The organism is Rhizobium sp. R634 (assembly GCF_002211305.1).
Taxonomy (GTDB): domain Bacteria; phylum Pseudomonadota; class Alphaproteobacteria; order Rhizobiales; family Rhizobiaceae; genus Rhizobium.
This window is the reverse complement of the sequence record NZ_LOKW01000009.1, coordinates 55,524-111,322: the sequence shown is the minus strand read 5'-3', so window position 1 is coordinate 111,322 and position 55,799 is coordinate 55,524. Positions and strand designations below refer to the sequence as shown.

At 62.5% G+C, this 55,799-nt stretch carries 54 protein-coding genes and 3 pseudogenes (1 of these 57 only partly in view); 36 read left to right on the top strand and 21 right to left on the bottom strand.

What is annotated here, in order from left to right; genetic code table 11:
* The first annotated feature begins 126 nt into the window (after positions 1-126).
* The 3 genes from ATY77_RS12965 to ATY77_RS12955 all read left to right on the top strand — a co-directional run bounded on the left by ATY77_RS12965 (position 127) and on the right by ATY77_RS12955 (position 1,527).
* The gene (locus tag ATY77_RS12965) at positions 127-687 is read left to right on the top strand and encodes an NADH-quinone oxidoreductase subunit B (RefSeq protein WP_088687649.1); all 561 of its coding nucleotides are present in this window, start codon (positions 127-129) and stop codon (positions 685-687) included.
* Positions 688-824: 137 nt separating this feature from the next.
* Positions 825-1,202: a response regulator gene (locus tag ATY77_RS12960; RefSeq protein WP_088673595.1), complete on the top strand. Its 378-nt coding sequence runs from the start codon at positions 825-827 to the stop codon at positions 1,200-1,202.
* A gap of 73 nt (positions 1,203-1,275) precedes the next feature.
* Positions 1,276-1,527 (top strand): hypothetical protein, encoded by a 252-nt coding sequence (locus ATY77_RS12955; RefSeq protein ID WP_088687648.1) that lies wholly within the window; start codon positions 1,276-1,278, stop codon positions 1,525-1,527.
* A gap of 22 nt (positions 1,528-1,549) precedes the next feature.
* On the opposite strand, the gene ATY77_RS12950 is transcribed toward ATY77_RS12955, so the two are convergent.
* On the bottom strand, positions 1,550-1,849 hold the full coding sequence (locus ATY77_RS12950; protein ID WP_088673597.1) for a HigA family addiction module antitoxin: 300 nt from the start codon (positions 1,847-1,849) through the stop codon (positions 1,550-1,552).
* 64 nt (positions 1,850-1,913) lie between these two features.
* Positions 1,914-2,195: a type II toxin-antitoxin system RelE/ParE family toxin gene (locus ATY77_RS12945; RefSeq protein ID WP_088687647.1), complete on the bottom strand. Its 282-nt coding sequence runs from the start codon at positions 2,193-2,195 to the stop codon at positions 1,914-1,916.
* Between the two features lie 182 nt (positions 2,196-2,377).
* Here ATY77_RS12945 and ATY77_RS12940 point away from each other — a divergent pair, with 182 nt between their 5' ends.
* Both ATY77_RS12940 and ATY77_RS12935 read left to right on the top strand, forming a co-directional pair.
* Positions 2,378-3,178, top strand: a complete 801-nt coding sequence (locus tag ATY77_RS12940; protein WP_088687646.1) for a class I SAM-dependent methyltransferase — start codon at positions 2,378-2,380, stop codon at positions 3,176-3,178.
* Between the two features lie 442 nt (positions 3,179-3,620).
* On the top strand, positions 3,621-4,874 hold the full coding sequence (locus ATY77_RS12935; protein WP_088687645.1) for an MFS transporter: 1,254 nt from the start codon (positions 3,621-3,623) through the stop codon (positions 4,872-4,874).
* Positions 4,875-4,923: 49 nt separating this feature from the next.
* On the opposite strand, the gene ATY77_RS12930 is transcribed toward ATY77_RS12935, so the two are convergent.
* On the bottom strand, positions 4,924-5,880 hold the full coding sequence (locus ATY77_RS12930; RefSeq protein WP_088687644.1) for an RDD family protein: 957 nt from the start codon (positions 5,878-5,880) through the stop codon (positions 4,924-4,926).
* Between the two features lie 215 nt (positions 5,881-6,095).
* On the opposite strand from ATY77_RS12930, the gene ATY77_RS12925 reads away from it, so the two are divergent.
* The 3 genes from ATY77_RS12925 (at position 6,096) to ATY77_RS12915 (ending at position 9,261) form a co-directional block, all read left to right on the top strand.
* The gene (locus ATY77_RS12925; protein WP_088687643.1) at positions 6,096-6,443 is read left to right on the top strand and encodes a DMT family protein; all 348 of its coding nucleotides are present in this window, start codon (positions 6,096-6,098) and stop codon (positions 6,441-6,443) included.
* Between the two features lie 121 nt (positions 6,444-6,564).
* Positions 6,565-8,076 (top strand): DUF1800 domain-containing protein, encoded by a 1,512-nt coding sequence (locus tag ATY77_RS12920; protein ID WP_088687642.1) that lies wholly within the window; start codon positions 6,565-6,567, stop codon positions 8,074-8,076.
* A gap of 12 nt (positions 8,077-8,088) precedes the next feature.
* Positions 8,089-9,261: a DUF1501 domain-containing protein gene (locus tag ATY77_RS12915; protein WP_088687641.1), complete on the top strand. Its 1,173-nt coding sequence runs from the start codon at positions 8,089-8,091 to the stop codon at positions 9,259-9,261.
* A gap of 346 nt (positions 9,262-9,607) precedes the next feature.
* Here ATY77_RS12915 and ATY77_RS12910 read toward each other — a convergent pair whose 3' ends face one another.
* Both ATY77_RS12910 and ATY77_RS12905 read right to left on the bottom strand, forming a co-directional pair.
* Entirely contained in the window at positions 9,608-10,195 is a 588-nt protein-coding gene (locus ATY77_RS12910) for a hypothetical protein (RefSeq protein WP_088687640.1), read from the bottom strand.
* Positions 10,196-10,220: 25 nt separating this feature from the next.
* Entirely contained in the window at positions 10,221-10,607 is a 387-nt protein-coding gene (locus ATY77_RS12905) for an acyl-CoA thioesterase (protein ID WP_088687639.1), read from the bottom strand.
* A 659-nt stretch (positions 10,608-11,266) separates the two neighbouring features.
* Between ATY77_RS12905 and ATY77_RS12895 the strand changes: the two genes are divergently transcribed.
* From ATY77_RS12895 to ATY77_RS12865, 7 genes are all read left to right on the top strand, one after another.
* Positions 11,267-13,087, top strand: a complete 1,821-nt coding sequence (locus ATY77_RS12895) for a methyl-accepting chemotaxis protein (RefSeq protein WP_088687637.1) — start codon at positions 11,267-11,269, stop codon at positions 13,085-13,087.
* Between the two features lie 210 nt (positions 13,088-13,297).
* Complete coding sequence (locus tag ATY77_RS12890) at positions 13,298-15,865, top strand: AMP-binding protein (RefSeq protein ID WP_245314327.1); 2,568 nt, start codon at positions 13,298-13,300, stop codon at positions 15,863-15,865.
* A gap of 261 nt (positions 15,866-16,126) precedes the next feature.
* Complete coding sequence (locus ATY77_RS12885; RefSeq protein WP_088687635.1) at positions 16,127-17,425, top strand: extensin family protein; 1,299 nt, start codon at positions 16,127-16,129, stop codon at positions 17,423-17,425.
* A 166-nt stretch (positions 17,426-17,591) separates the two neighbouring features.
* Positions 17,592-17,939, top strand: coding sequence for a hypothetical protein (locus ATY77_RS12880; RefSeq protein WP_008535048.1), 348 nt, complete (start codon positions 17,592-17,594; stop codon positions 17,937-17,939).
* Positions 17,940-18,183: 244 nt separating this feature from the next.
* On the top strand, positions 18,184-20,112 hold the full coding sequence (locus ATY77_RS12875; protein WP_088687634.1) for a hypothetical protein: 1,929 nt from the start codon (positions 18,184-18,186) through the stop codon (positions 20,110-20,112).
* 26 nt (positions 20,113-20,138) lie between these two features.
* Complete coding sequence (locus tag ATY77_RS12870) at positions 20,139-20,357, top strand: hypothetical protein (protein WP_088687633.1); 219 nt, start codon at positions 20,139-20,141, stop codon at positions 20,355-20,357.
* 141 nt (positions 20,358-20,498) lie between these two features.
* On the top strand, positions 20,499-21,107 hold the full coding sequence (locus ATY77_RS12865; protein ID WP_088687632.1) for a hypothetical protein: 609 nt from the start codon (positions 20,499-20,501) through the stop codon (positions 21,105-21,107).
* A 9-nt stretch (positions 21,108-21,116) separates the two neighbouring features.
* Here ATY77_RS12865 and ATY77_RS12860 read toward each other — a convergent pair whose 3' ends face one another.
* Positions 21,117-21,755 (bottom strand): TetR/AcrR family transcriptional regulator, encoded by a 639-nt coding sequence (locus tag ATY77_RS12860; protein ID WP_088687631.1) that lies wholly within the window; start codon positions 21,753-21,755, stop codon positions 21,117-21,119.
* Between the two features lie 142 nt (positions 21,756-21,897).
* On the opposite strand from ATY77_RS12860, the gene ATY77_RS12855 reads away from it, so the two are divergent.
* The 3 genes from ATY77_RS12855 to ATY77_RS12845 all read left to right on the top strand — a co-directional run bounded on the left by ATY77_RS12855 (position 21,898) and on the right by ATY77_RS12845 (position 24,771).
* Positions 21,898-23,094: a TCR/Tet family MFS transporter gene (locus ATY77_RS12855; RefSeq protein ID WP_088687630.1), complete on the top strand. Its 1,197-nt coding sequence runs from the start codon at positions 21,898-21,900 to the stop codon at positions 23,092-23,094.
* A 141-nt stretch (positions 23,095-23,235) separates the two neighbouring features.
* Entirely contained in the window at positions 23,236-23,631 is a 396-nt protein-coding gene (locus ATY77_RS12850) for an Ohr family peroxiredoxin (RefSeq protein WP_088687629.1), read from the top strand.
* A 93-nt stretch (positions 23,632-23,724) separates the two neighbouring features.
* Positions 23,725-24,771: a DUF3095 family protein gene (locus ATY77_RS12845; protein WP_088687628.1), complete on the top strand. Its 1,047-nt coding sequence runs from the start codon at positions 23,725-23,727 to the stop codon at positions 24,769-24,771.
* Positions 24,772-25,031: 260 nt separating this feature from the next.
* Here ATY77_RS12845 and ATY77_RS33160 read toward each other — a convergent pair.
* The 3 genes and pseudogenes from ATY77_RS33160 to ATY77_RS12835 all read right to left on the bottom strand — a co-directional run.
* Positions 25,032-25,223: pseudogene (locus ATY77_RS33160) on the bottom strand (DNA mismatch repair protein MutT); the annotation flags it as partial.
* A gap of 94 nt (positions 25,224-25,317) precedes the next feature.
* A complete protein-coding gene (locus ATY77_RS12840; RefSeq protein ID WP_088687627.1) occupies positions 25,318-25,791 on the bottom strand; it encodes a MarR family transcriptional regulator in 474 nt (157 codons plus the stop codon).
* Positions 25,792-25,930: 139 nt separating this feature from the next.
* Positions 25,931-26,701, bottom strand: coding sequence for a siderophore-interacting protein (locus ATY77_RS12835; protein WP_088687626.1), 771 nt, complete (start codon positions 26,699-26,701; stop codon positions 25,931-25,933).
* Positions 26,702-27,061: 360 nt separating this feature from the next.
* Between ATY77_RS12835 and ATY77_RS12830 the strand changes: the two genes are divergently transcribed.
* Positions 27,062-27,457, top strand: a complete 396-nt coding sequence (locus tag ATY77_RS12830; protein WP_088673622.1) for a Rap1a/Tai family immunity protein — start codon at positions 27,062-27,064, stop codon at positions 27,455-27,457.
* A gap of 7 nt (positions 27,458-27,464) precedes the next feature.
* Here ATY77_RS12830 and ATY77_RS12825 read toward each other — a convergent pair whose 3' ends face one another.
* Positions 27,465-28,148, bottom strand: coding sequence for a GntR family transcriptional regulator (locus ATY77_RS12825; protein ID WP_088687625.1), 684 nt, complete (start codon positions 28,146-28,148; stop codon positions 27,465-27,467).
* 320 nt (positions 28,149-28,468) lie between these two features.
* Between ATY77_RS12825 and ATY77_RS12820 the strand changes: the two genes are divergently transcribed.
* From ATY77_RS12820 to ATY77_RS12810, 3 genes and pseudogenes are all read left to right on the top strand, one after another.
* A complete protein-coding gene (locus ATY77_RS12820; protein ID WP_088687624.1) occupies positions 28,469-29,242 on the top strand; it encodes an alpha/beta hydrolase in 774 nt (257 codons plus the stop codon).
* A gap of 341 nt (positions 29,243-29,583) precedes the next feature.
* Positions 29,584-30,542 (top strand): annotated as a pseudogene (locus ATY77_RS12815) (acetylxylan esterase).
* Between the two features lie 86 nt (positions 30,543-30,628).
* Positions 30,629-31,357, top strand: coding sequence for an esterase family protein (locus ATY77_RS12810; RefSeq protein ID WP_088687623.1), 729 nt, complete (start codon positions 30,629-30,631; stop codon positions 31,355-31,357).
* Between the two features lie 9 nt (positions 31,358-31,366).
* On the opposite strand, the gene ATY77_RS12805 is transcribed toward ATY77_RS12810, so the two are convergent.
* Complete coding sequence (locus ATY77_RS12805) at positions 31,367-33,007, bottom strand: dihydroxyacetone kinase subunit DhaK (RefSeq protein WP_088687622.1); 1,641 nt, start codon at positions 33,005-33,007, stop codon at positions 31,367-31,369.
* A gap of 420 nt (positions 33,008-33,427) precedes the next feature.
* Between ATY77_RS12805 and ATY77_RS12800 the strand changes: the two genes are divergently transcribed.
* The 5 genes from ATY77_RS12800 (at position 33,428) to ATY77_RS12780 (ending at position 39,909) form a co-directional block, all read left to right on the top strand.
* A complete protein-coding gene (locus ATY77_RS12800; RefSeq protein WP_088687621.1) occupies positions 33,428-34,873 on the top strand; it encodes an MFS transporter in 1,446 nt (481 codons plus the stop codon).
* 129 nt (positions 34,874-35,002) lie between these two features.
* Entirely contained in the window at positions 35,003-36,067 is a 1,065-nt protein-coding gene (locus tag ATY77_RS12795) for a histidine kinase dimerization/phosphoacceptor domain -containing protein (protein WP_088687620.1), read from the top strand.
* A 238-nt stretch (positions 36,068-36,305) separates the two neighbouring features.
* Complete coding sequence (locus ATY77_RS12790; RefSeq protein WP_088687619.1) at positions 36,306-36,857, top strand: DUF924 family protein; 552 nt, start codon at positions 36,306-36,308, stop codon at positions 36,855-36,857.
* A 150-nt stretch (positions 36,858-37,007) separates the two neighbouring features.
* Positions 37,008-39,530: a mechanosensitive ion channel family protein gene (locus tag ATY77_RS12785; protein ID WP_088687666.1), complete on the top strand. Its 2,523-nt coding sequence runs from the start codon at positions 37,008-37,010 to the stop codon at positions 39,528-39,530.
* A gap of 112 nt (positions 39,531-39,642) precedes the next feature.
* Positions 39,643-39,909, top strand: a complete 267-nt coding sequence (locus ATY77_RS12780; RefSeq protein ID WP_088673630.1) for a hypothetical protein — start codon at positions 39,643-39,645, stop codon at positions 39,907-39,909.
* Positions 39,910-39,913: 4 nt separating this feature from the next.
* On the opposite strand, the gene arsK is transcribed toward ATY77_RS12780, so the two are convergent.
* The 5 genes from arsK to ATY77_RS12755 are packed head-to-tail and all read right to left on the bottom strand — an operon-like array spanning position 39,914 to position 43,370.
* Complete coding sequence (gene arsK / locus ATY77_RS12775) at positions 39,914-41,149, bottom strand: arsenite efflux MFS transporter ArsK (RefSeq protein WP_088687618.1); 1,236 nt, start codon at positions 41,147-41,149, stop codon at positions 39,914-39,916.
* Positions 41,146-41,871 (bottom strand): arsenical resistance protein ArsH, encoded by a 726-nt coding sequence (gene arsH, locus ATY77_RS12770; RefSeq protein ID WP_190237626.1) that lies wholly within the window; start codon positions 41,869-41,871, stop codon positions 41,146-41,148. Before arsH ends, arsK begins: the two co-directional genes overlap by 4 nt.
* A complete protein-coding gene (gene arsC / locus ATY77_RS12765; protein ID WP_088687617.1) occupies positions 41,846-42,268 on the bottom strand; it encodes an arsenate reductase (glutaredoxin) in 423 nt (140 codons plus the stop codon). Before arsC ends, arsH begins: the two co-directional genes overlap by 26 nt.
* Complete coding sequence (locus ATY77_RS12760; RefSeq protein ID WP_088687616.1) at positions 42,265-42,963, bottom strand: MIP/aquaporin family protein; 699 nt, start codon at positions 42,961-42,963, stop codon at positions 42,265-42,267. The genes arsC and ATY77_RS12760 overlap by 4 nt, the downstream gene beginning before the upstream one ends.
* Entirely contained in the window at positions 42,963-43,370 is a 408-nt protein-coding gene (locus tag ATY77_RS12755; RefSeq protein WP_088687615.1) for a metalloregulator ArsR/SmtB family transcription factor, read from the bottom strand. The genes ATY77_RS12760 and ATY77_RS12755 overlap by 1 nt, the downstream gene beginning before the upstream one ends.
* A 42-nt stretch (positions 43,371-43,412) precedes the next feature.
* Here ATY77_RS12755 and ATY77_RS12750 point away from each other — a divergent pair.
* Positions 43,413-43,936: pseudogene (locus ATY77_RS12750) on the top strand (DUF6428 family protein).
* 85 nt (positions 43,937-44,021) lie between these two features.
* On the opposite strand, the gene ATY77_RS12745 reads toward ATY77_RS12750, so the two are convergent.
* Positions 44,022-45,005, bottom strand: a complete 984-nt coding sequence (locus tag ATY77_RS12745; RefSeq protein WP_088687614.1) for a squalene cyclase — start codon at positions 45,003-45,005, stop codon at positions 44,022-44,024.
* A gap of 217 nt (positions 45,006-45,222) precedes the next feature.
* Here ATY77_RS12745 and ATY77_RS12740 point away from each other — a divergent pair, with 217 nt between their 5' ends.
* Together ATY77_RS12740 and ATY77_RS12735 are read left to right on the top strand one after the other, a co-directional pair.
* Positions 45,223-46,053, top strand: a complete 831-nt coding sequence (locus tag ATY77_RS12740) for a response regulator (RefSeq protein ID WP_088673637.1) — start codon at positions 45,223-45,225, stop codon at positions 46,051-46,053.
* 186 nt (positions 46,054-46,239) lie between these two features.
* Positions 46,240-47,571, top strand: a complete 1,332-nt coding sequence (locus tag ATY77_RS12735; protein ID WP_088673638.1) for a diguanylate cyclase — start codon at positions 46,240-46,242, stop codon at positions 47,569-47,571.
* Positions 47,572-47,705: 134 nt separating this feature from the next.
* On the opposite strand, the gene ATY77_RS12730 is transcribed toward ATY77_RS12735, so the two are convergent.
* A complete protein-coding gene (locus ATY77_RS12730; protein ID WP_088687664.1) occupies positions 47,706-48,725 on the bottom strand; it encodes a GlxA family transcriptional regulator in 1,020 nt (339 codons plus the stop codon).
* A gap of 461 nt (positions 48,726-49,186) precedes the next feature.
* On the opposite strand from ATY77_RS12730, the gene ATY77_RS12720 reads away from it, so the two are divergent.
* A complete protein-coding gene (locus tag ATY77_RS12720) occupies positions 49,187-51,979 on the top strand; it encodes a DEAD/DEAH box helicase family protein (protein ID WP_088687613.1) in 2,793 nt (930 codons plus the stop codon).
* A gap of 124 nt (positions 51,980-52,103) precedes the next feature.
* Here the strand turns inward: ATY77_RS12720 and ATY77_RS12715 are convergent, their stop codons facing one another.
* Complete coding sequence (locus ATY77_RS12715; RefSeq protein ID WP_088687612.1) at positions 52,104-52,304, bottom strand: hypothetical protein; 201 nt, start codon at positions 52,302-52,304, stop codon at positions 52,104-52,106.
* A 244-nt stretch (positions 52,305-52,548) separates the two neighbouring features.
* Between ATY77_RS12715 and ATY77_RS12710 the strand changes: the two genes are divergently transcribed.
* From ATY77_RS12710 to ATY77_RS12700, 3 genes are read left to right on the top strand one after another with little or no spacing between them, the layout of a single operon-like run.
* Complete coding sequence (locus tag ATY77_RS12710) at positions 52,549-52,782, top strand: DUF2171 domain-containing protein (RefSeq protein WP_088673641.1); 234 nt, start codon at positions 52,549-52,551, stop codon at positions 52,780-52,782.
* A 50-nt stretch (positions 52,783-52,832) separates the two neighbouring features.
* On the top strand, positions 52,833-53,042 hold the full coding sequence (locus ATY77_RS12705; RefSeq protein ID WP_088687611.1) for a DUF2945 domain-containing protein: 210 nt from the start codon (positions 52,833-52,835) through the stop codon (positions 53,040-53,042).
* A gap of 21 nt (positions 53,043-53,063) precedes the next feature.
* Positions 53,064-53,249 (top strand): DUF3008 family protein, encoded by a 186-nt coding sequence (locus ATY77_RS12700; protein ID WP_003564288.1) that lies wholly within the window; start codon positions 53,064-53,066, stop codon positions 53,247-53,249.
* Positions 53,250-53,273: 24 nt separating this feature from the next.
* Here ATY77_RS12700 and ATY77_RS12695 read toward each other — a convergent pair whose 3' ends face one another.
* Positions 53,274-53,993 (bottom strand): MgtC/SapB family protein, encoded by a 720-nt coding sequence (locus ATY77_RS12695; RefSeq protein ID WP_088687610.1) that lies wholly within the window; start codon positions 53,991-53,993, stop codon positions 53,274-53,276.
* 218 nt (positions 53,994-54,211) lie between these two features.
* On the opposite strand from ATY77_RS12695, the gene greA reads away from it, so the two are divergent.
* Together greA and ATY77_RS12685 are read left to right on the top strand one after the other, a co-directional pair.
* Positions 54,212-54,694, top strand: a complete 483-nt coding sequence (gene greA / locus ATY77_RS12690) for a transcription elongation factor GreA (RefSeq protein WP_088687609.1) — start codon at positions 54,212-54,214, stop codon at positions 54,692-54,694.
* A 116-nt stretch (positions 54,695-54,810) separates the two neighbouring features.
* Positions 54,811-55,152: a hypothetical protein gene (locus ATY77_RS12685; protein ID WP_088687608.1), complete on the top strand. Its 342-nt coding sequence runs from the start codon at positions 54,811-54,813 to the stop codon at positions 55,150-55,152.
* Between the two features lie 17 nt (positions 55,153-55,169).
* Here the strand turns inward: ATY77_RS12685 and ATY77_RS12680 are convergent, their stop codons facing one another.
* On the bottom strand, positions 55,170-55,799 hold the 3' portion of the coding sequence (locus ATY77_RS12680) for a LysR family transcriptional regulator ArgP (RefSeq protein ID WP_088687607.1). The gene runs 264 nt beyond the window's last position; only the last 630 of its 894 coding nucleotides appear in the window; its start codon lies beyond the right edge, outside the window — the gene reads right to left on this strand; its stop codon occupies positions 55,170-55,172.

Here is a 55,799-nt window from a genome sequence, read left to right as displayed (position 1 = left end):
GGCTGTCGGCGCCGCGTCGAACCTCCTGAAAGAAGACGGCCAAAAATGTTCGCTATCGTACCGGGCGGGTGCGGCAGGAACTTTGGCGTCTCAGCGTCGTTGGAGGTCGGCTTACAGGAGAAGACGATGCCGCCCCTTACGCAACCGCACCCGGCGCCGGGCGATTTCCAGTTCCCCGGCGAGCAACGGCAGGGCGACCCGACGATGGGGATGATCAACGCCGAGCTTGCCGACAAGGGCTTCCTCGTTACCAGCACCGACGAACTCATCACCTGGGCGCGCACGGGATCGCTGATGTGGATGACCTTCGGCCTTGCCTGCTGCGCCATCGAAATGATGCAGATGTCGATGCCACGCTATGATGTCGAGCGCTTCGGCATCGCCCCGCGCGGCAGTCCGCGGCAATCGGATCTGATGATCGTCGCGGGCACATTGTGCAACAAGATGGCCCCGGCGCTGCGCAAGGTTTACGACCAGATGCCGGAACCGCGCTATGTGATCTCCATGGGCTCCTGTGCCAATGGCGGCGGTTATTATCACTATTCCTATTCGGTGGTGCGCGGCTGCGACCGCATCGTGCCGATCGACGTCTATGTTCCCGGCTGTCCGCCAACAGCCGAAGCGCTGCTCTATGGCATCCTGCTCCTGCAGCGGAAGATCCGGCGCACCGGCAGTATCGAGCGGTAGCGCCGATGATGCGAGAAATCAGTTACCATTTTCACACGCATGTCTTTCGGATTGGAAACATTCGAGGGGAAGTTGCGTTCACCGAATACCGGCGGTGTGACCGCCGGTTCGCTTGCTCATTGGGAGGAGGATAAGCCGTGAAAGTCATGATCGTTGAAGACGAGAACTTCATCGCCATGGAGCTCGAGCGCATCGCGCAGGATGCTGGACACCAGACCGTCGGGCCGGTGTCGACGATCGAGCAGGCGCTCGCCTATGCTCCGCGAAGCGATGTCGCGCTCGTCGATCTCAGCCTTTCCGACGGGCTCAGCGGCGCGCAGCTTGCCCGCCGGCTGATCGACCGCTTCGGCGTCGACGTCATCTTCGTCACCGGCAGTCCGGAGAGTGTCGGAAACGGGATCGAAGGCGCGCTCGATGTGATCGCGAAGCCCTTCACCGACGAGAGGATTGCCGGGGCGCTTGCGCGAGCGCAGTCGCTGCGCATGGATTTCGAAGGCCGCAACGCCGTTTTCTGATGTCGCGGCTATGTTATGATATGTGGATTGGCGGCAACGGCCCGCTGGCGCCTGTCGGAGGACGCTCGCCCAGATGAAGCACGCGCTCATCGCCATTCCCCTCATCCTCGCCGGCTGCGCCAGCGCCGGTGAGCCCGAGCCTCTTCCGGGCAGCCTCACCTATGGCGGAAAGGTCGTCCATTCGCCCTATCGGCCGGGAACGGTGGTGAAGAACACCTTCCTCGGCGATTTCGGCTACCGCGTGTTCGAGACCTATGTCGTGCAGCCGGACGGGACGCTGAAGCTGACGATGCAAGCGACGGGGCCGGATTTTCTGTGGCAGTGACGTTTCATGCAGGGCAGACCAATCAGGCTGTGCTATCCATCGCGGGGATCTTGTCCAATTCATGCGCAAGCGCGTGGGCCTGCTTCTTCAAATCATAGCCTGCCTGCATATTCATCCAGAACTCGGGCGTGGTGCGAAAGAACCTGGCAAGGCGAAGCGCCGTATCCGTCGTCACGGCGGTTTCCTCCGACGCGAGGCGCTCGATACGGGTGCGCGGCACGTTCAGCTTCCTGGCGAGTGCGCCCGCGCTCATCTTGAGTGGGGTCAGATACTCCTCGCGGAGGATTTCGCCGGGATGGACCGGCAAAAGACTATTAGTCATCTCTGAGTTCCTTCAGTCCTCGCATCGCGCTTTCCTAATATCGATTCCGATTTCGGCCGATGCACTAGTGGTAGTCGACAATTTCAACGTCTTCGGCGCCATTGTCCCTCCAGACGAAACAGATACGCCATTGATCGTTGATACGGATCGAATGCTGGCCGACCCTGTTTCCTTTCAAGGCTTCGAGGCGATTCCCCGGAGGCGAACGAAGGTCTTCCAGAAGATGCGCCGCGTCGATCATCGCCAGCTTGCGAATGGCTGGCCTGACGAGATCGGCCGGAAAGCCCTTCGGAGCCTTGCCGCTGGCAACGGCTTCCGTGACAGCGTCTTTGAACGAACGGATCAATGCCGGCTCCCTGTATTGGTGTATCGTAGCGTGATACGGACGCAAGTCAAGAAGGATGTATCATGGCGCGATACATTTTACGCTTCGACTACGACAAGCACGCGCCGATACCCGCTTGCGATGGCCGTCCTGCAGAACGATAATGATCGTCAGCAGGCATCGTCCTTGAAGGGGAGGTTTCCATGCCGTCGAGTTTCCATGTCGAAAGTGCCGATGGTTATGAGCGGCTGATGGGGCGCTGGAGCAAGCGGCTGGCGCCGATGTTGATCGATTTCGCCGAGCTGGCGGAAGGGGACCGGGTGCTCGATGTCGGCTGCGGCACCGGCAGCCTGGCCTTCACGCTCGCGCAAAGGCCGGATCTCAGGGAGATCGCGGCCATTGATTATTCGCCTGTTTTCGTCGAGGCGGCGAAGCGGGCGAATACCGATCCGCGGATCGCAATCCAGCAGGGCGACGCCTGCGCGCTGCCCTTCGAGGATAATCGCTTCGACAGGGCGATGTCGCTGCTGGTGCTGCATTTCGTGCCGGAGGCTGCCAAGGCGGTGGCGGAGATGGCGCGTGTCGTGCGCCCCGGCGGCATTGTGGCCGCCACCGTCTGGGATCACTACGGCGGCATGTCCGGCATGCGGATGATGTGGGACACGGTCGTCATGCTCGATGAGAACGCGCTGCCGCTGCGCCGCAAATATTGCTTCCAGCCGATGATGCGGCCAGGCGAGATGAAGCAGTGCTTCATCGACCAGGGTTTGACCGAGGTCGAGGAGACGTCGCTGCTGATCCGGATGGATTATCTTTCCTTCGACGACTATTGGCAGCCGATCGCCGGCGGTGAGGGGCCGCTCGGCCGGTATGTGGCCGGCCTGGAGGCTGGCAAGCGGGAGGCGGTGGATGCGGCGATGAGGGCGGCTTACGAGGCCGGCGAGCCGGATGGGCCGCGGTCGTTTGCGTCTGTGGCTTGGGCGTGCCGGGGTAGGGTGGCTTGAGATATTAGGCGCGGCCTATCCCACTCTCCTCATTCCTGTGCCTGTCACAGGAATTCAGCCACGGCGCGTCTGCGCCGTCAATGAATCAACAGTTCAAGGAAAAGAGTCTTTGCGCCCAAGGACTTGGGCGCACTGGATTCCTGTGACGAGCACAGGAATGAGGGAAGATAGGTTGGCGGTCCCGACTCCGTCGACGTCAAAGGATAATTGCATGCTATGTCAGGAGGACGCGATGCAGGGGGTCTCAGCATAGGCCGCCGATCACGACAAACGTGATGGAACTCGGCCAGCATCGCTGCCGTTGTTTCCGCTGTCTCCGATTGCGAATGCGCTTTTCCGCAACCGCAGCCCCTGACAGCCGCAACCCGCCCGGTTCGGGCACCCCTTCCGACGGCATCCGGAATTGACCGCCTCGCCGCCGCTTTCGGACGGAGGAATTCATATGTCCGCTTTGGAAAGCCTGCGCCGGCTGACGCCGCAGCAGCGCAACACCGTGATCGCCAGCTATCTCGGCTGGACGCTCGATGCTTTCGATTTCTTCATTCTCGTCTTCGTTCTCAAATATATCGCCGAGGAATTCCATACCGATGTTCCCGCCGTCTCGGTGGCGATCTTCCTGACGCTTGCGATGCGGGCGCTCGGCGCGCTGATCTTCGGGCTGGCCGCCGACCGCTATGGGCGGCGCATCACGCTGATGGCCGACGTGCTGCTCTATTCGCTGTTCGAATTCCTGACCGGCTTTTCCACCGGGCTCACCATGTTCCTGGTGCTCCGGGCGCTCTATGGCATCGCTATGGGCGGCGAATGGGGCGTCGGGGCTTCGCTCGTCATGGAGACGGTGCCGGAGGAGAGCCGCGGCATCGTCTCGGGCATCCTGCAAGCGGGTTATCCCTCGGGCTATCTGCTTGCCTCGATCGTGTTCTTCCTGCTCTTTCCCGTCATCGGCTGGCGCGGCATGTTCTTCGTTGGCGCGGTGCCGGCGCTGCTGGTGCTTTACATCAGGCGCAATGTTGAGGAGAGCCCGGCCTTCCTCAAGCGGCAGGCGGCGGGGCGCCGGCCGTTCCTGACGGTGCTGCGGGAAAACATTCCGCTGTTCATCTGGGCGGTGCTCCTGATGACGGCGTTCAACTTCTTCAGCCACGGCACGCAGGATATCTATCCCACCTTCCTCGAGACCCAGCGGAACTATTCGACCCATACGGTCGGCGCCATCGCCATCGTCTACAATATCGGCGCGATCTGCGGCGGCCTGTTCTTCGGGGCGCTGTCGCAGCGGATCGGCCGCAAGCGGGCGATCGTCACGGCCGCGCTGATCGCCGTGCCGGTCGCGCCGCTCTGGGCCTATGCACCGGGGCCGGTGCTGCTCGCCATCGGCGCCTTCCTGATGCAGTTCTTTGTGCAGGGCGCCTGGGGCATCGTGCCGGTGCATCTGAACGAGCTGTCGCCGGACGAGGTGCGCGGCACCTTCCCGGGCTTCGCCTACCAGCTCGGCAACCTGCTCGCCTCCGGCAACGCGACCCTGCAGGCGGGTCTCGCCGCCCGTTGGGATGGCGATTACGCCTATGCGCTGCTGATCGTCGCGGCTGTCGTCGCGCTCGTCGTCGCTCTGCTCGCCGGCTTTGGTTACGAGAAGAAGGATGTGCGCTTCGGCTCGGAGGAGGCCGAGGAACCGCATGGCGCGGTGCCCAGCGCCTGACTTCTTTTCGATGGAGGCTGCGCCAATGGCGCGGCCTCCTATTCGCTGCTCAATACGGAACTCTCAGGTATGCCCTTCGCCTCCGGCGGCGGCTGCCGCGAATAGGCGCCAGCCTGCGGTAGATCCGCGGCCTTTGCCTGGGGCCTGCTTCAACGGGGCGGCTCGCCTCCTGCGCCGACACGACTTTGCAGGCGCAGATGCGATCGTAGAAGACCTGTCCTTTCCACTCGGCGAACGGCAAGAGCCACCAGGCCATGATCGTGACTGTCCAGATGCCGTAAAGCCAAATCGTACTGATGTCTGAAGGCGTATATCCGTCGTGGAACATGGCAAGCAAGGCATCGAAGTCTTGCGTCGGATAGGCCGGAAACAGCGAGATTGCGAATGCGGCGGCACTGAAAAGCAGGTTCGGGCTGAACTTCAGGATTTCGCGTTTCAACGCGGTGCCGAAGTCGGGGCTTTTGCCATCCACAGTCGTTACTTCGAGGAAGAAAATCGTCTTTCCGGCTGTGCGGCGGCCATTCGCAGAAAAACAGGCAAAAGTCAGCACGATCAGCATGGTGCTGGCTATGCCTGATATCAAATTTGAATAGGCAGGTATGGCTCTGGTGACCGGGTTGCCGTCTGCGTCCAGAGGGATGGTCAGCACTTGAGTCGGCGTTACGTAATCCCACGGTTCCATCAGAACTGTTGTCTGCAGGTATTGGTGCTTTCCGAACCCGACTTGGCGGAGTTCGCAGATTGCATTGGTGCGAAATTCATTCGGTTTCAACGGCCAGCCTGATTCGATTCGCTTTGCAAGCTGAGACGGCGCCTCCGGAACGCACTCAATCGAGCTCCAGCCGGGGAAGCGGGGGCTCGGGGGAAGGGCGGTTGAAATGTAATGAGTTGCTGCAATGATGATGGCTTGAAAGATGAGGATGTCGACGGCAAAGGCTGCAAGGCGTTGCCAGAAGTGGCGTGCAGGCAAAGCAATGGGTTGCTGCATCGCAGCTGGATTGTCCATATGGTCCCCTGTCCATGCGGCGCTTTGAAACTCTCCAACAATAGATACGAATATCGGGGACTAAAACAATGTTTTGCCGGCGGCGATCCGCATTGCTTCGGTCGCCTGAGACGATCGGTCCGCGCCCCGGGGCTTGCCGTCGAACCAAGGCGTGCTAGGTAAAGCCCGCCGGTATCTCGCCGGATCAGATATTCTCTCCACAGCCGAGTTGCTCCATGTCATTTTCTCCCGCCGCCGTCTGGCCCGTCGTCATGCTATTTGCCTCCAACATCTTCATGACCTTTGCCTGGTACGGCCATCTCAAGCACAAGGGCACGGCCATATTCCTGGCCATCATCGTCAGCTGGGGCATTGCCTTCTTCGAGTATTGCCTGGCGGTGCCGGCCAACCGCATCGGCTCGGCGGTCTATACGACGGCGCAGCTGAAGACGATGCAGGAGGTGATCACGCTCCTCGTCTTCGCCGGCTTCTCGATCTTCTGGCTCGGCGAGGACCTGACGTGGAACCATGCCATCGGTTTCGCGCTCATCGCAATCGGAGCATCCTTCATTTTCCGGGCGTAAACCTTAGCTTTTTCAATAGATTACAAATCGTCCATGTCTTGATAACGCCACATTTCCTACAGATTGGCGTCGCATTCGGCTGTCAGCGTGTCACTACCAAGTGATCAGGAGTTGACCGGCCATGAGCCTCTCTTTCCCGACGATGGCGGCGATCCGGTTCGGATATGGGTTCCGGCCGGGCGAGACGCCGCCCCAGAACAAGGATGAGCTGGTCGGGCAGGTCGGCAAGGGCGTGGCGGCGACGCCGGACTTTCCGCTCGGCGGCCTCGACATGCGCCACCGGGCGATCCTCAGCCTGCAGGCGCAGCTGAAGCAGATCCGCGAGGACGCCAAGACCGTGACCGACGATCCGGCGCGGCGCGAGATGCGCAAGGGCGTGCAGCGCCAGGCGCAGCAGCAGTTCCAGCATGATGCGAACCTGCGGCTGATGCAGGCGGTGCTCTCGCCCTACGGCTTTTACGAGCGGCTTTCGACCTTCTGGACCGATCATTTCTCCACCAGCGGCAATAAGAGCCTGCCGATGCGCCTCATCGTGCCGCTCTACGAGGCCGAGGCGATCCGGCCGTTCATAGCAGGCAGGTTCGGCGACCTGCTGCGCAACGCCACGGCCCATCCCGCCATGCTGATCTATCTCGACCAGGCGGATTCGCTCGGGCCGGACTCGGCCGGCGGCATGAAGCGCAACAAGGGGCTGAACGAAAATCTCGGCCGCGAACTCTTGGAACTGCACACGCTCGGCGCCGGCAGCGGCTATACCCAGGCGGATGTGACGGCCGCCGCCATGGTGCTGACGGGGCTCACCATCGACCGGAAGGAGATGGACATCGCCTTCCGGTCGAATATATCGGAGCCCGGCACGCATGAGGTGCTCGGCGTCAGCTATGGCGGGCGCAAGCGCTCGCGCGAGGATTATCTCGACATGCTCGACGATCTCGCCGTCCATCCGAAGACGGCGGCGCATATCAGCCGCAAGCTCGCGGTGCATTTCGTCTCCGACCAGCCCGACGAGGGCATGGTCTCCGACATGGCCGCGGCCTGGAAGAAGACGGACGGCGATCTCACTGCTGTTTACACCGCCATGCTCGACCATCCCGCCGCCTGGCAGAATGAAGGCTCCAAGGCCCGCCAGCCCTTCGACTATGTCGTCGCCGGTCTCAGGGCGCTGAATGCCGGACCGGTCAACGGCGTCGTGGGCAGTTTCCTGGCGGCCAACCAGCAGGGCACCGACGAGGGCGACATGGCGGCGAATACACCAGGCATGGCGGGAGCGCCGGTGCAGACCGATCCCGCCGGCGAGGCGCGGGACAAGGGGCTCGAGGCCTTCCGGACGGCGCGGGCGCTGGGGCAGGGAGCGCTGAAGCGGATGGGCCAGCCGACCTGGCTGCCGCCAAGCCCGGCCGGTTTCGAGGAAGGTTTTTCCGCCTGGATCACCGGCAGCCAGCTCGCCGAGCGGCTGGCCTGGGCAAGGCGGGCCGCAGCGCAGTTCGGCCGCGACGAGGACCCGCGCGAGTTCCTGAAATCGACGCTTGCCGATGCGGCCCGCGACGAGACGATCCGCGTGGTGTCGCAGGCGCCGAACAAGATCAGCGGCCTGACACTGGTGCTGGCATCGCCCGAATTCAACCGCCGCTAGGAGATTGCCGTCATGAACCAGATCTCGCTTTCCCGCCGCGGCTTTCTGACCTCGGCCTGCTGTCTTGCCGCCGCGCCGATCTTCACGCCGGTCACCTTCGCGGCGATGCCTGGCGACAAGCGCTTCGTCACCATCGTGCTGCGCGGCGCGATGGACGGGCTGGATCTGGTGCAGCCCTATGGCGATGCCGGCTTTGCCGCGCTTCGGCCGACGCTGGCGCTGACGCCCGCGACCGGGCTGCTCGATCTCGACGGGCATTTCGGGCTCAATCCCGCCGCCGCTGATCTGATGCCGCTGTGGAAGAGCAAGGAGTTCGCCTTCGTGCATGCGGTGTCGACGCCTTATCGCGACCAGCGAAGCCATTTCGACGGGCAGGACATGCTGGAATCCGGCGGCGAGCATGTCGCCGAGGAAAAGACCGGCTGGCTGAACCGGGCGCTCGCCGTCATTCCGCGCTCGGATGCGCGCAAGGCGATCGACGTCAACACCTCGACGGAGCTGATCCTTTCCGGGCCCAACGAAGTCGATGTCTGGGCGTCGGATTCCAATTTGGCGCCGGCGCGCGACGAGATGCAATTCCTGGCGCGGCTCTATGCCGGCGATCCGCCCTTTGCCGCAGCACTTGCCGAGGCGACGCGGGCCGACACCGCCTCGATGATGGTCGAGCCGGACGGCCAGCGCGGCGCGAAGGTGGCCGACGTGGCAGCGCTCGCGGCCAATATGCTGAAGGGCGATTACCGCATCGCCAGCTTCTCGATATCGGGCTGGGACACGCATATCGGCCAGGCCGGCCAATTCAAGCGGCCGGCGCAGGATCTGGCGCAGGCGGTCAATACGCTGAAGACGACGCTCGGGCCGGAAATCTGGGCAAAGACCGTGGTGCTCGCCATGACCGAATTCGGCCGCACCGTCCGCCAGAACGGCTCCGCCGGCACCGACCACGGCACCGGCGGCTGCGCGCTGCTGGCAGGCGGCGCGATCAACGGCGGCCGCATCCTCGGCAAGTGGCCGGGCCTCGGCGATGGCCAGCTGCTTGACGACCGCGATCTGATGCCGACGGCCGATGTGCGGGAGCTGGCTGCGGCGATGCTCTACCGGCAGTTCGATGTCGGGATGGAGGATCTGACGGGGAAGATTTTTCCGGGGTTGGCGTTTGACAAGGCGTCGCAGTTTTTGAAGGTGTGAGTGGCAGCGATTTTCTTGCTCTTCTCAGGGACAGGCACTGTGCGGAGCGGCGGGGCGGCACGGCACACCGACCAGCCCTCATGGTGAGGAGGCCCGAAGGGCCGTCTCGAACCACGGGGGCGGGTGGCTTGGCGCCACGCCAGCCCTGGCATTTGGCGAAGCGGGTGGCCAGCCTCGTCCTTCGAGGCCCCTGCGGGGCGCCTCAGGATGAGGCTGGAGAGAGGTCGCGGGCTTGAGGCGCAGGTTTGTGGAGCAAGGCGCTGCCAGGCCCTTCGCTCGGGCTCAGGGCGTTCGGCCCTGCAATCGATTCACAGGATCGATCGCTCCCGCTTCGCGGGATCGGGCCTCACTCCAATACATCATAGAGCCGGAAGATGAAGCTCACCTGGTAGAGCAGGTTGGCGAGGACGAAGGTGGCGTGGAAGCGGCGGTTCGGGGTCCAGGCGGCGATGGCGCAGAGCAGGATGTAGATGATGTTGCGGGCGGGATATTCCCAGCCGAGCGATAGGATGCGCTCCGGTCCCTTGATCGCGGTGTCGAGAATGTCGACGGCATAGATCAGGGCGAGGATGCCGAAGAACCATTTGCGCCGGGAAATGAAATATTCCTCGTAGCCGCCATATTCGTCGAGACTTGCGGGAAAGAGCAAGGCGCAGAGCAGGAAGAACAGGCTGCAGAAGCAGATGAGGAAGAGGTAGATGCCGAAGCCGATGACGGGCACGGCCTGCAGGCGGTATTCCCACCACCAGATATGGATGATGAAGAGGAACAGGGAAAGCGCCCAGCCGAGATGGATGGGATAGACCTTCGCCTTGGCGGGATGCTGGACGATGCCGGCAACGCCGGTGAGGAGCCTCGCAAGCGAGAGGCTGATGACCATGCCCATCACCACCTTGATGTGAAGGAAGACCTCCGGCGAGCTGACCGTTTCCATCCCTGTCCCTCGGGTTTCGAGCGTCTCACTCGGCGGGGACAACCTTCGGCTTACCCTCTTCGTCGAGTGCCACCATGATGAAGGTGCCGGCGGTGACCTTTTCCATCTTGGCGTAGCGCGAGCGATGCGCCCAGGCTTCGACGATCAGCGTGATCGAGGTGCGGCCGACGCGCTCGACATCGGTGTAGACCGACAGCGTATCGCCGATCTTGACCGGCAGTTCGAAGGCCATTTCCTTGACGGCGGCGGTGACGACGCGGCCCTTGGCGCGCTCGGCGGCGCGGATGCCGGATGCAAGGTCCATCTGCGCCATGACCCAACCGCCGAAGATATCGCCGGCAGGATTGGCATCTCCCGGCATGGCGAGCGTGCGCAGCGTCAGTTCGCCTCTCGGCTTGGCGGCATCGGTCATCAAGGGCTCTCCAGTTGGTGCGGGGCGATTCACGGCAAATACCCTAGTGCATGATGACGAGACGTGTCAGTGGTTTTTCGAAGTCACGTCGTCACGTCCAGTTCGGTGGGGTGCCAGGTTATAGACCAAGCGCAGCGGTCAAAATTGTCTTTGACTTTTTAAGGGGCACAAAGCCAGGTTCGCGAGGTCAAGGTGATACGGGGTGATGATGCTCTCAGACATAGTCGGCTACATACTTCTCTTCGGAACCGCAGTTGGGGTGGTTGTGTTTTGTCTTCGCGCCATCTGGACAGGCCATTTGCCGATGAAGAGTTATTTCGGGTCACCCCCGGATTTGTACCGGAGTGAACGTCCGATTCAATTCTGGTTCGTCACAGGAATGTACTTATTCGGGACCTTCGCTGCATGTGTAGTCCTGCTAAGGCACATATTCGGCATCTGAAATAAGGGTATGCCTTCGAAAACATCAGAGCCAGCGTGATAGCATAGACGCAAGATAATTGCCGATGTTCATGTTTCGCGCGTTTTCAGCTGGCTGTATTTTTGCACTCTGTGCCTCCCCTTACGTTAGTTAAGTGAATTCTAAATAAGCTTTACGCTCCAGTAATTCCGGTCGTGCAGTATGGCGCCGATATCTCATAAGAATCGCCGGGAACCTCATGCGTAACATCAAGATTTCCACCCGCCTTTATTGCCTCGTCGGCTTCACGCTTGCCGTGCTCACGGCGACGATGGTCTTCTTTCTGAACTATTCCTACTCCGAGCTGGAAGCGGAGCGGAAGGCGGGGCTGGCGCAGCTCGATGCGACGGCGCTCGGCATCTTCGACAAATATTACAAGATGGAGCAGGCGGGCACGATGACCCGCGAGCAGGCGCAGACGGCCGCCAAGGACGTGATCGGCGCGATGCGCTACGGCGCCGATGGCTATTTCTGGATCAACGACATGCATCCCAAGATGGTGATGCACCCGATCAAGCCGGCGTTGAACGGTACCGATATCTCGCAGATGAAGGATCCGAACGGCAAGTTCCTGTTCGTCGAGTTCGTCAACAAGGTGAAAAAGGACGGCAAGGGCTTCGTCGATTATTACTGGCCGAAGCCGGGCGCCGATGAGCCGGTGCTGAAATATTCCTATGTCGCCGGCTTCGAGCCCTGGGGCTGGATCGTCGGCACCGGCGTCTATGGCGACGACCTTGCCGCGCTCTATCGCCAGAATGCGATGTGGGCCGGCGTGGTTTGCCTGATCGGCGCGCTGGCGACGATCGCGATCGCCTTCGCCATCGTGCGCAGCGTGACGACGCCGATCGCGCGGCTGAAGACGGCGATGAATGCGATCGCCGCTGAAGAAGCATCGGTGGAGATTGCCGGCAGCGAGTGCCGAGACGAAGTGGGCCAGATGGCCAAGGTGCTGCTGGTGCTGCGCGATTCCGTCGACGAACGCAGCGCGCTGCGCGGCCGGGAAGACGAGCGGCAGCGGCAGATCGAGGAAGAGCGCCGCGGCAACGAGGCGAGCCTGCGTTCGGCTTCCGAACGCCAGACCCAAGCGATGCAGGCGCTCGGCGTCGGCCTGGAGAAGCTCGCAGGCGGCGACCTGACGGTTTCGATCGGCGATATCGGCGAGGACTACGCCAAGCTCAGGGGCGATTTCAACGCCGCGGTCGATGCGCTGAACGGCGTCATCCATGCGATCGCCGAATCGAGCCGCGTCGTCAACGACAGCGCGTCCGATATCAGCGAGGCGACCGGCAATCTGTCGAAGCGCACGGAACAGCAGGCGGCGGCGCTCGAAGAGACGGCAGCCGCGCTCGACGAGATCACCGCGACGGTCAAGACCGCATCCGAGCGGGCGAACGAGGCGCGCGAGATGGTGGCCGAGACCAAGGCGAGCGCCGGGCGCTCCGGCGATATCGTCCGCAACGCCGTGACCGCGATGGGCCGGATCGAGGAATCCTCGAGCCGCATCAACCAGATCATCTCGGTCATCGACGAGATCGCCTTCCAGACCAACCTTCTGGCGCTGAACGCCGGCGTCGAGGCGGCGCGGGCAGGCGAGGCGGGCCGCGGCTTTGCCGTCGTCGCCCAGGAAGTGCGCGAACTGGCGCAGCGTTCCGCCAATGCAGCCAAGGAGATCAAGACACTGATCAGCAGTTCGGCGACGGAAGTCGAGGGCGGGGTCGCGCTGGTGCGCTCGACGGGTGACGCGCTGCTGGAGATCGAGGCGCTGGTCAATCAGGTCAACGATCACGTCGCCTCGATCGCGACGGCGGCGCGCGAGCAGGCGACCGGCCTGAACGAGATCAACAGCTCCGTCAATCACATGGACCAGATGACGCAGCAGAATGCGGCGATGGTCGAGGAGACGACGGCGGCAAGCCGCACGCTCGCCGACGAAAGCACGCAGCTGAAGTCGCTGCTCGCAAACTTCCGCCTGCGCGAGGCGGGGCGGCAGGCCGAGGCCAGATACACACGGGCCGCGTGACGATCTGCACCCAATCGTGATGCCCGGAGAAGAGCCGTCTCGACGGCTCTTTTTCGTTTCTTGCGGATGACGGGCTGATTTTGCTCGTCTCGACTGTTTCATGGCTCTCGGGCGAGCGACATAATTTGTTGACTTTGACATTCAAGGATTATAGGCGCCTCGCTATTTCCGATCGTTCTCAAGTTTTACCTTATGACCGCAGTCGACCTCATGTCCGTGATCGCTCGCGCAGAAGAGCGGCCGGCGCTTCTGTTTGCCAATGGACATGCGCTTTCCTATGCGGAGCTCGACAGCCGGATGCAGCGTTTTGCCGATCGGCTGGGCGGTGGAAAGCGGCTCGTGGCAATTGCGGCCGATCTCTCGGAGCATGTGATCGTCGCCTATCTCGGCGCGCTGCGGGCCGGGCATGCGGTCGCAATGCTGCCGCCCTGCGATGAGCGACTCTGGGATGATTTCCGAGACGCCTTCCAGCCGGATTTCACCTATCGGCAAGTGGATCAGCGGTGGCGTCTCGTTGCGGAAACTAAGCCGGATGCCGTCGGGCAGCCGCTGCATCCCGACCTTGCATTGCTGCTGATGACATCCGGCACGTCGGGCGCGGCAAAGGCGGTGCGCCTGTCTTGTGCCAATCTCGATTCCAATGCGCGGGCGATTGCAGACTATCTGAAGCTCTCGCCAAGCGACCGCACCGCGCTTGTGCTGCCGCTTCACTATTCCTACGGCCTGTCGGTCCTTCACTCGCATCTGGTCGCCGGAGGCAGCATTTTCCTTCCCGGCATGTCGGTGATGGACAGCGCATTCGCGAGGGCCATCGGTGAGAGCGGCTGCACCAATCTTTCCGGCGTTCCCTATTCCTACGAGCTCATGGAAAAAGCGGGCTTCCGCTCGGCAATGCCGGATGGCCTGCGCTTCATGACGGTTGCGGGCGGGCGGCTTGGTCCCGATCTCATCCGCCTCTACCGCGACCATATGCATGCAAGCGGAGGCCAGTTCTTCGTCATGTACGGGCAGACCGAGGCGACGGCTCGCATCGCCTTCATTCCGCCGGACTGTCTGTCCGACAATGAGGAGCGCATCGGCATCGCGATTCCAGGCGGCTCCCTCGATCTCGTCGACGACGAGGGAAGGCGCGTTGTCGACGCCGGTGTTACGGGGGAGCTGGTCTATCGCGGCCCGAATGTGATGATGGGCTATGGCGAGCGGCGCGCCGATCTTGCGCGCGGGGCCGAGGTCCATGAACTGAGAACCGGCGATATCGGCATGCGCTGTGAAGGCGGTCTTTTCCGCATTGTCGGGCGCAAGGCCCGCTTCGCCAAGATCGCCGGCCTCAGGATCGGCTTCGACATCATGGAGCAGGCGCTGGCGCGCCACGACATTGCTGCGGCGGTGCTGGGCGACGATGCGAGGCTCCAGGTCTACGTCGACGATGCGGCGCTGGCTGAAACGGCGAGGCACATCCTTGTCGAAGCCAGCCGGCTTCCGGCCAATCTCATCTCCGTGTCCGTCCGACAAAACCTTCCCCGGCTTGGCTCGGGCAAGATCGATTACGCCAGGCTTGCCGAAGAGATGCTGGAAACCCGCTCCCGGCGCCAGTCCGAGGCGCATAGCCTTATCGAGGCCTTCGCCGCGGTTTTCTACCCGGTTCCCGTCGGGCGCAATGACAGTTTCGTCTCGCTCGGCGGCGATTCCCTTCGCTTCCTGCAGTTGACCTTGGAGCTCGACCGGCTCTGCCTCGTCCTGCCCGAAGGCTGGGAGCGTATGCGGCTTGCGGAGCTCGGCGCGCGTCCGGAAATATCGCGGCCTCCGGCGAGAGGCGAGGCGGCGCCCGTGCCGTCCGATCTGTTGCTGCGGGCGTTCGCCATAATGATGGTGGTCATCCATCATCAGATGCTGTGGCCCATTCCAGGCGGATCAGGCGTCATGATGCTGCTCGTCGGTTTCAGCCTGGCGCGCTTCCAGTCCGCGCACCTTCTGGCCGGCAGATTCCACCACATGCTGCGGTCGGCGGGAAACGTCCTCATCCCTTATTTTCTGATCGTCGCGGCTTACGCATTCGTCTGGCGGACGATGCCCTGGGCTTCGCTGACGCTCACCGGCAATTTCGGCTATGCAGAGCCGGAGCGTCACGAAATGATTCCCTACCTCTATTGGTTCATCGAGGCCTATGCGCAGACGTTGCTCGTCTTTTCGCTGATCTTCGCATTGCCTGTCGCGCGCAGCCTCGCGGCGAAGCGGCTTTTTGCTTTCTCGCTTGCACTCTTGGGGCTCGCGATCGCTGCGCGCTTTTCGATGCCGCTCCTCGTCGGTCAGGGCAAGCGGCAGATATTCACGCTCTATTGGGTATTCCATATTTGCGTTTTCGGCTGGTGCGCCGGCCTCGCCGACACTCGTGAGAAGAAGCTTGCCGTTACCGGCATGGCGATCGCGATGCTGGGTTATCTGGGCTTCGGCGAGTCCCTTTGGATCGGCACGACGATGAAATATATGAGCATCCTGGCCGCGCTCCTCGTCCTGCTCTACAAGCCGCATCTTCGCCTGCCTGCTGCTTTGAGCCGATTTGTCACGGTCATCGCCGCATCCGCTTTTCCGATCTATCTCCTGCATCGTTTCGTACCGGAGCTGTTGATGACGCCGGCATTCGATGGGCTTGCCTCACCGGCCTTCGATATCGTCGCGATCGCAGGCGGTATTGCTGTCGGGGTCTCGGCCAATAGAGCAATATCCCGACTCGGAAGCCTGTCCTGGATTCTGACGGCGCGGCGTTGGCTGGCGGCCTGATCGGGCGGCCTCGTCTGTTGCTGAGCCACCGGTAATTCAAAGAATGCGGCGTCTTCGCCGCATCGGGATCATTCATTCCTTATCCCGTGCTTGCGCCGAGTCAAAGTTGCATCTGGCGCCGATCCCGGAGCCGCGAGAGCGGCTTTTTTCGTTTCCGTCGCCTTCAGATTGTGCCGGTAAGTTTTCATTCACCGTTTTTAATTAAAATTGGACCGAGTTTTTTCGGTCACTGCACTGCCGGCCTGCGGAAGCGATAAGAGTATGGCGTTTGTTTCCTTTCCTCGGCGTTCCCTTTTGCCCGTGCTGCTTTCGGTGGCGCTGACGACCTGTTCGATCAGCGACGGGCTGGTGCCGCCTGCCAATGTCGACAGCGGCACAAGGGTCAGTTCGATCTCGCCGGCGCGGGGCGCGGCGCGTATGGCGCCGGCGGTGCGCATGGCGCCTGTGGAGAGCCAAGCCTCCTATCCCGTTTCCAGCGCGCCTGTCGGCAATAGCCAGAGTTCCGTCGATTATCTCGATACGCCGAACCTTGCCGGCACCGGTCATGCCGCGCGGTCTGCGCCGGCACGCGGAAACAGGCTGCCGATGATCGACAGCGACGAGGCGATGGCGGCAGGCCAGCAGACCGGGAACTGGGGCGGCACGCAGAACCTTGCGATCCCCTCCGGCGGCGTCAACATGGATGACGAGCTCGGGGCCGAGCCGGTCGTCGGCCTGGCGCAGGAGCAACAGCAGCAGATCGCCGAGGGCAATGCCACCCAGCCCGTCGTCGACGGCATCGGCACTGACAGTCCGACCCAGCTGAACCAGCCAGAGCGGCAGATCGTGCCGCAGCCGGCAGCGCAAGCGCAGATGAGCCGGGCGCCGACCTGGAACGACGGCAGCCCTGTCGTGGCGCCGACCCGCGTTCCCGAAGAGGACGAGGCCGAGGAAGTCGCGATGCTGCGGCCGAACAACCCGATGATGAGCGAGCCGGCCGCACCGGTCGACCCCAGCGTCATGCCAGCCTCCGAGCTTGCCTGCCGGCGCGAGCTGAAGCGCATGGGCGTGATCTTCGACGAGAAACCGCCGATCTCGCAGGGGCCGGCCTGCCAGGTGCCCTATCCAGTGTCGCTGAAGGGGCTTTCCGGCAATATCGGCGTGAAGCCGGCGGTGACGCTGAACTGCCAGGTGACGCTCGCCTTCGCCAAATGGGTGAAGAACGAGCTGGCGCCATCGGCCCGCTACCGCTACTGGAGCGGCATCCGGACCATCCAGCCGCTCGGCGGCTATTCCTGCCGTCGCATGAACAACAGCCGGCAACGCTACAATCCGATGTCGGAACATGCCCGCGGCAACGCCATCGATGTCGGCAAGTTCGTGCTGAAGAACGGCCATGCGATCGACGTGCGCAAGAAGGGCCTGTTCTCCTTCCGCGAAGGCCGGCTGCTGAAGGCCGTGCGCAGCGACAGCTGCCGCTATTTCAACACCGTGCTCGGGCCGGGCAGCAACCCGGAACATTGGAACCACTTCCACTTCGACCTGCGCTCCCGCAAGAGCGGCAGGGTCTATTGCAACTGACCGGGGTTGCCGGAGCGATCCGGCCAGGCCTTTGAAAAAGGGTTCATCCCGGCGGCCGGGCGCGCTATAGAAGGGCGAGGCGGATTGCCGTTAACGGGTTTTTACGCGTGTCGTTATCGCAAAACCGCACACACTTTTGCGCGACACGCTTTGGCGAGTTTGATCCATGAGCTATGAATTCCACGTCGGCCAGAAGGTCGTCTGCATCAACGATACGTTCAAGCATGTCAGCATCGATCAGCTCATCCGCAAGGGCGAGATCTACACGATCCGCTGGGTGGGCGAATATACGCACTATGTCGACGGCACCTTTATCGGCGTGAAGCTTGCGGAAATCCATCGCGGCAATGATGACGGGCCGGAAGGCTATGGTGCGGCCGACATGCCCTATCGCGCGACGCGCTTCCGGCCGCTGGTCAAGGACAAGATCGCCTCCCTGCGCAAGCTTCTGGCGCCGACGCCGGATGCGCCTGTCGAACCCAAGGAAAAGACCAGGAAGAAAGAAAAGGTCTGAGGATCGCTCCGCGGCTGCGGCCGGCAAGGCGCGCCGGCGCAGGTAAAACCGGCTGCGAATGCATCCGGAAATTCATTGGATCGGTGTAAAAACATAAGCAAAGTTTGCGCGGCACAAGCGTGTTGAATTTCCCCGGAGGTTCAGACAGAGTGCCGGCCGGTTAGACTTGGCGCCTCCTCTTGTTGCGTATCGCACATTCCTGTTTGACGCGAACTACATCCCCGTGTGGTGACTTAGACGCAAAATGACTTTCGTTCTGAAGACTTTCGGCAGCTTGCAGCTCGTTGACCGGAGCGGAAATCCGGTTGCCTTTCCCGAGAAGGGGCTTCTGCTTCTCGCCTATCTGTTCACCGCCGATCAAGGCTCGGCGGACCGCTCGACCTTGGCCCGTTTCCTCTGGGGCGAGGCCGACAAGGGTGTCGCGCTTTCGACGTTGCGAAAGGTGATTTCGCGGATCAATGCCCGCCAGACCGAGCTCGGCGTGAACCTGCTCTCGCTGCAGGCCAATCTGGTTTCCTTGAACCGGGACTCCCTGTCTTCGGATCTGTTGCAGCCTGGCCAGGCGGAGGATGGCGAGCCGCTCGTCCGGCTGGAGCATGTCGTGAAGCTGATGAACCAGCCCTTTCTCGGGCCGGTCAACTGCCATAGCCGCGAGTTTCAGCGGTGGCTGGCGGAACGCGAAAGCTGCCATGTCGAGATTCTTGGAAACACGCTGAGGGCTGCTTCCGGGCTGGCGCGGTCGCGAAAGGAAACCGAACTCCTGAGGAGGGCTGCGGTCATCCTGTTTCGCACCGAACCGAAGGATCCGGATACGTTGCAGATGCTCATACCGATCTTCCAGGCGGAGGATGAGGTCGAGCACCTTCGCGATCATTTCGAGAAGCGGCAGAATTCCATTCTGCGGGGGATCGCCGTGCTCGACGGCGCAAATGGCGGTGACGATAGCTCTTCCCGTCCCGCGCCGGCGACTGCCAAAGGACAGGAAGCCGCTCTTTCCCTGGAGGCCGAGAGGATCCGGCTCGAAATTCCGCGCCTGGTGCTGCTTCCTCCGAAAAGCCAGTCGATCCGGCCCGAGGCCGGGTTTCTCGCGGCGTCGCTGGTGGAGGACATCACCATCGGTTTCTGCGCCTTCAACAGCCTGCAGGTCATAGCGCCCTATTCGGCGGTCCAGATCGGCCATCACACCGAGACGCAGAAGGCCTTCTTCGAGCGCCAGCGGGTGAACTACATCCTCGATACCAGGATCAGCAATGCGGGCGACGAGGTGACCTTGTTCGCCCAGCTGATCTTTTTCGACCAGAACCAGATCGTCTGGGCCGAAAGATTCAGTCTCGATCACATGGAGCTGCTGAAGGACAGGCGAGCCGTCGCCCGGCAGATCGCGCTTTCGGTGTCGAGCGAAATCGAACGCCATGAAGCGTTGCGCGAGGATTTGAATCCGGTCGCCTATCATCGCTATCTCGTCGGCAGGCGGCATCTGGCGCGGCTGACCCTTCCGAATCTGAGGCGGGCGCGCAAGGAAATGAAGGCCGCGCTCAGCGTCAGCCCCGATTTCGCGCCGGCGCTGAGTTCGATGGCGCGGACCTATTCGAAGGAATGGCTGCTGACCGCGCGCGGCGATATCGAATTGCTGAAGACGGCGGAAACCTCGTCGCGGCAGGCGATCGAGAAACGGTCCGACTTCGCCGACGGCTATCGCGAATTCGGCGTGGCCAAGCTGCTGCAAGGCGCCTTCGACGACAGCGCCGAGGCGATGGAGGTGGCGGAAAACCTTGCTCCGCATTATGCCGACGTGATCGCCGACTATGCGGATACTTTGGTTCATTGCTCGCTTCCGGCCATGGCGCTCAGGAAAATCGAGCGGGCGATCGAGCTGAATCCGCTTGCCCCGGACACCTATTTCTGGACTGCGGCGGGCGCGAACTACGCCCTTGGCGAATTCGAATCTTCACTGGATTACATCGGGCAGATGGCGGATCCCAGCCTGGCGGACAGGCTGTCGGCCGCAAGCTGCGCGATGCTGGGCCGGCAGGACAAGGCGCGGGTGTTCGTGCGCAGGTTTCGCGAAGCCAATCCGGACTTCGATGTGGATAAGTGGCTGTCGGCAGTTCCGAGTAAAGAGCAATGGCATAAGGATCTTTATCGCGAAGGTCTGAAGAAAGCTGGATTTTAAGTATCAATCACTGGAAGGGGCAAAGCATGGCAAGAGTTGTAGTCATCAGTATTGAAGGCGAAGACGATCTTTGGGTGGCGGATCTCGACGCCAAGACCGTGCAGCCTCTCGCGGCGCCGAAATCCGGCGGACTGCAGGCGGTCGCCGATCTTCGCGCCACCGGCGCAGTCGTGACCAAGGGCGTCAATGTCGCCGTGGTCGTGAAGTCGGCGGAGGCAGCGCTTTCGGGTCATTACGACGGTTAAGGCGTAGGCCCGGAGGTTTGCGTCGACGGCACCGGCAAAGGGCCCTCTGTCGGCTCGCATCTTGGCTGATGCCGATGCGGCAATTGTGCCGCTATCCGGCCTGTGCGACAGTCGTCGGCGTGACATGCCGAGGAGGGGCCGGTGCGGAGGATTTCGACAATTCTGGCGTTTTGCGCCGCTCTGGTCATGCCTATCGCGGCAGCGGCTGATCCGCTCGTTTTCACCTATCATGGATGGCAGGTCGATCTCAGCAATGCCAGGGGCGCCGAGCCCGACAAGGAGATGGTCGCGGCCGTCAAACGGCAGCTCGACATCGTCGAGCATGTCGATCTGAAGCCTGATGTTCTCGTCTTCATGCGGACGATCCCGATCTGGGCGAACCCTGCGGCTGCCGCTTTCGGCCCCGGCCATTACAGCAGCAAGACCGGCATCGACCTGCGCGTCAGGAGCCTCGACCCGGACAAGCCGATCATCCTGCACGAGCTTCTGCACGCCTATCACGACAGGATGCTTCCCGGCGGATTCGGCAATGGCGATGTCAGGCAATTCTTCAGCAATGGCCGGGGGCTCTGGCCGGGCGATTCCTACATGATGAGCAACGACCGGGAATTCTTCGCGGTCACGGCGAGCGTCTATCTCTACGGCGATATCGATCGGCCGCCTTACTCGCGCAGCCAACTGCGGGAGAAGCAGCCGAAATATTACCAGTGGCTCGCCACGCTGTTCGACGACGGCCAGCCGCGGTCCTGAGACGCGTGTTCAGGCGTAGGGCGTGCCCGCCATCGCCGCTTTGATGCCGATGGTGCCCTGATCGACGAGGGCGAGGAAGGCGGCTTTCGCCTCCTCAGGATTGTGATTGCGCCGGAAGGTCTTGTGCGCCTCGATGAAGGCCACGCTCCATATCGAAAGCAGCATGCCGGCGGCGAGATGGGCGGCGGGATCGTCCGTTCCTCGGCCCGCGCATTCCGCCAGCCCGGCCGCGACGACGCCGGCCAGTTCGTCGCGGATCGCTCTCGCCCGTGCCTTGAGGGTGTCGCTGCGCTCGACCGTCTCGATGAAACCCTGGCTTCCAGCCGAGAATTGAACGAAAGGCGCCTGCTCCTCGACGAGGCGGTGGGCAAGCCGGCGCAGCGTTTCGATCGGCGAAACGGCGGGATCGCGCTGCCGCAAGGCCTCACGAAGGATCTCGCGGCCTTCCTCGTCGCGATCGAAGAACATGTCCTCCTTGCGGGGGAAGTGGTTGAACACCGTCATCCGCCCGACATCGGCGGCAGCGGCGATCTCATCGACCGTCACATGTTCGAAGCCGCGCTCGCGGAACAGGCGGTCGGCGGCCAAGGTGATGGCGCGTCGCGTGGCGAGGCGTTTGCGGGTTCGCAGGTCTGGCGGTGTGGACATGCCGCCATCGATAGCAGGGATCTTATACTCAGTACACATTTATCTTGACTGGTGGCCGCCTTGGCGTATTTATATACTTAGTACATATTTAATCTCAGTCTACATTTTCCGCGACGCGCGGCACGAGCCGAAGGACGCCATCATGAATAAACCCCTCATCGTCATCTTCACCGCCATCGGCCTCGATGCCGCGGGCATAGGCCTGATCTTCCCCATCCTGCCGCGGCTGCTCCAGGAGGTAACCCATGCCGGCAATGTCGCTGCCTATATCGGGATCATGACCGCGCTTTATGCGCTGATGCAGTTCGTCTTCGCGCCGGTGCTCGGCGCCTTGAGCGACAATCTCGGCAGGCGTCCCGTGCTGCTGCTTTCGCTTGGCGGGGCGGCGATCAATTATCTCGTCATGGCCATTGCGCCGCAGCTCTGGATGCTGCTGCTCGGCCGCGCCATTGCCGGCCTGACCAGCGCTAACGTCTCCGTCGCCATGGCTTACATCACCGACATCTCGGCGGAGGATAAGCGAGCCCGCCGCTTCGGCCTGTTCAACGCGACCTTCGGCATCGGCTTCATCGTCGGGCCGGTGCTCGGCGGGCTGCTCGGCGACCAGTGGCTGCGGCTGCCATTCATCGCCGCTTCCGTGCTGAATGCCTGCAATCTCCTGCTGGCCTTCTTCATTCTGCCGGAGTCCCGCGCGCCGGCGCGGGGGAAGATCGAGTTCGCCGCCCTCAATCCGCTGCGGCCGCTCCGCTGGGTTCTGTCGATGAAGGGGCTCCTGCCGGTCATCCTGGTGTTTTTCATCCTGAGCGCCACCGGCGAGGCCTATGGCACCTGCTGGGCACTGTGGGGTTTCGACACCTTTCATTGGAACGGTCTCTGGATCGGCCTGTCGCTCGGCGCATTCGGCATCTGCCAGACGCTGGTGCAGGCGCTTTTGCCCGGCCCGGCCAGCAAACGGCTGGGCGAACGCGGCGCCGTCGTCGTCGGCATCGCCTGCGCCTGCATCGCTCTCATCGCCATGGCCTTCGCCAGGGAGGGCTGGATCGTCTTCGCCATCATGCCGGTCTTTGCGCTCGCCGGCATCGGCACGCCGGCATTCCAGGCGCTCGCCACCCGGCAGGTCGATCCCGCCCGCCAGGGCGAGCTGCAGGGCGTGCTGACATCGGCCGTCAGCCTGGCGTCGATCATCGGTCCGCTGGCCTTCTCGACACTCTACTTCGCCGTCCGGCAGGCGTGGCCGGGGGCGATCTGGCTCTCCGTCGTCGCCATATACATCGTCGCGGTTCCGCCGGTGCTGTTGGGAACCCGGACTGGCCGTGCCGTGGCGCCCGTAAGCGCGTAGAGGCCAAGCCTCGGATCCGGTCGATCTAAATCGCATCCGATTAAATCGGAATGGTGTTGACATCAAATTCGGTTCGGCGTATTAATACGCATCCGATTAAATCGGACACGCTATAAATAACCGAACCGAAAGGAAATGACCATGACCGAGAAGCTTCTTTTCACTGGCAAGACCCACATCGCCGGCGGCCGCGAAGGCTATGCGCGCAGCAGCGACGGCACGCTCGACATCAAGCTGCCGCAGCCGCACCCGGCTGCCGAAAACCTGTTCGGCGCTGCCTGGTCGGCTTGCTATATCGGCGCCATCGAGCTCGCCGCCTCGCAGCGGAAGATCAAGCTGCCGGCCGGTCCCGAGGTCGATGCCGAGATCACCCTCAACGCCGATGGCGGCTCCTTCTTCCTGCGCGCACGCTTCGACGTCAGCCTTCCCGGCATCGAGCGCGGCGTCGCCGAGGAACTGATCGAGGCAGCGCACGGGATCTGCCCTTACTCCAAGGCAACGCACGGCAATATCGGCGTCGAGACCCGGCTCGTCTAACGGACGTGCCTGAAAGCGGGGGTCTGCCGATCGGCGGCAGACCCGTTTTTGAGCCAGCATCCATCGAAACGCCACCGATCCGGAGAATATGCCATGACCAGCAGCCATGCAGAGCCGCACCGGGCCTATGACGAGTTTTCGCTTTTGCTCGATCCCGATGTCTACGAGCCGTTGCCTGACGATTGGCTGATCGGGCTCACCGATGTCGTCAGCTCGACGGCGGCGATCGGGCAGGGGCGTTACGAGGACGTCAATTATGCCGGCGCCGCGATCATCGCGGCCCTCGGCAATGCCTGGGGCTCGTTCGATTTTCCCTTCGTGTTTCGCGGAGACGGGGCGGCTTTCGCGCTGCCGCCGCACGGCCTCATGGCCGCGACCTCGGCATTGCGGCAGGTCGCGAGCTTTGCCAGCACCGACCTCGACCTGACCCTGCGTGTCGGGCTGCTCACCGTGCGCGAAATCCGCGCTGCCGGGCGTGACGTGAAGATCGCCCGCTACGCCGCCTCCGAAAAGGCGACCTATGCGATGTTTGCAGGCGGCGGGCTCAAATGGGCGGAGCAGCAGATCAGGAACGGCCGCTATCTCGTCAAGCCCGGGCGCTACCCGACGCGGCCCGACCTGACCGGCCTCAGCTGTGACTGGGCGCCGTTTCCGAGCCGGCAGGGCGAGATCCTGTCGCTGCTGGTCGAACCGCGCGATCATACGAGCCCGGAGGAGTTTGCGGCGCTCGCGAAGCGCGTGCTTGCGGTTTTCGATGCCGCGCCGCGCCGGTCCTATCCGATTTCGGCGGAGAATGCGGTCCCCAGGGACGGCGCACGGGAGGTCAGCGCGACAGCCTGGCCGGAGGTCGCCTCCAATTCGGATTTCCGCAAGTTCGACGACGGTCTGCGCCTGACGCTGGACTGCACGCTCGAACAGATCGACAGCGTCGAAGCCATTCTCACGGCGGCGAGGGCGCGCGGCGAAATCGACTTCGGCCTGCATCGCCAGTCGCACGCGCTGATGACCTGCCTCGTCCCCTCCGGCCGTCCGGATTCACACCTGCACTTCCTCGACGGCATGGGCGGCGGTTATGCGAAAGCGGCGGAGATGATGGAGGAGGTAGCGCTTGCGCAGGTCGCGCGGGCGGTTGCGCTGTAGGGTGGGGTTGGCACTACCTGTCCTCCCTCACCAAGTCAGTTTATCTGGACACAGGCACCACCTTCCTCCGTCATTCCTGTGCCCGTCACAGGAATCCAGCCACCGCGCGTCGGCGCGGTGAGTGACTCTCCTGAAAGCAAGATAGTCTCCTGCGCCCAAGGACTTGGGCGCGCTGGATCCCTGTGACGAGCACAGGGATGAGGGCAAGGAAAGTTAGTGCCCGCCCAATCAAGCATGCGAGGGTGTGAAGGCACTCACCTTCATCTTGTCTCGCATATCATTCCCCTCTTGAGCAGATTCGCGAGGATTGCCCTGAGCTGAGGCGGTGCCAGCCCGGTCTCGCATTCAATTTCGGCGGCGCTAAACCATTTGAGTTCGGTGTGCTCATGATCGACAAGTCTCGGGACGCCGGGCCATCGGTCGACGTGATAAATGCGGGGGATGACGGATGCCTAACTGCGCCTTCCGAGAAAGACGGTCCCATTCTCGACCAATGCCCATCGGGATTTCTGGCATGTCACCCAGCGTCGACATGCGCCTTCAACCTCATTTTCCCGGTTCGGCCTGCGCCCGCAGCAAGTTGTCGCGCAGGCGCGCCACGGAGTTTTGCACTACGGGGAATTCATCGCCGAGGCCGATGGCGTCGGTCAGGGCGGAGCCGGGGTTGGTTTCGACAAGATCGCGGCCCGCCGGCGTCAGGTTGACGCGCACCTGCCGTTCATCGGCAGGATCGCGATGGCGGGTGATAAGGCCGGAGGATTCCAGCTTCTTGAGAATGGGCGTCAGCGTGTTGGATTCGAGGAACAGCTTTTCCCCGAGCATGCTGACCGTCTGGTCGTCCTCTTCGGAGAGCGCCACCAGGGCGATGTATTGGGTGTAGGTCAGGCCGAGCTCGTCCAGGAGCGGCTTGTAGGCGCGGCCGAAGGCGAGGTTGGCCGAATAGATCGCGAAACACAGGAAGTTCGAAAGCTTCCGGGGTGCGGGTGCATCGGACTGTTTTGCGGTTTTAGACGTGGGCATCGGCCTATCCTGTCCAGATCGTTCAAGGATGGCTCCAATATATATCGCATCCGATTAAATCGCAATGGTGGCGGCGATGTTTTGTCCGGCAGTCGCCCGGAATCCCGGGCGGCGGCCAGTGGGGTTTGCGCGACATGCTTTAGGCGAATTTCTCCGTCGCATCGGCCTTACCGAACACCCAGTAGCCGGATGCCTTCATCCAGCTCAGGGGGTAGCCGCGTTCCGCCAGCAAATGGTTGCGGATGTCGCGTGTCACCGCGGCTTCCGCGGCGATCCAGACGAAGGTTTCGGGCTGAATATCGACTGTGCGCAACAGTTTCAGCAGAGCGGCGGCGTCCGTTGCCTGCGATAGCGGCCGGTGCGCCCAGCGGATATCGAGTTCGGCGCGGGTTTCGAAGGTCTGCTCTTCCAAGGGGCCGGTGACTGCAGCGATCATCGTGATGACGGTTCCGGCGCCGCTTTCCTCGATCCGGCGGCCGATCGCCGGCAGCGCCGTTTCGTCGCCGATCAGCAGCCAGCGTTTGACGCTTGCGGAAACGACGGCCGAGCCGCGCGGACCGCCGATCCCGAGCCTGTCGCCGGGGCGGGCGCCGAGCGCCCATTGCGTCACCGGGCCTGCTTCGTGCAGGGCAAAATCGATGGTCAATGACCGGGCCGCATTGTCATATCGGCGCGGCGTGTAATCCCGGCGCTCTTCGCCCTCGGCCGTGGGAATGAAGATCTTGATGTGATCGTCGGGCGCCAGGCTGATGAAATCGGCGAGTTCTTCGCTGCGCAGGATGATGCGGCGCATGCCGGGGGTGATGTCGGTGATGCTTTCGACGGTCAGCGAGCGCCGGCGCGTGTCGTGGCGGACCCACTCGATGCCGGGAGCCGATGAAGCCTGTTCGTTGAAGGGTTTGTTGTCCATGTGTCCTCAGGAGCTTTCAAGACTCGATCCGCAGGACACAGTCGCGCAGATCGAAGCCGCAAAGCCGTTCGATCATACGCGTTGAGTGACGTTAACGCTTACGTGGCCGGGATTGCCCAGCCATTGACGGGCTTGATGTAGCCGACTGCGGCCGGATGCGCAACGACTTCAGAGCCATCAAAGCCGATCATTGCCGAAGTTTAACTTTCGGCCGCCGATCCGGTCTTGACGGCCTCGCAAGCCACACCGATCGCCGCTCATTGCTACTTTTGCACGCGGCGCCAAAGATGACACGTTTGAAGCTCATTTCCGACACTTTCCCGATCGAAGCTCCGCGCCTTCGAGACTTGGGGAGACGCGATGTCGGGCATTCTTATCGCCACCTTGTTGGCAACGGCTTCAGCAAAGATTCCCGCCGGATTGTCCGGTGGTGAGGTTCTCTATTCCGACTGCCGCGGGTCCCGGCAGTTCGTCGTCGGCTATGTCGCGGGTTGGCTGGACAAATGGAACAGTGACGAATATCTCGCCCGCCGCATTTTTACCGAGGCGCCTCCCAAGCCCAGCCGGATGGTGAATTCGGCGCATTTTGCCATCGCCGTTGGCGTCAATGTCTGTATTCCCGAGGGAACCACGCCGGAAGCGGTTGGCAATACGCTGTGCACCTTCCTGGAAGAAAATCCCGGCATACGCGAGGCGACCGGCGATGAGCTGATGACCACCATGACGCACTATAAATACCATTGCCCGATTCCCTGAGGGTTGGTCACGCCGGCTTGTTGGCCTCGATGAAGCGGCTGAGCGAGGTGGCGGCGTTCAGCATGTGCGCGCGCATGCGGCGTGAGGCCATTTCGCCGTCGCCTTCGGCGATCGCCTGCATGATGGCTTCGTGCTCGTCGCGGGAGCGGCTCAGCCTTTCGCCCTGGCGCAGCTGCGTGCGGCGGAAGGCGTTCAGTCGGTTGCGGATGGCGATCGCCTGTTCGGCGAGGAAGCCGTTATGGGTGGCGTGATAGATGGTTTCGTGGAACTGGCGGTTGAAACTATCATAGGCATCGACGTCGCCGCTTTCGACGATCGGCCGGGAAAACTCGTGCAGTTCGATCAGGCGGCTGCGCTCCAGCGGCGTCATGCGGTAGGTGGCGAGCCTGACGCAGACGGCCTCGATCTCGGCCACGGTCTCGAACATATCCATGATGCGCTCCGGCGTCATGCGGGCGACGACGCCGCCGCGGCGGGCGCGAAGCTCGACAAGGCCGCCGGCCGCGAGCTGGCGCAGCGCTTCTCTGACCGGCGTGCGGGAGGCGCCGAAGCGATCGGCGAGCTGCTGTTCGTCGAGCGCAGCGCCCGCCGCGAGCGTGCCGGCGGCGATCTCGTCGGTCAGCGCGTTGCGGATGCGGTCGGAGATGAGGCCGCGATCGTCGTCATCCTCGGTTTCGAAACCATTCGCCATTGCTGATCTCCTGACCTGTTTCTTGTATGCAAATTAGTCCTGCAACGCCATACGTGTATGCGCACCTAGTATCACGAAGGTGTTATGTATCCAATAATTGACATTTTGCAGAATGGGAATACAAAGATCCCCTGTCGGCGGAGTTCTGTATACGCGGTCCGCCGCGCAAGCCGAATTGGAATACGGAAGCGCGCGCTCGACGCCATGCGCCTGCGATGAACGCTTCCAGCACAGTGTCATCAATTAGCGATTTTGCCGGGTGCCATCAGTGGCTCGGCTCCATGTTCTCGACCCAGCCTCAGATGTAAGGAAACCAGATCATGATGATGAACAGACGGGCTTTTTCGGCCGCCCTCGTTGCCGGCGCCGCTGCTACTCTTCTTTCCAGCCGCGGCATGGCCGCGATGGCTGCTCCGGTCAAAGCGCGCAATGTCGTGCTGGCGCATGGGCTGTTTGCCGATGGCTCCTGCTGGAGCGAGGTGATCGCGCGGCTGCAGGCGGCCGGGCTGAATGCGACGGCGGTGCAGAATCCGCTGACGACGCTGCCCGAGGCAGCTGCCGCCGTGAAGCGGGTGCTCGACCGGCAGGACGGCCCGACTGTGCTCGTCGGACATTCCTTCGCCGGCATGCTCGTGACCGAGACCGGCGTGCATGAGAACGTCTCGGCGCTCGTCTATGTCGCGGCCCGCGCGCCGGATGCCGGCGAGGATTATACGGCGCTTGCCAAGACCTATCCGACGCCGCCGGCCTCTGCCGGCATCGTCTTCGACGGTGACGAGGGGCGTTTGAGCGAAGCCGCTTTCCTCAGGGATTTCGCCGGCGACCTGCCGGAAGCCAGGGCGAAGGTGCTCTATGCCGTGCAGCAGCCGTTCCAGAAAGCACTGCTCGCCGGCAAGACGACCGAAGCCGCCTGGCGCTCCAAGCCGAGTTGGTATGCGGTTTCGACCGAGGACCGGACGATCAATCCCGATCTCGAACGCTTCATGGCCAAGCGCATGGGCGCGAAGACCATCGAGGTGAAGGCCAGCCACCTGTCGCTGATCTCCCATCCCGACGAAATCAGCCAATTGATCCTGGAGGCGGCGGGGCAGTAGTTTCCGCGGCCCGGGGGCGTTTACGGAACGAGCAACCCCTATCCTGGCTGAACCCGTCCTACTGCTCATCACCCGCCCCCGTCCTTCGAGGCTTCGGCCTTTGGCCTGCGCGCCTCAGGATGAGGGCTGATCGGCGTGCCGCGCGGCAGGTGGACTGAACCCGACAAGGCGCGATGCGTCTCTCCACCCTCATCCTGAGGTGCCCCGCAGGGGCCTCGAAGGACGAGGGTGGCCACTGATGTCTCTCTCCGTAATGTCACATTGCGGCAGCGGCTAGCCACTCGCCCGAGTGCCCGCCATATAGCCTTGCACGGCCGGCATTTTCGCGGGAGAAAGCCTGGATGAGCATCCCCAACACACATACCTTCGCCTTCGATCCCACCTACGGCATGACGCTCAAGGAGCTTCTGGCCGTCCAGCCGCCGGAGGAGCCGGAAGATTTCGATGCGTTCTGGGAGGCGCGGTATCGCAAAGCGCTGGCGGTCGATCCGTGGCCGCGGCTTTCCCGTAGCGAGCTCAGCCATCCGGACTGGCATGTGCTTGATCTCGTCTATCGCTCGACCGGAGACTTCAGGATCGGCGGCTGGCTGCTGCTGCCGCGTACGGGCAGCTGCGGCGCGGCCTCGTTGTCGGGCATGGTTATGGCGGGCGGGACCGGCCGGATTTCGATCTGCCGGTGAAGGAGACTGCACTTCTCTTTCCCTGCTGCCGCGGGTTGTCGCTCAGCGCCGATCCTGCGATTTCGCAGAACCCGTCCTGGCATGTGCTGCACGATATCGACAAGCGGGACTCCTACATTATCGGCGGCTGCGTCGAGGATATCTGGCTTGCCGTCTCCACTCTTGTCGAGCTCTATCCTTGGCTCTCGGGCCATATCGGCTACAGCGGCATCAGCTTCGGCGGCGGCGTGGGCGCGATGGCGATCGCCTACGACCCGCGCATCGACCGCGGCCATCTGGCGCTGCCGAGCTTCGGCGATCAGCCGCTGCGCCTGAGGCTGCCGAGTGTGGGCAGCGCTGAGGGCGTGCAGGAATATTAGGCGAAACATGGAAACGTGCTGGAAACGTTGCGCTACTACGACGCGGCGACCGCTGCCCGGCGGATCAAGGTGCCGATGCTGACGGCGGTGGCGCTTTTCGATCCTGCCGTTGCGCCGCCCTGCCAGTTCGCTGTCGCAAATGCGATACCGAAATTTAATGAAATCTTCATCCTGGATGCCGGTCATTTCGATTACCCTGGAAGTGCTGAGCAAGACGCGGTTCTCCGCGACAAGATCGGGCAGTTCTTCAGGATGTCATGAACCGCGAATATCTCAGCTGGTACAGCCAGCGTCTGCATCGGGACATGGAGATGCCGCTGCATCCTTCAATCGGAATCGATTGAAGGATGCAGCCATTCAAAAATGCTACAGCGTCCTTTGCGCGTCTGAAGACGCGCGGCGCTGTAGTGTTCGGCCATGCCGGCGCCAAGGTGCTGGTCTTTCCGACGCGGGAAGGGCGCTTTTTCGAATATGAGCAGCTCGGTATCGTCGCGAGCCTGGCCGGCAAGCTGCAGGCCGGCCATCTCCAGCTTTATTGCATCGAGGGCCTCGCCTTCGAGAGCCTTTATGGCTTCCACCACCATCCGGCCGAACGCATCCGCCGGCATGCGGCGCTGGAGGATCACATCCTTCACGAGGTGCTGCCGCTGATGGCGCGGAAGAATGGGCATGACTGCACCATCGTGCATGGATGCAGCCTCGGCGCCTTTCAGGCGGCGAGCCTCGTCTTCCGTCACCCGCATCTCTTCCGCAAGCTGGTCGCCTTTTCCGGCCGCTACGACCTGACGGTGAAGGTCGAGTCCTTCGGCGATCTGTTCGACGGCTATTATGACGATAGCGTCTACTTCCACACGCCGACGCATTTCCTGCCCGGCCTCGGCGCGGACTGGCGGCTCGACCGGCTGCGCGAGATCGACATCGTGCTGACGATCGACGATGCCGATCCGTTCATCGACAACAACCGCTATCTCAGCCGGCTGCTCGGCGAAAAGAACATCCGCCATCAGCTGCATGTCTGGGACGGCCGCGCCCACCGCGCCGGCGCCTGGCGGAAGATGGCACCGCTTTACATCTGACCTAGGTGTTTAGGCCAGGCTTGCCGCCACCGCGAAGGCCGCGGCGACCGCCACCGCGCCGGGATCGGGGACACCGGCCAGATCCCTTTCGCCGACATAGGAGGCGCGTCCGGCTCCGGCCTTGGTCATCGTCTTCGTCGCTTCCGCGCCCGATGCCGCAGCTTTCGCTGCCCCGGCAATGCCGCCCGAGGAGAGCGCATGAAGGGCAGGCGAGAGCGCGTCGATCATCGTCCGGTCGCCGACCCGGGCTCCGCCGTAGAAGGTCATCCTGTCGAGCCCGGCCAGAAGGGCGGCCGATATATCCGGCTTGTCGGCCAGGGCCTTACCCGTGGCGGTGAAGAAGATCGACAGCAGCACGCCGCTCGATCCGCCCATGCTGGTGCCGAGGATGTCGCCGATCGCAGCAAGCAGTGCGGGCGGGCGATCGAGCGGCAGGGTGTCGAGGCGGGCAAGCAGGCTGCGGGCGCCCGTCGCCACCGTCGAGCCGGTGTCGCCATCGCCGACGCGGCTGTCCAGGCGGTTGAGTTCGTCTTGCAGCGAGATCAGATGCTCGCAGAGCGTCGTGATCAGGCGGCGGTTGCCGGCGTGGTCCCCGGCAGCGCCTTCGGCGACCAAGCCACCGGCCGCTCTTGGTGTTGCGATGATTTCGATCTCGCTGCGTTCGACGGCGGGCATCCAGGCATGCGGCTCGACCTCGGACCTGAGAGCCGCTTCGCGGTCAGTATCGAGCGGGATCAGCGACAGCGAAAAACCGTTCATGTTGAGCGCGGTCATGAGAGGCGCCGGGCCGATGATCAGGCGGACGCGGCTGCCGAGCGTCGAGGACAGCACCGCATTGGCGATGACGGCCATTTCGAGCGGCGGCACGGCGCCAAGATTGTTGATGAGGAGCGCATGGTCGGACACATCGCCAAGGGCTGCGGAGAGGCGCGCCACCATGGTGGCGACGATATCGGCGACCGGCTGCAGCGCGATGCGCTCGGCGCCCGGTTCGCCGTGAATGCCGAGGCCGAGTTCGCCCTCGTTGGCGCCGAGCCGATCCGCGTGCGCCTGGCCTGGCACGCTGCAGGTCGACAGCGACATGCCGAGCGAGACGATGTCGCCGGCGGCACTTTTGGCGCGGGCGGCGACTGTCTTTAAGTCTTCGCCTCGTTCAGCATGGTAGCCGGCGATCTTATGGACGAAGAGGGTGCCGGCAACGCCGCGCGGCTGATTGATGGCGGGCAGGGCGATATCGTCGGCGACGATGACCATTTCAACCTCGAAGCCCTCAGCGCGGGCTTTTTCGGCGGCAAGGCCGAAATTCAGGCGGTCGCCGGTGTAGTTCTTAACGATCAGCAGCGCGCCTTTCGGCCCGGTCACGGCGCGGATTGCCGTCAGCACCGCATCGACGCTCGGCGAGGCAAAGATTTCGCCCGAGACGGCAGCGGTCAGCATGCCCCTGCCGACGAAACCGGCATGTGAAGGTTCGTGGCCGGCGCCGCCGCCAGAGATGATCGCGACTTTCGACCTGTCCCAATCGGCGCGCAGGATCACCTTGATATCGGGAAAGCTGTCGAGGCGGGCGAGGCGGCCCTTGCCGCTCGTGAGGAGCAGGCCATCCAAGGCTTCGGTGACGATAGTTTCCCTGCGGTTGAAGAAGTGTTTCATCGATTGAGCCCGTCCGTTTTTCGTGCTGTCGTCTTGCCTTTTTGCCGGTCTGGAGCGGCGCTGTCCACCCGCATTGAAGGACGTCCGGTCTTTGACGAATCGCAAAATTTCGAGCGCGAGCGTACCGATACAGCGTAATCTGGCCTCGCTGGCGGATGGGCGGCAGGGTATGGACCTCTACGCCGCTCCTGTTTTCCCGGGAGCGGATCAAACTTGGGCCTCGCTTCGGCGGGGCTTTTTTCTTGAGAGACCGGCCGCACGGGAATATTCCCGCGCAGTGCTAGATTTAGCCTTTCCGGCTGGCCGCAACGGGCGTATTCAGCCAGGGCGCGACATTTTCCGCGCCCCTCGCGCGGCAGATTTCCGATCGGTTTCCTTCCTGTTCCCTGCCGCATCATCCGGAATTTCATTGGCGGATCCATGACCACGGCAGAGACGAGCGAGCAAGGGCAGGAGGCGGCGGGCGGCCGCCAGGCGAAGATCGTGGCGCTGGTCGTTGCCGTTTCCTTCTTCATGCAGATCCTCGACGGTACGATTGTCGCGACCTCGCTGCCGCAGATGGCCGAGAGCTTCGGCGTGCAGCCGGTGTCGATGAGCATCGGCATCACCGTCTACATGCTGACGATGGCGGCCTTCATTCCGCTGTCGGGCTGGCTCGGCGACCGCTTCGGCGCGCGCCGGGTGTTTCTGGTGTCGATCGGCGTCTTCACCGGCGCATCGCTCTTCTGCGGGCTTTCCGGCAGCCTCACGGAATTCGTGCTGTGGCGTGCGCTGCAGGGGGCGGGCAGCGCGCTGATGACGCCGGTCGGGCGCATCATCGTGCTGAAGAACGCCCGCAAATCCGAACTCGTCCAGGCGATTGCGCTGATCACCTGGCCGGCGCTGACCGCACCCGTCGTCGGCCCGGTGCTCGGCGGCTTCATCACCACCTATGCCAGCTGGCATTGGAACTTCCTGATCAACATTCCGATCGGCATCATCGGCATGGGGCTGGTGCTGCGCTTCGTGCCCGAACAGCGCGAGGCCGATCCCGGCCGGCTGGATATTCTCGGCTTCATCCTGAGTGCCGCGGGGCTCACCTTCCTGCTCGCCGCGCTGGAGCTTTCGGTCAAGTGCGACGGCGGGTTCTGGCCTGTTATTTCGATGCTTGCGGCCGGCATCGTGCTCTCCGTCATGGCGACGCGGCACTTTCTCGCCGTCGACAATCCGCTGCTCGATCTTTCGGCCTTCCGCGTCCAGACCTTTTCGATGTCGACGCTCTCGGCGGGCACGGCCTGCCGCACCGCGATCAATGCGACGCCATTCCTGCTGCCGCTCTTGTTCCAGCTCGGCTTCGGGCTGAGCTCGATTGCGGCGGGCACCTATCTGCTCGTCTATTTCCTCGGCAATTTCAGCATGAAGGCGGTGACGACGCCGCTCCTGCGCTTCTTCGGCTTCCGCACCGTGCTCGGGCTCAACGGCCTGATCGCCGCACTTTCGATCGTCGGCTGCGGCTTCCTGACCCCCGGCACGCCGCCCTTCCTCATGCATGCGCTGCTGTTTCTCGCCGGCCTGTCGCGGTCGATGGAGTTCACGGCGCTGAATACGCTCGCTTTCGCCGATATCGGCCCGGCGCAGCGAAGCTCGGCCTCGACGCTGTCGAGCATGCTGCAGCAGGTGTCCATGCTGCTCGGCGTGGCGGTGGCCGCCGCGGTGCTCAACATTTCCGCGGCGCTGAGAGGTGCGGACAATCCCGTCCTTGCCGATTTTCGTTGGGCCTTTCTCGTTGTCGGCGCAATCGGCATCGTCTCGTCGCTGCGCTTCCTGCAATTGCCGAAGGAGGCGGGCGCCGAGGTTTCCGGCCACCGGAAATTCCAGAAGAGCTAGAGCCGTCTGCGACAAGAGCGAGGGGTGAGCGATGTTTACCTCGGGCGGTCAATGCAATACGACATTGCCCATGCCGACGACTCGGACGCTTGCGGCCGTCGTTGCTTAGAGAGAACGCCGGGAGACGGAATGAGCAATTCTAGCGGCGATGCGGATGCTTTGATCCACATCCTCTATATCGACGACGATGAGGGGCTCGCCCTCATGATGCAGAAGAACCTCTTGCGGCGCGGTTTCTCGGTCGAGTGGGCGCAGAATGGCGCCGCCGGCCTGGCGCGGATCGCCGAGGGCGGCATCGATGCCGTCGTGCTCGATCATCTCCTGAGCGGCGAGACCGGGCTCGACATTCTGCCCTGCATCACCTCCGTGCCGGATCATCCGCCTGTCATCTATGCGACGGGTTCGGATGACACCGGCATTGCGGTGGCGGCGCTCAAGGCCGGCGCCGACGACTATATGCTGAAGGGAATTTCGGCCGATTATTTCGACCTGCTCGCCGCCGCTCTCGAACAGGCGCTGGAGCGGGCGCGTTTCCGCCGCGAGACAGCGCAGGCGCAGGAGGTGATCCGCCAGCAGCGCGACCAGGCCGAACTGCTGCTTGCCGAGGTCAATCACCGCATCGCCAACAGCCTCGGCCTCGTCGGCGCGCTGATCCGCATGCAGTCCTCCATGACAAAGGACCAGGTGGCGATCGACGCGCTGCACGAGACGCAGATGCGCATCAACGCGATTGCGAGCGTGCATCGCCGGCTCTACACCAACCGTCAGGTCGGCTCGGTGCAGGTCGACGAATATCTGGACAGCCTGCTCACCGAACTCGAAGCCTCGATGCGCGACGACAAGCGGCCGCACCGCATCGTGCTCAACGCAAAACCGGTCAATCTGGCGACCGACAAGGTGATCACGCTCGGGCTGATCGTCAGCGAGCTCGTCACCAACGCGTTCAAATACGCCTATACGGAAGCGGTGCCGGGCGAAATCCGCGTTGCCGTCGACCAGACCGACGGCGAATTGCGGGTTGTCGTCGAGGATGACGGGGCGGGCTTCGATCCGGAGGGGCCGGCCAGGGGAACGGGGCTCGGCACGCGGATATTGACGGCGATGGCCGCGAGCTTGAAATCGGATTTCGCTTATGATCCCGAGCATGCCGGGACGAGGGCGACGCTGGTGTTTTCGTTGCATGAGGGGAAGTAGGATTTAGCTGGTAGAGATTGTTTCATCTGCCGCTGAGTTTGCCGCCCCCTCATCCGGCTGCCGCCACCTTCTCCCCGCTGGGTAGAAGGAGGATGAGGCGCTGCCCCAAGTCTCTTCTCCCCCTCGGGGAGAAGGTGCCGGCAGGCGGATGAGGGGCTGCTTTGGCACATCATTTACCGCCTATGTCAATAGCTTGCTGCAATCATATAAGACGCCTAACGCAAGGGAAGGAAGAGATATGACGACCATCCGCACGCCGCGCGAAGTCTATGATTTCTGGTTCGTCCGGTGCGGCCGGGAGCTGTGGTTTCGTGCGCCTCCGGAACTCGACGTCGAGGTCCGCGATGTGTTCCGCGATACGCATCTGGCGCTTGCCGCAGGCATCGGCGAGGAGTGGCGGGCCGATCCGGTGAGCCGGCTGGCGGCTGTCATCGTGCTCGACCAGTTTCCGCGCAACATCTATCGCGGCACGGCGCTTGCCGTTGCGACCGACGGCTTGGCGCTTCGGGAGGCGAAGCTCGCGCTTGCCGCCGGCGCCGATCAGGCGGTGGAGCATGCATGCCGGACCTTCTTCTACATGCCGTTCGAACATGCCGAAAACCTCGACGAGCAGGACCGTTCGGTGGCCTTGTTCAGCGCGCTCGGCGACGATGAATATCTCGATTATGCGATCCGCCACCGCGAGGTGATCGCGGCCTATGGCCGCTTTCCCCATCGCAATGCCATGCTTGGGCGGGAAACGACGGCGGCGGAACGCGACTACCTCTCCAAGCCCGGCGCCGGCTTCTGAGCGGTTACGCCCACGGGGCAGGGACGGCCTCGGACGGCGGATGGAACAGTTCGGCGCAAGGCGTTTTCGGCATCTTCCGCCTTTGTGTCGCCTTTCTTTGCTAGGAAAAGCGGGCATTCTAATTCAATGACAACCTTTCCGGAGGCGTTTTTGCGGCTGAGATCCCTTCTGCTTCGCACTATTCTTCTCGTGACGCTGGCACTCGCCGGCGCGCATTTTGAGAGTGCGGCGGCTTTCGCGCAGGAAACGCAGCCGCAGGCGGCAGCGGAGGCGCCGATCGTCGAGACGCCGTCGGCCCAGGCGGCGAAGGAGATCGAGAAGGCGAAGGCGCAGCTTGCCTCGCTTCAGGACAGCGTCAAGGAGAATGCCGACAACGACGATGCGTTGGTCGGGCTGGCGGCCAAGGCCGACGAGCTCAGCCGCGCCGTCATCACCGTATCCGTCAATCTGCGGCCGCGTTTCGACCAGATCAAGAACCGGCTCACCGAGATCGGCGAGCCGCCGAAGGACGGGCAGCCGCCGGAGGCGCAGATCGTCACCGATGAGCGCAATGCGCTTGCCGCCGAGCGCGCGCAGATCAATGCGGTGACGGGTGACGCGGAAAACCTGTCGATCGCGGTGACGAAGCTCGTCAACGAAGTCATCGAGATGCGGCGGCAGCTTTTCGCCGACACGCTTTTCAGGCGCACGGAGATTTCCGTCTCGGTGCTCGACGATGCCGCAAGCGCCTTCGTGCGGGAGACCGGAGAGTTCTCGCAGGCGCTGGCGAGCTGGGCGACCTTCGTCTGGAAGTTCAAGCGTTTCCCGCTGTTTGCGGCGATCTTCCTGTCGCTCGCCTCCGCGCTGATCCTGCTCTCCGGCAGCTATCGAGTCTTCGGCTCGTATCTCAGGCGTGACGAGGCGGTGGAGAACCCGTCCTATATCGGACGGCTGTCGATCGCCTTCTGGTCGACGCTGATCCGCACGCTGGCGCTTGCGGTGCTGCTCGTCACCTCGTTCTTCTTCCTCAACAGTTTCAATGTGCTGAGGCCCGACATCGCGCCCGTGATCGGCGCACTGTTCGGCACGATCGGGCTCGTCTATTTCGTCGGGCGCTTCGTCAACGCCATCTTCGCGCCGCGCGAACCGCACTGGCGGCTCGTCAAGCTTTCCAATCTCGGGGCGCGCTCGATCGGCTACTGCCTGTTGGCGATGGCCGTCATCAACGGGTTCGACTATCTTTTCGGCACCATCGGCGAAGCGATGGGTTCGCCGCTGGTGCTGACCGTGGTCAGGAGCCTGATCGCGGCGCTCATCATCGGCCTGATCCTGATCTTCGCTTCCTTCGGCAAGCCGATGCTGGCGAGAAGCGGCGATCCGGATGCGCCGGGCCGGCATTGGCCGCGCGGCATGGCGATCATCCTGCGTGTCGTCGGCGCCGCCCTGATCGTTTCGGCGCTCTCGGGTTATGTCGGGCTGGCGCGCTTCGTCGCCACGCAGCTCATCATCACCGGCGCCGTCGTCGCCACCATGTATGTCGGCCTGCTCTCCGGCAAGGCGATCTCGCGGCAGGAGAGCTTCGGCGACACCTTCTTCGCGCGCTTCCTGACGCGGCGCTTCAACCTCGGGCCGGTGGCGATCGATCAGGTCGGCCTGCTCGTCGGCCTTGCCATCTATGCCGTGGCGCTGCTCGTCGGCATTCCGCTTATCCTTCTGCTCTGGGGTTTCCATGTGCAGGACCTGCAGCTGATCGCCTACCGGCTGTTTACCGAGGTCAAGCTCGGCGGCATCAGCATCTCGCTGCTCGGCATCTGCACAGGCATCCTGCTCTTTGCCGGCGTCTATCTGCTGACGCGCTGGCTGCAGCGCTGGCTCGACGGCAATGTGATGGCGCGAAGCCATGTCGATCTCGGCGTGCGCAATTCGGTCAAGACGGGCATCGGCTATCTCGGCGTCGGCATTGCCGCGATCATCGGCGTTTCGGCCGCCGGCATCGATCTGTCGAGCTTCGCGCTCGTCGCCTCGGCGCTTTCGGTCGGTATCGGTTTCGGCCTGCAGAACATCGTCTCCAACTTCGTCTCGGGCCTGATCCTGCTCGTCGAGCGGCCGTTCAAGGTCGGCGACCATGTCGTCTCGGGCACGGCCGAAGGCATCGTCAAGCGCATCTCGGTGCGCGCCACCGAGATCGAGACCTTCCGCAAGCAATCGATCATCGTGCCGAATTCGGAGCTGATCAACGGTCTTGTCGGCAACTGGACGCACCGCAACAAGATCGGCCGCTCGGAAATCCCGGTTTCCGTCAGCTACGACGCCGATCCGCAGAAGGTGATGGATATCCTGCTGGAGCTGACGGCGAAGATCCCGCTCGTGATGCGCAATCCCGAGCCGCATGTCGAATTCCTGCGCTTCGGTCCCTATTCGCTGGATTTCGAGCTGCGCTTCTTCCTCGCCGACATGGGCGACGGCATGACGGTGCGCAACAATCTGAGGATGGAGATTCTCCGGCGCTTCAAGACCGAAGGCATCGAGATCCCGCTGCCGCAGAGCGATCTCACCATTCATCGGGATGCCGCGCCCGGCCTTCCCGCCGTGCGCAAGGAGCCGGTCGAGACCCAGGAGGCTTCGAAGGACAAGTCGATGGAGGAAGAGGATCGGCCGGTTCGGCAGCTGCGCGGGCGGGCCGCCGAGAGCTGAACGGCTCATTCAGCCATCATTCACAGGTCTATGTGCATGATCTCAACAATCGGGATCGCTGCCGAGGGCAGCACCGATCGTTCGAGGGGAGGGCGCACCCGCGCCGCCGCACATGATGGCAAGATTTGCCGCCGTTCTGCTTGTCCCGCTGCTTGCCGCGCCGGCGGCCCATGCGGCATCCATCACCAACACCGATCCCGCAGCCGTGGTGCTCGTCATCACCGAGGGCGGCCAGCGCGTCGAGGTGGTCGTCGATGCCGGAGCTTCGGAAAATCTCTGCCCCTCCGGCTGCTTCATGACGACGCCCGACGGCGACCGCATCGGCCTCGACGGCGGCGAGACGATCGACATCATCAAGGGCTCGGCCGTCGTCAAGTAAGGCTCTAAGGCTCTTCGCGCGCCAGCACCGTTTGCGCCGGCGCGGACGTCCGCATCAGCGGCCGGATGGCGAGGAATGCCGCCACGGCTGCGGCGCCGAGCGCGGCGGTAATCGACAGCGACCAGGACACGCCGATATCGCCCATCAGGAAGGCCAGCGCGAACGGCGCCGTCGAAGAGACGGCGAGGCGTGCCGACATTACTTTTCCCTGCCGCTGGCCATAGCCCTCGCTTCCGAAGAGCGCCAAAGGCAACGTTCCCTGCACGATGCTGCTGAGGCCGGAGCCGAGGCCGAAGATCACGGCGAAGCCCACTGCGCCGGGAACGGATGGCGCGGTGAGGAGGAGAATAACAAGGGCCGCCGGCAGGAGCACGGCGGAAATGACGGCGAGCGTGAGCTGCGGCAGGCCGCCGCCGAAGACCATATTGACGAAGCGGCTCAGCACCTGCGACGGGCCGAAAAGCGTGCCGGCCATGACGGCCATGGCGCCGAGCCCAAGCGCCGACATCACGGGCACCATATGAACCAGAAGCGCGGCATTGACGAAGCTTTGCAGCGCAAAGCCGGTGACCATCAGGATGAAGGCCGGCCTGCGCGCGGCGGCGGGAAGGCCGGGTTCGATGCGCTTCGCCGTGCCGCTCCCCTGGCCCATGCCGGCATCGCCGGCGCTGCCGGCCAGCCAGGCGTGAATGGGAAGGCAGACGAGGAAATTGAGCGCGGCGAAGAGAAGGTAGACGTTCTGCCACGAGAGATGGGCATGCAGGACGGTGGTGATCGGCCAGAAGATGGTCGAGGCGAAACCGCCGATCAGGGTGAGATAGGTGATGCTGCGCTGGGCCGCGCGCGGCCGGATCTGAACGAGAAGGGCGAAGGCCGCGCCATACTGCACCAGATTCGACGCCGTCTCCACGGCGATCAGGGCGATGACGAAAGCGGCCTTGCCGGGAGCAAAGGCGCAGCCGGCGAGTGCGATCGCCGCAATGGCCGAGCCCACGGTCATCACCCGGCCGGCGCCGAAGCGGTCGATCCATTTGCCCATGGCGGGTGCTGCCAGGCCGCCGATCAGCAGCGCCGCCGACAGCGCGCCGAAGATCCATTCCGCCGACCAATCGAGCCCGCGCGCCATGTCGGGCGCGAGAATACTGAAGCTGTAATAGAGGGTTCCATAGCCGATGATCTGCGTCAGGCCGAGCGCGAGGATGGCGGCAACGGGCGGCCGTTCGGAAGCGGCGGGCGTCATATGGATTTGAGGCCCACGCGTCGTTCGAGCTTTTTGGCTTCTTCCCTGCGCTCGCTGTAGCGGTCGGTAAGGCAGGCCGAGGCGTCGCGCGTCAGCCATGTGAATTTCACCAGTTCCTCGCAGACGTCCACGACGCGGTCGTAAAAGGATGAGGGCTTCATGCGCCCGTCGCTGTCGAACTCCTGGAAAGCCTTGGCCACCGACGACTGGTTGGGAATGGTGATCATCCGCATCCACCGGCCAAGGATGCGCATCTGGTTCACGGCATTGAACGACTGCGACCCGCCGGATACCTGCATGACGGCAAGGGTCTTGCCCTGCGTCGGCCGGACCGAACCCACCGACAGCGGTATCCAGTCGATCTGCGCCTTCATGATCCCGCTCATTGCGCCGTGCCGCTCGGGGCTGACCCAGACCTGGCCTTCCGACCAGGCGGAGAGCTCGCGCAATTCCTGCACCTTCGGATGGGTGACCGGCGCTCCATCGGGAAGGGGAAGGCCTTCGGGATCGAAGATCCGCACTTCGCAGCCGAAATGCTCGAGCAGGCGTGATGCCTCATGCGCGAGCAGACGGCTGTAGGATACGGCCCTGAGCGAGCCGTAAAGGATGAGGATGCGCGGCTTGTGCGTCGAGAAGGGCGGCCGCAGAGCCTCCAGATCCGGCTGGTGAAGATGGGCCGGCGAAGTGGCTGGAAGGTCAGACAATGCGCTTGCCTTCGGCATCGAGCACCTTCTCGCCGTCTTCCTTGGTGAAGGCGCCCTTGTGCGTCTCCGGCAGGATTTCGAGGACCAGCTCGGAGGGCCGCGACAGGCGCGTGCCGAGCGGAGTGACGACGAAGGGCCGGTTGATCAGGATCGGCTGGGCGAGCATGGCGTCGAGCAGCTGGTCATCGGTCAGATCGGGATTGCCGAGGCCGAGTTCGGCGTAGGGCGTATCCTTCTCGCGCAGCGCCTGACGCACGGTCAGGCCGGCATCGGCGATCATCTTGACCAGCTCCGCGCGCGACGGCGGCGTGTCGACGTATTCGATGATATCAGGCTCGATACCGGCATTGCGGATCATCGCCAGCGTGTTGCGCGAGGTGCCGCAAGCGGGATTGTGATAGATGGTGACGTTCATAATTTTGCCTCGGAGGATAGGGTTGACGATGTCTCGGCTGGCTGCAGCAGCCAGTTGAACAGGAGGAGAGCTGCGACCGCACCAACGATTTCGGTAAGCCAGAAACCCGGAAGGTCGACCGGGCGGATGCCGGAGAAAGTGTCGGTCAGGGAGCGGGCGAAGGCCACCGCCGGATTGGCAAAAGACGTCGAGGCGGTGAACCAGTAGGCGGCGGTGATGTAGAGCCCGACCAGCCACGGCACGGCCTTCTGCTCGAAGCGGATGCCGGCGAGAATGACCGCGACAAGGCCGAAAGTCGCGATCCCCTCGGAAAACCATTGCGCGCCGCCGGTGCGGATCTTGCTCGACAGTTGCAGGAGCGGCAGGTTGAACATCAGGTGGGCTGAGATCGTGCCGGCCACGCCGCCGGCAAATTGCGCTAGCACATAGAAGCCAAGGTCACGTTTCGGCAGCGAGCCCGACATCGCGAAGATCAGCGAGACGGCCGGGTTGAAATGGGCGCCGGAAATCGGCCCCAGCACCGTGATCAGCACGACGAGGATGGCGCCGGTCGCCAGCGTATTGCCGAGCAGGGCAAGCCCGACATCTGCAGTCAGCGATGTCGCCATGATGCCGGAACCGACCACGGTTGCGACCAGCATGGCGGTGCCGAGAGCCTCTGCGACCAGCCGGCGCGATAGATCGTAGGAAGCCATCAGCCGGCCCCTGCGGGTTTTGCGGTCGTGCCTTCCATCTGGCGCAGCAGAGATTCCGGCGCCAGATTGTTTGCAGGTGCACAGCATGCGGCGACGGCAGCGGCGGGCGCGCAGATCTCGGCGTTCCCGCCGCAGCAATCCTCCATCAGGAAGCGGATCAGGCCGCCGAGCGCCTCGTAGTGGGCGGTGTAGATGATCGAGCGGGATTCGCGCTGCTGTGTGATCAGCCCGGCGCGTTCCAGCTCCTTCAGATGGAAGGAGACGTTGGACGGGGAAACCTCCGCCTTTTCGGCAATGGAGCCCGCCGCCATTCCATCAGGACCCGAAACGACGAGCATGCGGATGATGTGAAGGCGTGTTTCCTGCGACAGCGCGCCGAATGCGGCGAGGGCTTGACGTTGATCCATATTTCAATAATCCTTGAATCGTTGAAACGAGGATTAACGCAGATGAATGCGATCGACAACAATAAAATTCAGACGGAGGAGATCAGCCTCGGCCTGCTGCTGGATGCGCTCTCCGGCAGTAAAGACGCGCCGCTGGTTTTCCACTACGACGGCCGGCCGGTGAGGCCCGGCTATCACATCACCGAGGTCAAGGTGGGCCAATTCTCGGCGCTCGATTGCGGCGCCAATCCCGAAGCCTGGACTGAGATCTTCATCCAGCTCTGGGACATCGAGGAGGGCGGGCGCACGCATATGCCGGCCGGCAAATTCACGCGATCGTCCGTAAGGTGTCGGAGCATGTGCAGCTTGACGGTTCGGCCAGGCTTACCTTCGAAGTGAGCGACGGCGGGCGGCCGATGCAGCTCTATTGCGCGGCAATGCCGGTTTTGCGCGGCGGGGCCGTGCATGTCGAACTTTCGCCGCGGCCGGCAAGCTGCAAGCTGCGCGACCGCTGGCTCGCCGAGGAGAGCAGAAAGACTGCGGCCTGCTGCGGTCCGTCAGCGGCGGGGAGCGCCTGCTGCGCATAGAGAGTTGATAGGACGACCAAGGGGCATTGACTGACAGCCAGTGCACAAGATCGAGGCACATTCCCTGCACTCGCTGGGCGTGCCGTCAGCCTCCGATTGAAGGCCGCTCATCCCACCATCGCAGCACCCGCATCGCCCGGAGGGTGATCCATCGCGAGGGCTTGCCCGGTCCGTCGTCGACTTCGAACCACACGCGTCCCGGCAGGCTCCAGTCGAGCGGCCATCGGCCGTCCTCGCGGCGTTTGGAACGCAGGTGCTGAATTGCCTCGCCGAGGCGCGGATCGGGAACGGCGCCGGTCAGCATGGAGCCGGCGCGGAAATAGTCCAGCGCGCGAAGAATGTCGTAGCGCCACCGGTTCGGGTGGAGGAAGTGTAGGAAGCGTTCATCCGCAGGTTTGCCGGTGCCGAGGCGACGGAAAAGGCTGCGTTCGAGCAGGAATTCCTCGCCCGTCCGGCGCGCCTGCCGGGATTGCGGTGTGCCGCCGGTCGCTCGCTCGAACTCCAAGAGGCCCTCCAGCACGTTGATGGTGCTGGCAAAGGACGAGCGAACGGAGCCGTTGCAGCGTTCGCAGTTCCAGCCGCCATCCTGAAGGCGCTCGCCGGTCAGCCTCACGACGACGGAGGAGACGTCGATCCCGAAATAGGCGCCGTCGGCGACGGTGCGGCCGTTGATGCATTCCTCGACTTCGCCTTGCCAATAGGGCTGGCCGCCTTCCTCCCAGCGGGCGTTGGCGCCGATCAGTTCAACACTGCGCCTCGCTCTTTCGCTGGCGGGGTCGAGGCCGAATTCGCGCAGCTGCGACAGCGAGAAATTTGTCGCCGTCCACGGCTGGCCGCGTTCGCGCCATTCGCGCGGATCGAAATCGGCGGGCAGGAAGGCGCCGCCCGCCCATTGGCCGTCTTCGTCCTGAAAGGAGAGAAGCTTGGCGCCGCAGCCCTCGGTCTCCACTTTTGCCCGCTCGGCCATCCATTCCGGCTCCGGCGCGTCGATGAGGTCGCGCATTGCCTGCCAGCGGATGGCCGGGTCGGAATCGAGAAGCCATTCGATCACGAGATCGGATCGGGTCATGGGAACCTGTCGGCGTTTTGGATCGATGGCTCTTTATAATGGCTTCGCAGGAGGTCGGCCAGCCGGATGAATTTCTTAATCATATCCGCAAAGAAATCGCAGGCGCACCATTGCGCCGCGTGTTCATTTCGTAGCGGCAGGTGCTGATTAATAATTATTCAAATCAATTGATGTATCGAATTGGGCCGGGGACAGAATTTACATCAAAGGTTTGCTTATGGCGTTTCTAGGTATTTCGGGGATGCAATATTCCGGAGAGATGTTTGCCGGCGCGCGTATTATTGTCGCGGAAGATTCCAACGTATTCACCTCGATGATCAGCAAACGCCTCAAGGAGCTGTTCGACATCGACGTCGAGATCTGCCGCAGCTTCGAGGATCTGCAGTTTTCCTACGACAAGTCTTCCGATCCGATCACGCTGGCGATTTCGAACATCAATCTGCCCGGCGCAGAAAACGGCGAGGCGCTCGAATATCTGGTCGACCTCTCTATTCCCACCATCGTCTTCACCGGCACCTTCCACGAAGGCATGCGCGATAAGCTGATGGCCAAGGATATTGTCGATTATATCCTCAAGGACAACGTCTTCGCCGTCGATCTTCTGGCCGAATCGATCTGCCGGTTCCTGACCAATCACCGCCATCACGTGCTGATCGTCGACGACAGTGCGACGGCGCGCGCCCTGCTGTCGAGCCGGCTGAAGCGCTATAATTTCCGCGTCAGCACCGCCGAAAACGGCGCCAAGGCGCTGGAGATCCTGAAGGCCAACCGCGACATCGGCCTGATGATCACCGATTACAATATGCCCGATATAGACGGCTTCGAACTGACCCGGCGCATCCGGGCCCATATCGGCTCGCACGAACTGCGCATCATCGGCGTTTCCTCCTCGTCGAACCGGCTGCTTTCGGCACGGTTCCTGAAGGCGGGCGGCAATGACTTCATGCTGCGTCCCTTCATCGACGAGGAGTTCTACTGCCGCGTCAACCAGAACCTCGATACGCTGCTGCAGATCCAGTCGATGCGCAAGGAGCGGGCGGTTGCCTGACGGCTGCTCCAGAATCCGGGTTGCGAGGAGGCCCGGGGCGAGCTTCGCCGCTGGGCGCCGGATTTCTGCAATTACAGGTAATCACAATATTTGTCCCCTTCACGCGGACGGGCCTCTCGGTTATCGTTCGCCGCGCCGGGGGGAGGGCCGAGTCGAGCCCGTCAGGCGCATGGGGGAGTAGCGGCGGTGGCTTTTCAGGGGGATTTTCAGCGGGATGGTATCGGGCTGCGCTCCAGCGGCCTAAAAATACTTCTGGTTGAAGATTCCAGGATGTTTTCCGCCGTGCTCTGTCACCGGTTCCAGACGGAGCTCGGCCTTACCGTCAAAGCCTGCCCGTCGCTCAAGGCGCTGCGCAGGGAGCTTGCCGAGGACAGCCACGGCTACACCATGGCCGTCGTCGACCTCAACCTGCCGGATTCGCCCTATGGCGAGGCGCTCGACTGCACGATCGAGCACGATATTCCGGCCATCGTCTTCACCGCCACCTTCGATCTCAATACGCGCAACAGGATCATGGAGCGCAATGTCATCGACTACGTGCTGAAGGACAATGAATTCGCGCTCGACAATCTGGTCGCGACCGTCCGCCGCGCGATCTCCAACCGCAAGACGCGAGTGCTCGTCGTCGACGACGTCGTCTCGGCCCGCCAGGTGCTCGTCGATCTCCTGAAGGCACAGCAATATCTCGTCGTCGAGGCGAATTCCGGGCTCGAGGCGCTGGCCGCGCTGGAAGCCTACAGCGATATCGAACTCGTCGTCACCGACCATCACATGCCCGATATGAGCGGCTACGAACTGACGCGGCGGATCCGCCATCGCTTCGGTTCGGACCGGCTGCGCGTCATCGGCGTTTCCTCCTCCAACGACCGCATGCTGTCGGCGAGTTTCCTCAAGGCTGGTGCCAGCGATTTCGTCTACCGGCCCTTCGTGGCCGAGGAACTGCAATGCCGCATCGCCAACAATGCCGAAACGCTGGCGCAGATGCGCCAATTGCGGGCGGCGGCGGCCTGCGACTACCTGACCGGCCTCTTTAACCGCCGCTATTTCTACGACAACGGCCCGAAGCTGGTGAACGAGTGCCTGAGGCTCAAAGTGCCGAGCTCGGTGGCCATTCTCGACATCGACCATTTTAAGCGGCTGAACGATACCTATGGCCACGAGATCGGCGACAAGGTGCTGAAGGCCGTCGCAAACAGGCTGTTCACGATCTTCGAAGGCAGCGACAACCTGCTTTCGCGCCTCGGCGGCGAAGAGTTCGCCATCCTCTTCCCGCAGATGGATTCGGCCGCCGCAACCAAACTCTGCGACGAGATCCGCTCCGACATTTCGCGGCTGAAGGTGACGGCCGACGATGAGGAACTCGGCGTCACCATCTCGATCGGCATTGCCGAAATCGGCAGCTACGAAACCTTCGAAAACTACCTGAACGCCGCCGACCAGTTCCTCTACATGGCCAAGCACCGCGGCCGCAATCAGGTCTATTCCGACGCGAAGATGACGGAGGAGGCGGCGCAGTAGGGCGGCCTGTCGCCACTGGTCGTCATCCTCGGCCTTGTGCCGAGGATCTGCTGCCCTATCAACCCGTGGTTAGATGCTCGGCACAAGGCCGAGCATGACGAAGGAATGGGTCAGCTTCTTGTGTTGCGGTCGCCTCAAGCCGCAACCGCCTGTCTTGCCGTCGCCATGGTCATCTTGCGCTCGGCGCGCTCCTGCTGCGGAGAGCGGTGGTAGAGTTCGCGATAACACTTGGAGAAATGCGAGGCCGAGACGAAGCCGCAGGCGACGGCGACTTCGACGACGGGCATGGAGGACTGCACCAGCAGGTGGCGGGCGCGGTCAAGGCGGATTTCCAGATAGTAGCGGGCAGGCGAACGGCCCATCTCCTGGCGGAACAGCCGCTCGATCTGGCGGCGCGAGAGGCCGGCGCCGTCGGCGATCTCGATCAGCGACAGCGGCTCGGCGAGGTTGCCTTCCATCAGCTCGATGATCGACAGGACCTTGGCGTTCTGGACGCCGAGGCGGGCGCGCAGCGGCAGGCGCTGACGGTCATGCGGGTTGCGCACGCGGTCGGTCAGGTGCTGCTCGCAGATGCGGTTAACCAGGCTTTCGCCGAAATCCTCGCCGATGAGGTTCAGCATCATGTCGAGCGAGGCGGTGCCGCCGGCGCAGGTATAGAGATTGCCGTCGACCTCGTAGAGATCGGCATAGACCTCCGCTTGCGGAAAGGCTTCGGAAAAGCCCGGCAGGTTCTCCCAGTGGATGGCGCAGCGCTTGCCGTTCAGGAGACCAGCCTGGGCAAGCACATGCGCGCCCGTACAGAGGCTGCCGACCGCGACGCCGCGATTGTAGCATTCGCGCAGCCAGGCATTAACCGACTTGTTGTTGAACTCTTCGATGTCGATGCCGGAACAGACGAGCACCATGCCGGGCCGGTTTTCGCCGCCGAGATGACGGCGCTCCTCGGCAAGCGAGGAATTCGCCTCGATGCCGATGCCGCAGGAAGAATAGACCTTGTCTCCATCGACGGAGGCGAGCCGCCAGGTATAGGCCTGGTAGCCGAGCATGCGATTGGCGATGCGCAAGGTGTCCACGGCCGCCGAGAAGGGCAGCATGGTGAATTGCGGTACCATAAAGAAGACCAGCGAACGCTTCTTGATCTGCATCCTGTTCATAGCGAAATCCATGCTCGAGGGACGATGACATATTCGTTGCGCGGAATGCGTCGCGCCGATGTCCTGAAAGCGACACTGGCATGGATAAATGCGGCCGTGAAGAGCAAATATGCGACATTGACCGCGATTTGACTGGTCGGATCGTCGTCAACCCGGGAGTCGAATGTGGGAAAGGCCCGTCGAAGGCGGAAATTTGGGGATCGAAGCGGCTCGGAATTCGATCGTCCGAAGACGAAAAAGGCGGCGTTGCGCGAAGCAGACGCCGCCCTCATCTCGGCAGGAATGTCGCATTCATTACATGGTCCGGTGCCCGTGCGATGCCGCTGCAATTTCGTCAAAAGACGTGCGCGAGGCATAACCGGCGTTGCATGACTCAAGCTAAGATGGTGCAGTGCTCCTCAATAATTTCAATCGTAACTTTCGCGACGACTCGTCGCCTTTTATCCCAAAGGCAGCATTGAATGAGAAATCTCGCTTTTCAGGGCACGTGGCGAGCATATCAGCAGAAGATACTTGATGATCTGGCAAATCTCATAGGCGATGATGGTTTGCATATCGTCGCAGCACCCGGCTCAGGCAAAACGATTTTAGGCCTTGAGGTGATGCGCAGGCTTGGCGAAGCGACTTTGATCCTGGCCCCGAGCAAGACCATCCGGGATCAATGGGCGCAGCGGCTGCGTGCGATGTTCCTACCCGCGGACGTTGCTGAACCGGATTGGATTTCCCATGATGTAAGGGCGCCTGGCACCGTCACGATCATTACCTATCACGCTCTGCATGCGGCGTTTTCGGGCCGTGCATCTGAAGAAGAAATCGCCGACAGCGAAGAGGAGGACAACGACCGGGCACAATCCGTCGAAGCAGGCAAACAGGAGACGGATAAGGCGAGAAAGAAAATCATCGCGAAGCTGCGTGAAGGGAACGTTCGCACGCTTGTGCTCGATGAAGCGCACCATCTTAGAAACGAGTGGTGGAAGGCCCTGACGATGCTCAAGGAAGCATTGGGCAAACCGACCGTCGTCGCGCTGACAGCTACGCCTCCATACGATGTCGATCCGCAGGAATGGGACCGCTATCAGGCGCTTTGCGGGCCGATAGACGGTGAAATTTCCGTGCCTGAGCTCGTGCTGCAAGGCGACCTTTGTCCCCATCAGGACTATGTCCATTTCAGCCTGCCGAGCACGCTGGAAGCACAGAAACTTGCGGAGTTTCGCGCGCAGGTCGCTGACTTCATCGAAACGCTGCTCGAGAGCGCAGAATTCAAGCTGACAATTCTGCATCACCCGTGGATTATGCAGCCGATCGGAAATGTGGAGCATATACTGGATGATGCCCGCTTTTTCTCCAGCATGTTGATCTTCCTGAACGCGCAATATGTCGACCTGCCGCAATCGACTCTCGACATTCTCGGCGTCAAGGCGCGGGAAATACCGGATCTGACGCTTGAATGGATAGAGGTATTGCTGAACGGCGTCATCTACACCCACCGCGATGATTTCCAAGACGCGGAGCGGACAATCCGCTACCAACAAGACAGGCTGAGGGAAATCAAGGCCGTGGAGCACGGCAAAGTGCGACTGACCGATCCACGATCGGTTCAGAAGCTGTTGGTATCGAGCGTGAGCAAGCTCAACGCGATCGTCGATATCACCCGGCTCGAAAGCGCGTCGATGCGTGACGAACTCCGTATGGTTATCCTTTCCGACTATATAAGGAAGGATATGTTGCCCACCGGGCCCGCAGACGTTCCGCCTATCGAGAGAATGGGCGTGGTGCCTATCTTTGAGACCTTGCGGCGGTCCGGAGTTGATCTCAAGCTTGGAATTCTGACCGGGAGCATGGTTCTCATTCCGGCGGGATCGAAAGGAATTCTCGATGAGATCGCAGACGATCTTGGCATAGGTGCGGAGCATATCCGCTATCAGCAGGCAGCGTTCGATGCGGGCTTCGTCAGCGTGGAACTCGCGGGCGAGCGGGGCCGCAATATCGTCCATATGATCACCGAACTGTTCGGCCGGGGCGGGATCACGGTCCTGGTCGGCACCCAGGCTTTGCTGGGCGAAGGATGGGACGCACCCTCCGTAAACACCCTGATCCTGGCAAGTACGGTAGGATCATATGTGCTTTCCAATCAGATGCGGGGCCGCGCCATTCGCATCGACCCTCAAGCACCTCAGAAGGCTGCCAACGTCTGGCATCTGGCAGTCATCGACCCTGAAAAGCTCGAGCAGAGAATCCCGCTGCACTTCGGGAGGAAATCGACCGACAGAAAAGCGCCCGATCCGTTTGACACCATGACAATAGACCTGGGTAGCGACGTCGATGCGCTGAAACGCCGGTTTTATGCCTTTGAGGGATTGTCCTTCGGTGAGCTTCCGCTGATCGAAAGCGGTTTTCAACGATTGATGCTAGGCACAGCGCGGTGGGACGCGCGCGGTGTCGATGACATCAACAAGATGATGGAACGGCGGGCCACCGACCGTAAGGCGCTAAAAGCCAGCTGGCATAGCGCGCTGCACAGCAAACGCGCTGTTGCCAGGATGCAGGAAACATTGGAGAGCAACTATACTCCCAAGGGACTGGTTAACTGGAACACGACAAAATTTCTCTTTGCGCAGAGTGCCGCGCTCGCCGGCCTGATCTTGGATGGAGTCCTGCAGGGCTTTGAGGTGACCGATATTCGATCGCTGCAACAACTGGAGTCGGTCCTATTCGTTGCCTTCGCGTTGCTGGCCATCTTCTGTTTGCCGGGCGCGTTCAAAGCTGGCCGGTTGCTGTTTAGGAACGGCTCATTGGAAGGGAGCATGAAGCAGGTGGGGACAACCGTCCTGGAGACGCTGCATCATATGGGCGTCATAAGGACGGAGCTGGGAAAGGTAGGCGTCGAGGCGACGCTCGACCAAAACGGCATCATTTACTGTCGGCTAGAGGGTGCCACGACAATCGAACGATCCCGCTTTCTCGACGCCCTGCGGGAAGTCCTCGTCCCCCCACAGAATCCCCGCTACATTCTCGTCAGGTCGTCAAAACTCTGGCGGTGGAAGCGGGTGGATTATCACGCGCTCCCTTCGATCATCGGCCGAAAAAAGGAGGATGCCATATATTTTGCTCAGCTGTGGAATCGCTATGTCGGTGATTCAGAGCTTGTCTACACGCGCAGCGCTGAGGGTCGCCTGACGCTGCTCAAGTTCCGCGCAAAATCATTTGCTTCGGCATTTACCAGGAAAACAGACAGAGTCAGCCGGTGGGAGTGATCAGAGGTCACTGCTGAAGGGATAGGTGAGCCGATCCGACGGAACAAATCCTACGTTTGAGACGAAAAAGGCGGCGTTGCACGAAGCAGACGCCGCCCTCATCTCGGGAGGAATGTCGCATTCATTATATGGTCCGGTGTTTGCTGTCGTCCGTGCTCGGCCAGCCGATGTCCTTGCGGATGTCGAAAGGCATGGCTTCGATTTCGCGGGCAGTCCGCCAGCGCGTCCAGGCGAGGACGAGCCTGTGGGCATAATCGACCAGGTCGAAGTGGCCTCTGCCTGAGGTGAGGTGCTTGCCGCTGCCCCGATAGGTGAGCGTGGTCATTTCCGGTTCCTTTCTTTAAGGTCTGGGCATGGGGTCTTTGGGAGTTTCGCCCATGTCCATGATCCTAATATGGGCCTCCGCAACTCATCATTCAAACGAATAGAGCTTATGGATAACATCAACGAGATTGAATGATCGTGCGTGGGCGGCCAGCGTCATCGCGGGCGTGACAAAAGGCCCTGGAACCATCTCCGTTCCCCGTCGTTGCGACCTGGTAACTGCCAGTGACGTAAAGGAGGAAACGATGATTTCCGCAGATCAGATTCGTGAGCATATGGAAGTCAGGGCAGCCGACGGCACCCATATGGGGACGGTCGACCATCTCGACGGCCCCACCCGGATCAAGCTCACCAAGACCGATTCCGAAGACGGCAAGCATCACCTGATTCCGCTCGACTGGGTCGATCATGTCGACGCTCACGTTCACCTGTCGAAGAACGCGCGTGATGTTCGCAGCCAGTGGGCGACCATCAACTGACGCGCGATCGGCTGCGGCTTCGGCCGCAGCCTTCACTGCAAGGAGCCTCCATGGCAAAGCAATTGAAGGCGGGCGACGAGGTGAGCTGGGATACCAGCCAGGGAAAGACCAAGGGCAGGGTGGTCAGGAAGCAGACCAGCCCGACCAGGATCAAGGGACATAAGGTCAAGGCGTCGGCGGCGGACCCCCAATATATCGTCGAAAGCGACAAATCGGGAAAACGGGCCGGGCACAAGCCCGAGGAACTCAGGAAGCTTTGACGGAGGCAGAAGGAGATCGATATGCCAGCCAAGTCAAAAGCCCAGCAAAAGGCCGCGGGTGCTGCGCTCTCGGCCAAACGCGGCGAGACGCCGAAGAAGGAGCTGAAAGGCGCTTCGAAGCAGATGGTCGAATCCATGAGCGAAAAGCAGCTCGAGGAATTTGCCTCGACCAAGCGGAAGGGTAAGCCGGAGCACGCTTCGAAATAGACGGAGCGCGATGACTGTTCCGGCTTAGGTCGTCGTCGATTGCATCGAAAATTCCGCCACCTCGTGCGCTTCGGAGACGGCGGTCAGGATTGCGCGGGCGGATGCGTCGGGATCTTTCGCGAGCCATCGCAGCTCGAAGCCCAGCGCGGTGCGGTCGTCGTCGGTCCGCTTCAGGGAACCGAACGATGCGCTGCATCCAAGAGGCTCGAGCAGCTTCGAGAGATCGGCAATGGAGGAATTCGAACCATAGATGACGAGCGTTGCCTTGCGTTCGCAGCGCAGCCAGGTATCCAGGCGCTTCATCGGCGACAGGACGACGAAGGCGACCGCTGTCGCGATCGTCCCGGTCACGATCTGGCCGCCGCCGAAGCAGAGGCCGACAACGGTCATGAACCACATGGTGGCGGCCGTCGTGACGCCGGTCATCGTGTCACCGCGTCTCAGGATCGCGCCGCCGCCGATGAAGCCGACGCCGGTCAGGACGCCGAGAGGAAAGCGCAGCACGTCCATCTGCGTGAAATAGCTGAAGGTTTTGCCATAGGTCGAGAGAAGCAGGTTCGCCTGGATCATCGCCAGGCATGCGGCAAGGGCGACCAGGATCGTGGTCCGGAAGCCGGCCGCGTGGCCGCCGCGTTCGCGGTCGAGGCCGATGAGGCCGCCGGCGATCAACGTCAGCATGATGCGCGCGCCGATATCCCACCAGCTCGGCGTCAGCGGCATGGCCTCGGTCAGAAACGAAAGCATGTTTCGCTCCCGAATGTGTCGCGGGCTTTCTGCCGTTCGCCAGGCATCGATCCTCCTCCGCCGCTGTTGCCATGGTCTAAAACGCCAGGCGGCGCGGGACGTTCCCCCTGCCGACGCGCCGTGATTGGCGGTTCGCCGGCAGCGGGTGTATGTATGTATCGGATGCGGGCAATCGCCCGTCCGCCATAAGCGCATCGCGTTCACAACGGAGTATAGAATTGGCCGTCGCCTTCACCAAGGAAGAGAGTTTCGAAACCGCGTCGGAAACCCTGCTGCCCGACCGGCCGGTTTCGCCGCATCCGAACCTCGTGACCGAAGCCGGCCTGAAGGCGCTGGAGCTGCAGTTCCAGCAGGCGCGTCAGGCCTATGAGGCCGCCAGCACCATCGAAGACGTGAACGAGAAGCGGCGGCAGACGGCGGGTCCCGTGCGCGATCTGCGCTATCTCTCAGCGAGACTTCGCACCGCGCAGGTCATGCCTCAGCCGGCATCGACCGACATCGTCGCCTTCGGCAGCACGGTGACCTTCAGCCGCGACGACGGACGCGTGCAGACCTATCGCATCGTCGGAGAGGACGAAGCCGATCCCAAGACCGGATCGATCTCCTACGTATCGCCGGTGGCGCGGCTCTTGATGGGCAAGTCTGTCGGCGATGTCGTGGAAAATGGCGGCCAGGAGCTGGAGATCATGGCAATCGCGTGAGGGCGAAGCCAGGTGAGGGCGTTGAGGATAAAATTAGTACCAATTGGTACTGTATTTATCGGACATTTACGATTCGTGACCTAGAAGGGTGACACATCATCATCGAAGGTCATCCCATGGTCAGCGCCATTTCCAGTTCGGCATCCACCATTCTGAGTTCGTCGGCTTCCAGCTCTTCGGATCAGCTCGCCTCTCTCGAGGCGCAGCTGGCCGAAAAGGAGGCGGCGCTGTCGCAGACGCGGGACGAAGAGGAGAAGGCGACGATCGAAAAGGCGATCGAGGCGCTGGAAGCGAAGATCGCCAAGCTCGAAGCGTCGGAAAGCAGCAAGAGCCAGGCATCTGCCGCATCGAAGCCCGCCGCCGAAGCTTCTGGAGAATTCTCCGGCGAGAGCGATCGTATCGGCACGAAGAATTTCGACGAGACCAGCGAGTTCGGCAGCCGCACGGCTTACGTTTGATCGCGCGGTAATGGCGATCAAAGACGGCGCTTCGCTACTGTGACGATTTCGCGGGTCAGCTCCGCCAAGCGGTCGGCGGCGAGGCGGTTGATCTGCCAGTAGAGCGGGATATCGAGCGGGGTGCCGGGAACGAGTTCCACCAGCCCTCCCGATGCGAGATGGTCGCGGGTCAGCTGGATCGGGTTCATGCCCCAGGCCATGCCCGAGAGGGTGGCCTCGACGAAACTCTGCGGCGACGGCAGCCAATGGGTGGGATAATCGAGATCGGCTCCGAATGTCTGCCGCACCCAGCTGCTCTGCAGCCTGTCCTTCTGGTTGAAGGTCAGGGCGGGCGCGTTGCGGATCGCCTCGGCGGTGACGCCATGGGGGAAGTGGCGGGCGACGAATTCGGGTGTTGCCGTGGCCTGGTAGCGCAGAACGCCAAGTTCAAAGCGCCGGCATCCGCGCACCGGCTTTTCCAGGCTGGTTACGGCCGCGATCACCCGGCCGCGCTGCAGCCATTCGGCGGTGTAGTCCTGGTCGTCGACGGCGATGTTCAGCAGATAGGAAGAGCTCTTGGCGAAATTGGCCACGGCCTCCACGAACCATGTTCCGAGACTGTCGGCATTGGTGGCGATCTGCAGCGTCACCTTTTGCAGCGGCTCGTC

Excerpts from the sequence above, each read along its gene's own strand:
- ATY77_RS12965 (WP_088687649.1), top strand. The coding sequence starts at position 127 with ATGCCGCCCCTTACGCAACCGCACCCGGCGCCGGGCGATTTCCAGTTC.
- ATY77_RS12955 (WP_088687648.1), top strand. The coding sequence starts at position 1,276 with ATGAAGCACGCGCTCATCGCCATTCCCCTCATCCTCGCCGGCTGCGCC.
- ATY77_RS12950 (WP_088673597.1), bottom strand. The coding sequence starts at position 1,849 with ATGACTAATAGTCTTTTGCCGGTCCATCCCGGCGAAATCCTCCGCGAG.
- ATY77_RS12940 (WP_088687646.1), top strand. The coding sequence starts at position 2,378 with ATGCCGTCGAGTTTCCATGTCGAAAGTGCCGATGGTTATGAGCGGCTG.
- ATY77_RS12935 (WP_088687645.1), top strand. The coding sequence starts at position 3,621 with ATGTCCGCTTTGGAAAGCCTGCGCCGGCTGACGCCGCAGCAGCGCAAC.
- ATY77_RS12930 (WP_088687644.1), bottom strand. The coding sequence starts at position 5,880 with ATGGACAATCCAGCTGCGATGCAGCAACCCATTGCTTTGCCTGCACGC.
- ATY77_RS12925 (WP_088687643.1), top strand. The coding sequence starts at position 6,096 with ATGTCATTTTCTCCCGCCGCCGTCTGGCCCGTCGTCATGCTATTTGCC.
- ATY77_RS12920 (WP_088687642.1), top strand. The coding sequence starts at position 6,565 with ATGAGCCTCTCTTTCCCGACGATGGCGGCGATCCGGTTCGGATATGGG.
- ATY77_RS12915 (WP_088687641.1), top strand. The coding sequence starts at position 8,089 with ATGAACCAGATCTCGCTTTCCCGCCGCGGCTTTCTGACCTCGGCCTGC.
- ATY77_RS12910 (WP_088687640.1), bottom strand. The coding sequence starts at position 10,195 with ATGGAAACGGTCAGCTCGCCGGAGGTCTTCCTTCACATCAAGGTGGTG.
- ATY77_RS12905 (WP_088687639.1), bottom strand. The coding sequence starts at position 10,607 with ATGACCGATGCCGCCAAGCCGAGAGGCGAACTGACGCTGCGCACGCTC.
- ATY77_RS12895 (WP_088687637.1), top strand. The coding sequence starts at position 11,267 with ATGCGTAACATCAAGATTTCCACCCGCCTTTATTGCCTCGTCGGCTTC.
- ATY77_RS12890 (WP_245314327.1), top strand. The coding sequence starts at position 13,298 with ATGTCCGTGATCGCTCGCGCAGAAGAGCGGCCGGCGCTTCTGTTTGCC.
- ATY77_RS12885 (WP_088687635.1), top strand. The coding sequence starts at position 16,127 with ATGGCGTTTGTTTCCTTTCCTCGGCGTTCCCTTTTGCCCGTGCTGCTT.
- ATY77_RS12880 (WP_008535048.1), top strand. The coding sequence starts at position 17,592 with ATGAGCTATGAATTCCACGTCGGCCAGAAGGTCGTCTGCATCAACGAT.
- ATY77_RS12875 (WP_088687634.1), top strand. The coding sequence starts at position 18,184 with ATGACTTTCGTTCTGAAGACTTTCGGCAGCTTGCAGCTCGTTGACCGG.
- ATY77_RS12870 (WP_088687633.1), top strand. The coding sequence starts at position 20,139 with ATGGCAAGAGTTGTAGTCATCAGTATTGAAGGCGAAGACGATCTTTGG.
- ATY77_RS12860 (WP_088687631.1), bottom strand. The coding sequence starts at position 21,755 with ATGTCCACACCGCCAGACCTGCGAACCCGCAAACGCCTCGCCACGCGA.
- ATY77_RS12855 (WP_088687630.1), top strand. The coding sequence starts at position 21,898 with ATGAATAAACCCCTCATCGTCATCTTCACCGCCATCGGCCTCGATGCC.
- ATY77_RS12850 (WP_088687629.1), top strand. The coding sequence starts at position 23,236 with ATGACCGAGAAGCTTCTTTTCACTGGCAAGACCCACATCGCCGGCGGC.
- ATY77_RS12845 (WP_088687628.1), top strand. The coding sequence starts at position 23,725 with ATGACCAGCAGCCATGCAGAGCCGCACCGGGCCTATGACGAGTTTTCG.
- ATY77_RS12840 (WP_088687627.1), bottom strand. The coding sequence starts at position 25,791 with ATGCCCACGTCTAAAACCGCAAAACAGTCCGATGCACCCGCACCCCGG.
- ATY77_RS12835 (WP_088687626.1), bottom strand. The coding sequence starts at position 26,701 with ATGGACAACAAACCCTTCAACGAACAGGCTTCATCGGCTCCCGGCATC.
- ATY77_RS12830 (WP_088673622.1), top strand. The coding sequence starts at position 27,062 with ATGTCGGGCATTCTTATCGCCACCTTGTTGGCAACGGCTTCAGCAAAG.
- ATY77_RS12825 (WP_088687625.1), bottom strand. The coding sequence starts at position 28,148 with ATGGCGAATGGTTTCGAAACCGAGGATGACGACGATCGCGGCCTCATC.
- ATY77_RS12820 (WP_088687624.1), top strand. The coding sequence starts at position 28,469 with ATGATGATGAACAGACGGGCTTTTTCGGCCGCCCTCGTTGCCGGCGCC.
- ATY77_RS12810 (WP_088687623.1), top strand. The coding sequence starts at position 30,629 with ATGCAGCCATTCAAAAATGCTACAGCGTCCTTTGCGCGTCTGAAGACG.
- ATY77_RS12805 (WP_088687622.1), bottom strand. The coding sequence starts at position 33,007 with ATGAAACACTTCTTCAACCGCAGGGAAACTATCGTCACCGAAGCCTTG.
- ATY77_RS12800 (WP_088687621.1), top strand. The coding sequence starts at position 33,428 with ATGACCACGGCAGAGACGAGCGAGCAAGGGCAGGAGGCGGCGGGCGGC.
- ATY77_RS12795 (WP_088687620.1), top strand. The coding sequence starts at position 35,003 with ATGAGCAATTCTAGCGGCGATGCGGATGCTTTGATCCACATCCTCTAT.
- ATY77_RS12790 (WP_088687619.1), top strand. The coding sequence starts at position 36,306 with ATGACGACCATCCGCACGCCGCGCGAAGTCTATGATTTCTGGTTCGTC.
- ATY77_RS12780 (WP_088673630.1), top strand. The coding sequence starts at position 39,643 with ATGATGGCAAGATTTGCCGCCGTTCTGCTTGTCCCGCTGCTTGCCGCG.
- arsK (WP_088687618.1), bottom strand. The coding sequence starts at position 41,149 with ATGACGCCCGCCGCTTCCGAACGGCCGCCCGTTGCCGCCATCCTCGCG.
- arsH (WP_190237626.1), bottom strand. The coding sequence starts at position 41,871 with ATGCCGAAGGCAAGCGCATTGTCTGACCTTCCAGCCACTTCGCCGGCC.
- arsC (WP_088687617.1), bottom strand. The coding sequence starts at position 42,268 with ATGAACGTCACCATCTATCACAATCCCGCTTGCGGCACCTCGCGCAAC.
- ATY77_RS12760 (WP_088687616.1), bottom strand. The coding sequence starts at position 42,963 with ATGGCTTCCTACGATCTATCGCGCCGGCTGGTCGCAGAGGCTCTCGGC.
- ATY77_RS12755 (WP_088687615.1), bottom strand. The coding sequence starts at position 43,370 with ATGGATCAACGTCAAGCCCTCGCCGCATTCGGCGCGCTGTCGCAGGAA.
- ATY77_RS12745 (WP_088687614.1), bottom strand. The coding sequence starts at position 45,005 with ATGACCCGATCCGATCTCGTGATCGAATGGCTTCTCGATTCCGACCCG.
- ATY77_RS12740 (WP_088673637.1), top strand. The coding sequence starts at position 45,223 with ATGGCGTTTCTAGGTATTTCGGGGATGCAATATTCCGGAGAGATGTTT.
- ATY77_RS12730 (WP_088687664.1), bottom strand. The coding sequence starts at position 48,725 with ATGAACAGGATGCAGATCAAGAAGCGTTCGCTGGTCTTCTTTATGGTA.
- ATY77_RS12720 (WP_088687613.1), top strand. The coding sequence starts at position 49,187 with ATGAGAAATCTCGCTTTTCAGGGCACGTGGCGAGCATATCAGCAGAAG.
- ATY77_RS12715 (WP_088687612.1), bottom strand. The coding sequence starts at position 52,304 with ATGACCACGCTCACCTATCGGGGCAGCGGCAAGCACCTCACCTCAGGC.
- ATY77_RS12710 (WP_088673641.1), top strand. The coding sequence starts at position 52,549 with ATGATTTCCGCAGATCAGATTCGTGAGCATATGGAAGTCAGGGCAGCC.
- ATY77_RS12705 (WP_088687611.1), top strand. The coding sequence starts at position 52,833 with ATGGCAAAGCAATTGAAGGCGGGCGACGAGGTGAGCTGGGATACCAGC.
- ATY77_RS12700 (WP_003564288.1), top strand. The coding sequence starts at position 53,064 with ATGCCAGCCAAGTCAAAAGCCCAGCAAAAGGCCGCGGGTGCTGCGCTC.
- ATY77_RS12695 (WP_088687610.1), bottom strand. The coding sequence starts at position 53,993 with ATGCTTTCGTTTCTGACCGAGGCCATGCCGCTGACGCCGAGCTGGTGG.
- ATY77_RS12685 (WP_088687608.1), top strand. The coding sequence starts at position 54,811 with ATGGTCAGCGCCATTTCCAGTTCGGCATCCACCATTCTGAGTTCGTCG.